This is a genomic window from Flavitalea sp. (genome assembly GCF_035489435.1).
In the GTDB taxonomy this organism is placed as follows: Bacteria; Bacteroidota; Bacteroidia; order Chitinophagales; family Chitinophagaceae; genus DATHKG01.
On record NZ_DATHKG010000140.1, the window covers coordinates 1 to 52218 of the forward strand.

A 52218-nucleotide genomic window follows, 5' to 3' on the forward strand; every position below is an offset into this window, starting at 1 on the left:
TTCTCCTCACCCGCACGTCTAACCGAAGTGGCAATGCGTTGCCAGGTTATTCTGGATGGCGCAGTGATGTTCATTGAGCGTTTACCAAACACTGCCTGGGTTGCCAGCACCTGGATACTATCATACAATGATGACTGTTGAGATACCGATACTGTAATGAGGAAATAATTCTTTCCGTTTTTCAGGGATACTCTTCCGTTTATCTCAGCAGAACCGTCACTCTTCCCCGGGGATCGTCCCACCTCGATTGCCTTTGCCATTTTTGTATCTGCTGCTGCCGCAGAATCCTGGCCAAGTGATAAAAGAGAAACACTGGTTATCATTCCCTTTCCGGAACTGATGATCTTAAGCCGCAGCGTCGTAAGATCAATGGTTTCGTTACTCATGTGCGTTACCGTTAGACCAGCCACCGGGTTACGCTCCTTTCCCGGCAACACCGGTAACCGGTATTGATCGAATGAGATCTTTATATCCTGTGCAAATACTTTTTGTGCAAACACTTTTGTTACCGGGAAAAACAAAGTAACAAGCCCCAGCGAAATATGACAAATCCGTAGTAATTTTTTCATAGTAAACAATTAGTTATTTGAAAGAGCTTAAACTCCCGCCTGATTATCATCCATCATCAGCAACTCTGAATAAGCCGAAGCGCCGGTATGTACTGAAAACTCCCTGGGTCAGGTGTTTCTGTAATCCGTACTCATTTGATGGCCATGTTGGTCCTTATCGAATCAGCCTTTCAAGCTTATAGCTTGTCAGCGAACATCAAGACCGTTCGCTTCGCGCATGAGTTGGAAAATATGATCCGGGCGCACTACAATATAATCTTCATTGAGTGAAGACGCAACGGCTTTAAAACTCGATGGATTTATACCTTGCCAGGGCTGAGCCTGGATTATGATAAACCTCGGTTCCGCCCGGTTCCATCCTGATGAAGCCTTAGTAATATGATTTTTCATGGCTTCTTCATTCGTACAATAATTACAGGACAGCGCCATCCCGGGAAGTTTTTTATCGAAAACCGTAAGGCCACCGCCGGTATTTTGCGCGGTGAGGCCAAGCACAGATGGTGCGAGGCGCGCAAAAGTTTCACCCACCTTTTGGTCTATGCCGCCGGTGATCGTATTCCAGATGGTAACTACCCGGAGACCGGCACGCCGGTTATAATCTTCGGTCTTCGAAACAAAATCATTAAGCGATTGCTGGTTTGGAAATGTATTCGGGTAGGCATAACCGTAACCAGAAGGACCGGAAATGAGATTGTCGTTATCCGTTGCAGAGTTCGAGTAATAATTCAGTGCACCGGGCATTGCATCGAGCATCGCGGGAGATATAGTCCAACCCATCGGAACCGAGCCCCGATCGGGATTGTTCCATAGTTTACGCATATGATGCTCTACATACTGCAAATTATCGCCGTCGCTCAATATAAAAGCAACATAGAGTTTGTTTTGAAGCGGAGGTTTCGGCGGTATGGGTTTCGGATTGAACTTCCTGGGCATACCGCTGTGTACAGTCAGGTTGGTAGCAAAATCGCTGGCAATGGTTGCGATACCGAAAGTGGATGCGCGCCCGACTCCAGGTGCCTCCTCCGGCCACCAACCCATAAAATTCGCACCAGCCGGCATGGAAGATAAAAATTTATCAAGCAATTCACTTTCACCTGCAACCTTCGGATCCAGCCAGATAACGGCTGTACCTAACGCTGTTGCATATTCGCGGAGAGCACCCTTATGTGCATTGGGATTTAACCCGATAAGTAACCGATGATCCAGCTTCGGCCAATATTTATCATAGATCGCCTGGTATACAGCCAACTTGCTGGCAAATTGTCCCCTTAAGTCAACAAGCACAGGAAGATTGTAGGGAGCAGAGGTCAACCGCGTGATCAGAGCCGGCGAAGCGATGATTGCTTTTTTATCTTTCGCAAGTAACGTTGCAAGGTTTACCGTATGTATCTGTTCGGGGTCGTAAACGATCAGGCCCGATAACTCGCTTCGGTATTTAGTAATCAGATCCCATTTGTTTGGGTACTCCTTCCACTTCAAACCGAGAGACTGCAGCCAGGTATATGGTCCTTCGCCTGATGCATTGCCTTCATAAGAAAAGATTCGCGGATTTCTTTTATTAACGATGCCTTTCAATGAGGCGAACAGGTACATCTCAGCAGAAGAATTGTTTTGCTGAATATTCACGCGGTCAACTTTTGCGTAAGCTGTTCCATGCCAGAATACACGCAGTTCGATAGACTGCTTATCTGCTGAAAGGGTGAAGGGCAGGGTAAAATTGGTATACTCTCCGACGGTGGGAAATTGCACCCGGGTGATTTTCCGGAAGACGATGGTCTCACCGGTTGTAGCGTTCCTCACGTCGATGTCAACTATCGGGTCATCGTTCACTGTGTTGTTATCAGTCTTTATTCGAAACTCTGCTATGTTCGGACCGGCGGTTATATTCGTATCATAAGGTCCGTAAATCATGTATCGGCGGGCAGTATCAATATCCGGCTCGCAAAGCCAGCCATCTGTTTCAAGCCTTCCTGTTTCATGACGTAGCATCGGCCTTTCCGCCTGCCATTGTGTGGGTGTTTCCCTAAGAATTATGAAGTCCTGTGTCTGGGCCGAAGCCGGAAATGAGGGAAGCAACTGATTCGACGGCCATTTTATCTGGGCCTGCGAAATAAACGACACTGATGATAACAATAGCAAAACGACGAGTCTTGTAAAAGCAATAACTTCTCTAATCAAAGCAACCTGGCCTGGCATGTAAAATGAGGTTTTCGTGATCAATCAATCAGGAGTTTAGTAGTCAGTCCAGGGCCAAAGGTCTCAAAGATATTAGTTTTACGATTATCCGTGCAGCTGGCTTTATGCTGGTTCTTACTTTGCCCTGATTCAAACCTTGTCTTGGTTCATGCTCTGTCATGGATTCATGCTTTGTGCTCATTCATTCTTTGTGCTGATTCATTCTTTGTGCTGATTCATTCTTTGTGCTCATTCATTTTTTGTGCCGATTCATTCTTTGTGCCGATTCATTCTTTGTGCTGATTCAGGCCTTGTCTTGGTTCATGCTTTGTCAAAAATCAGCCTTTCAACACCCGGGACTTATGTTCCTTTTACGAAAATATATTTTTGACCGCGATTTCAGTCAAAATGGGGTCATATTGACTGAAATCGCGGTCATTTTTAAAAATGCGATTTAAACCCCTCCCCGTCTTCGTCATCTGAGTATATAAATCTATATTCACAAACACCGTTTGTAAAAGAATGATAGGTATCAGACAATCTAATCATTCATTTATTGCGATCATTTATTTATCCCGATCATTCGTTGATTCTGATCATTTGTTGATTCTGATGATTCGTTAACTCTGATCATTCGTTGATTCTGATAATTCGTTAACTCTGATCATTCGTTAATTCTGATGATTCGTTAATTCTGATGATTCGTTAATTTCAATCGTCCAACAGGTTAACCATGAAAATCAATTTCAAATTATTAATACTGGATTTATGCGTCAGCGTTATTACACAGGCGCAGTCCAATACCCGCAAATTCAGCAGCTGTTTCAAACCAGAAAAAAAATACCTGGCATAACCCGTTAAGAACGGCGCGCAAAAAAGAAATGCACAGACCTGGGTAGGTGGTGTGCTGACAAGATATTTTGACATCGAACTTTCCGGAGAAAATGCTGACTGGTATGCCTACCTGCAGATCGATCAATGGAAAGGAAATAGTTGACCAAAATGCTTTCATTAGTTGTGTAAGATGCTAATAATAGTTGAGCAAAATGTTTTCAACAGTTTGAGTTAAGATGCTTTGATACTTTGTTAGTCAACATAAGTTTTAATATTCATCAGTTTTCAAAAAAAAGGTTGAACGGCATTAGAGTCGTTGCAGAAGTGGAGCAATGTCACTGCTGAGAATATGGCAGAAAGCGAGCACTATCACTTCCGGGTAGTTGTGCGTGAGGCAAATTCATATGTCTGTCCCGGCCGCGTATCGAATTCGAAAAGTATGGTGGGTTTCAGCAACGGTTTATCCACCTTGATATTCGGTGCAACTATGGGTGCTGGCGTTGGTGTTATCTCAAAAAATGGATTTGGATTGTTGCCCGTTGCGGATTTTATATTGGCATTTGTTGTTGATTTAATAGTATTATTTTTTGCTGATACAATAGTGCTGTTTTTTGTTGCATCCAAATTATTTGGTACACGGATCCGGCAACTGCCGCCAAGATGGGACTTAATAATTAGCTTTGTTATTTTACCTTCTTTCCATTCCATATTTACGATTTCAAATCCTCCTCTTGTCCTGATACCTGTTATTTTTCCATCCGGCCACGCATCGGGTAAAGCCGGAAGCAGATGTATGGAACCATCATGCGATTGTATAAGCATTTCGGCAATACCCGCAGTACAGCCGAAATTACCATCAATCTGGAATGGCGGATGTGCATCAAACAGGTTGGCATAAGTACCGCCCCCGCTGTTTTCCTGGCCCTTATTCATTCCAACCGGCGTTAACTGATTTTTGATAAGTTGATAAGCATGGTTACCATCCTGGAACCGCGCCCAGAGATTCACCTTCCATCCCATTGACCAGCCAGTTGAAACATCGCCGCGATACACCAGCGATTTCTGTGCAGCACTGAACAACTCCGGTGTGCGGTAAGGTGAGATGCCATTGCCCGGGAACACGCAGAACAAATGAGAAACATGCCGGTGTTTATCGTTCGGATTGTCCCAGTCCTCCAGCCATTCCTGCAATTGTCCATGCTGCCCGATCTGAAGTGGCGGCAAACGATTGCGGGCGGCTTTCAGCTTTCCGGAAAATTCTGCATCCTTACCCAATACTTCCGCGGCACGAATAACATTTGAAAACAATTCAAACATCAATTGATTATCCATCGTGGTTCCGGCTGCTATTGAAACGCCTTTGTTCACCGAAGGATTGTTTTCAGGTGATGAAGATGGTGAAGCGACCAGCCATTTGTGCGTCGGTTCTTCTACCAGGAAATCCAGGCAAAATTGTGCGGCACCTTTAATCGCCGGATAAACTGATTGCAGGTAAGTTTTATCACCGCTGAACAAATACTTCTCCCACAAATGACGGCTGAGCCATACACCGCCCATTGGCCACATGCCGGAATAAATGCCATCCACAGGACCGGTGATTCGCCAAAGATCAGTATTGTGATGCGCCACCCAGCCCCCGGCACCATACATATCCTTTGCTGTTTGCTGACCCGTCACTGAAAGCTCCTTCACCATCTGCACAAGGGGCTCATGCATTTCTGTGAGATTTGTAATTTCAGCGGGCCAGTAATTCATTTCTGTATTAATGTTGATGGTGTATTTGCTGCCCCAGGGCGGATCCATCTTATTGTTCCAGATACCCTGTAAATTAGCGGGCTGACCGCCGGGTTGAGATGAAGCAATCAGCAGGTAGCGTCCGAACTGGAAATACAGTTCTACCAGTTGCGGGTCATTACCGTTCGCAAAATCCCTGATCCGTATATCAGTGGGATTTTTTATCGAGTCGGTTATTCCAAGGTCCAGGCTTACACGCTTAAAATATTTTTGATAAGTACGGACATGATCGGTCATTAAACCGATATATGATTTTTTAACCACTGCTGCCAGGTAGTTTTCTGCCCTTTTATTTTCATTCCCAGTTATATTTTTATAGTCGATGAAATTAGTGGCAATAGAAATATAGATGGTTAAGGCATCTGCACCTGCTATAGTCACAGCTGTATCTGAAGATGAAACTCTGCCGCCATCAGCATTCAACCTCGCCAGTGTTGTGAACTTCACCTTACCAGCAACGCCATCTTTCTCGCTGGTGATGCCGGAAAGGGATAAAGTATTTTGCCCGATCACCTTACGCGATGATTTTTGCGGACTTGCGAAATAGGCAGTTGTATTTATAGCACCGGGCTTGTCGGCGGTGAGCCTTATCACGATTGCCTGGTCAGGTATGGAAACAAATGCTGTGCGGGTGAAGCTTGTGCCATTCACCACATAGCATGTTTTTGAGATAGCAGAGTCCAGGTCAAGTTCGCGATGATAATGCTCATATTTTTCGTGACCCGCGAATTGAAGATTAAGATTTGCGACCAGTTGATATTTCATTCCGTTGTTCGGGTTGGCGCGGATAGTTCGTTGTGCAAGCTTTGAGGCATCAGCATATTTGCCTGCGAAAATCAAAGCTCTTATTTCAGGCAGGGCCGCCAAAGCTTCTTTGCTATCATTTCTTGAAGGTCCACCGCTCCAGACACTGGATTCATTCAACTGTATTATTTCGCTAGCCGGATTACCATATACCATGGCAGCTAAACGGCCATTACCTAATGGAAGTGCCGCCTCCCATACATCGCCGGCGGGTTTATCATACCAGAGTTTCAGATTCTTTTGTTGGGCCGAAGCGATAGTACAAAATAATAAACTGATCAACAGTGAAAGTATCCGCATGTTAAGTATCCGCATGTTAAATAAATAAGAGTAAATGGTATTTGGAAGCATACGATAGCACAAGTAAGTTAAAACGACAATCGAAGCACCCGATTGACAAATAAAGTAAATGTTAATCGGAAGGTACGATTGAACAATTAATATATCGCATAATAGTAAAGTGTATGATTATATAATTAATCTATCCAATCGTATGATTCTACAATTAATCTAATCTATACTAGTAAGTGTACGCTTGAAGAATGATCAAACCAGTATTTGTATTACTTCTCATGAAAAGTAAACGTTATCAGGCATCGTATACCGCGACAAGTTAAGACGATGAATCAAGCAGCAATCTTATGGATGATTATTTGGCAACGCTCCAAATTCCTTGTTTGGTTTATCACCCATTATAATCTTCATTTTTCCGCCATTGATGATATCAGCATGACTGATATAGGATTTGAGATAATTCTTGCCATTCAGTTCTATGCGCTGAATATAAATATTTGCAGCATTATTATTCACTGATTCAATCACAAACTGCTTTCCGTTCCCAAGCTTTAATATCGCTTTCGGAAACAGTGGACTTCCGATAACATAGTTTCCCGAAGCTGGAAACACCGGGTAAAACCCAAGCGAAGAAAAAACATACCAGGCCGACATCTGGCCGCAGTCTTCATTACCGATCATACCATCCGGTTTGTCATGATAAAATTCTTTCATGATATAACGGATTTTCTCAGCGGTCTTCCATTGCTGGCCAGTATACGCATACAGGTATGCGATATGATGGCTGGGTTCATTACCATGAGCATACTGACCAATACCCCCGGTAAGATCAACCAGGTCACCTGTTAATGGAATAGAAAAAAATGTATCCAGCTTTGCACTGAACTTTTTCTCGCCACCGAGTAATCCGATCAATCCATGCACATCCTGTGGCACCAGCCAAAGATACTGCCAGGAGTTTCCCTCGGCGAAATCGGTACCATAAGGACGAACCGATTTCAAGGGATCAAAATTCGGGTTCCAACTGCCATCGCTCATCTTACCTCTCAGGAAACCCACTGATGAATCAAAATATAATTTATAGTTCTTACCGCGTTTCGTGAAATATTCATAATCCGCGGTTTTTTTCAAAGACTTTGCCAGCAGCGCAATACTACCATCACCAACTGAAAGTTCAAGTGCCTGCGCCACAGGCCGGCCCACATTAGCATCCGAAGGTAATGGCCTGAACTCCCGCAAATAATTCTGCCCACGCAGATCAGACATAGCTGTTGTTTTCATAGCCGCAAAGGCACGTTCCGCATCAAAACCTTTGATCCCTTTTATATAAGCTTCGGCAATCACCTGCTGACTGCTGATGCCAACCATGGTACCTGTTTCATAACCCGCCAGGTGCCAGACGGGTAAATGACCCTGTTGATCGTGAATTGCAAGCATCGAGTTTACCATATCTCCCACCCTTCCGGGTTGGGTCAACACATAGAGTGGATTGGCAGCACGATAAGTATCCCATAAAGAGAATACGCTATAGTTCGCAAATGGCGCCGCTTTATAAACTTTTTGATCAGCACCGCGGTAGTCACCATTATGATCATTGAACAATGAAGGGTTGATCATGGTATGATACAAAGCAGTATAAAAAACGCGCTTTGCAGTTAAATCCGAAGTTTCTATTGTTAATTTTGATAACTCTTTGTTCCATTTCGTCTCAGCCTCCTTCAATACAGATTCAAAATCCCAGCCGGGGATTTCAGCATCAATATTTGCCAATGCATTTTCTGAACTAACCGGCGATATGCCCACTTTTATTTGTAATAATGCCGGCCCCTCTTTAAAGCTGATTAAACCTTTTATCGCCGAGTCCTTACCATTTGTTCCGGCCAGTTTCGAGTTTTTGTTATAAACTGAAAAATCCTTTACCGGCATTGACGTTTTGATGGCAAAATATATCAACTGTCTTTTGGCCCAGCCCGATGAGGCCCGGTATCCTTTGAATGTATATTCATCTACCTGTTCAATAAATGTTTCGGTTGACCTGTCATTGATTCCTTCTTTCAGATCAATAATCACATGTGCCTCACCGTTAGCAGGAAATCGATAACGGTGAAAACCTACTCTTTCGGAAGCAGTCAGTTCCACTCCAACTCCATTATTTAGTTTCACCCCATAATAGCCTGGTTTTACTTTCTCGTTGGCATGAGAAAACAGCGAAGCATAGCCGCTTCCGGGAACCTTCTCCTGGCCCTTATCCGTTTTTACATCACCGGTAAATGGCATCAGGAGTATATCTGAAAGATCACCGATACCTGTGCCGCTCAGATGGGTGTGGGCAAATCCCCTGATTACACTATCCTGGTAATTATACCCGGAGCACCAGTCCCAGCCTTTGTAAAAGTTATCAGGACCCAGTTGCACGGCACCAAAAGGAACACTTGCACCTACGAATACATGTCCATGACCGCCGGAACCGATAAGTGGATCAACAAAGCTGACCGGTTGCTGCGCCGAGCCAGCTGTTGCCCCGGCGAAAAAAAAGATCGCCGGGCAAAGCAGGAGGCTACTAAAGAAGTTTTTCATGAACGTTCCTGGTGTTTGAAAAATAGTTTGGATACGCATTCCTGGAATTTGAAAAAATAGTTGGGATTGCATTCCTGGAGTTTAAAAAAAAAGTTTGGACTACAGGAAAGCAATCATCCTTTGCGGGTGTTCTTTACCACCGGCGCCGGAATTTCTTTTTTGAAAGGAATTTCCTTCCTTAACATTTTTGCAGCCTTACCGGTAAGCTGCAGGTAATAATCACCGGGGATACCCGGTTCAAAGGTTACAAACCTGCTCTTGCCTTCCGGTGGATTATTTGAAATTTTAAAGATAGCAGTTGCTTCATCGATCTCATCAAACATGGCCACATAAATCATTTCACATCCTGCTTCCATTGCACCGGTTAATTGCTTCCAGAAGAATGATCCTTTGTTACGCGGAATCTGGTCAAATTTACCGGTCTCATACATGTTGTGCCAGCTGAAGCCGGGAAATACCACCGGTACATAATCAACCATATTTGTTTTGCACCATGCCAGGTCCGATTTAAGTTGATCTGCAAAACCGGGGTAAGACGATTCGTTATAACGCCCCACCATCCAGGGCTGAACAATATCGCATTTCCGGATCACATCATGGAGACGAGGATCGGTATCGGCATCGCGGGTTAAAGTTCGCCAGTAAGTAGGCAGCCCAAGTAAAATGGAACAGCCGCCATAGACACTGTCATTTTTTAGAAAGTCGATCACCTTCTCAATCGTTTTGAGACTGTAGTTCCGGCCCTCAAAGCCAACTCCCCAGATAGCGACCAATGGTTTCCCGTTATGAAAAAGATAGGTCTGATCATTGCCCCCTGCCGTTAGTTTCAGACTATCAACAAGATTTTTCCAATCGTTTATTACTGTGGTATCATCGCTGTCTTTCATGCCCGATAGATCATACATAAGCGCGATCGCCCTTCGTTGTTGACGCGAAGCCCGTATCGCATTTTTCAGCACCACATTATTGTGATTGAGGCTTGTAGTATTTTTAATATTACTCACAAAACGTTGCACAAAAACACCATCAATGCCATAATCTTTCATCCATTTAAAATGAAGCTGAACCGTTTCAGCATCATAAGAGCTGAAAAGTTTTGCTGCTTTGCCTTCAGGCAGTTGAAAGGGTGAATTGTAAGTCTTTGCATACTCACTGACATCTGGCCACATATCAAATTTACAGGACCCGTCCTTCAAACCTTCCTTGCCGGAATAATGGTTCCATTTCCTGTTGGCACCATCTTCGGGGGCATTGAACCAGCCCTGGTAACCTGCCAGGACAAGGCCTTTATAACTTTTAAAAATCGAACTGGTACTATGCCGACTTTGGCCTGAACAGAATGATGCGACAACCAGGAAAGAAAAGACGAATATAGTTTTCATGAAATACATTGCTGTTTTTTGTTTGTCGGTTACTGGATTATTATTAAAAGCACTTCATACAAGTGCTACCGCATTATCATCTAAGAATAGCATTTTATACAAGAAGCTACTGTATTATCATACAAGAATAGTATTCATACAAGTGCTACCCTATTATCATACAAGAAAAGTATTTTATACAGGGTCCTACTGTATTATCATCCAGGAAAAGTATTCATACTAGTTCAACCGTATTATCATCCAGGAAAAGAATTATTAAACAGGTTGCTACAGAAAGTTATCATCATTCAAGTTGCTACCTGGAATTTATCGTTGGTTCTTATTGCTTTTTGAACTGCTGCCTGGTTATTTTCAGGTAAAGTTCACCATAACTGTTGGCAGGTTCAAGTTGCATATCCTCATCCCATTTGTTCCAGGAATCAATCAATATGAGCCTGGTTGTTGGGCTGGCATTCATTTTCGCAACATTGCACAACTTCTTATAAATTTCGCCGCTATCATTTCTCAGGTAATTTGGGTTTGAACTTGCAGGTTGTGTAATCTTCCAGTTGTAAGCCGGTGTTATATTAGGAACATAATCCACCTTGATATTATCCGCAAACCATTGCCTTGAATATTTCCAGTTCTGATCCATCGCCTGTGGAAGCAGGTTCCAGCGATCCCAGTCATTGAGCTGTGAGCTGAAAGACTGATGATAAACTGCATCGACCCCATTCTGGTAACGGAAAGGGTACCTCGCGGGAGGAGTCCAGCGATCCTGCATACCTACTATATAAAGCTGGAAGCCCAAAGCCGATAACCGGTTCCTTAATGTTGTATAGATCGCTGAATTGTTAGAGGAGAAAAGCGTTTGTGCATTAACGATATATAATAGGACTTTGTCATTCACTTTTATATAATTCGCATTTCCCAACAATGGAGCCATCTTTAATATATCCTGGAAAAACTGCTCCAATTTTACAGCATCATTCTCCAGCGGTGCCGCGGCAGATATACCATAAGTAGCACTGGCGAAATTATATGCAAGTGCAAATTTCATATTAGCCGTATTGACGTCTAAAAAAGATTTGACAACTGTTGAATCAGAACGGAAATTATTCAGATCCCTGCTGACAGATCTGAACTGAAAAAGAAAATAGTCTATACCACCGCGGCCAGCCTGTTCGATATGCGTTCTCATTACCGCCGGCGGAACCAGCCCGTTGGGCATTCCATATTTTCCGGCAACCGGGACTTCGGTAATATTAGCGTTGAAGGTTCCGAAATTATAATAAAATGCGCCGACTGTAAAATCATTGACTACAGGCACTTCCTGAATCTCATAATTCAGAATATTTTCTTCAGCTGTCGGATTGTCTGCCTTTTTTACACAGGCAGTAAAGGTTACCAATAAAGCTGCTATAAATATGAAATGTTTTTTCATTACTGTTATTTGAAAGTTGAAGTGATGGTTACTGTAAATCCACTGGCTGCAGCTGCGGCCTGTACAGATTGGATGGTTGTGCCATACCATTTTCTCGACGCAGAATTATCATATACTGCCGGGATGGCATTGTAGTCAGGCACAACATATGGCTTCTCAAATTTCAATCGCAGGTAGGGATTAGTAGTTTCGTCAGCAAAGCCGGCAGCTCCTAAAAGCTGAAGAGCACCCTGGTATCCCGAAGGGTTTTGCGTATTCACAGTATTCGGATATACTGCACGGTCAGGTACATCCTGGAACAAAATGGTAGGAAGACCTGGTGTTGTATGTGGAGACAGGCTTAACACCCGGGTTTGACGCTGCAGGCACCAGGCATCAAAAGGTTGATCCGGGAAATAGCTTAACCAGGTCTGAAAATAAATTTTATTAATATCGCCAGCCGGAAGATCGGCTTTATTGGTATGAAGATAATTCCAGAAACCTGTTCCATTCGTACCGAATTTTATACCATCACCTGCCTTATATGTATTTCGCATGGCGAGTGGTACACCCCAGAAAGCAAAGCCTGCATCTATACCGGAATTGTAATAGTTTTCAGCGGTCTGGGATCCGCCCAATGAAAGTATTGCCGCCTGTGCTTTTAGAAATTGTGCTTCAGCAAATCCGAGTATAATAATAGGACGCGACGGATTGTTTATGATGTTCAATGCAAGCATTGAATAAGCACTGTTACCGTTCAGGCCACCCTGGTTTGTTTGTCCCTGTGGACTGATCTGCCCGGCAAGCGTAGCCGTCCATCCCGGAAGAACCTGGTTGGATTTATTTAAACCATAATGCGGGATGGGATAGTTTACCACCCTCAGCGAATCATCTGCTGTGCTGGTTAAAGTATCCGTGACCCGGTACCTGTTTGCCAGGCGCACTGAATCAAAAAAGTAATCGATCCTGGGATCCTTATAAGATCTTAAGTAAACAAACATCTGGTCGGCCATCCTTGGAAAGTTCCCGGTGAATGCTCCCTTGATATAATACTTGAAATAAGGATTTTCATTGTTATTCACCGCTTCATATGGCACCTTCGCGGTTTCCGCTTCCGAATTGATCAAGGCAGTTTCCGCTCCCATCAGTTCCCTGATTGCGGCGTCGGCCTCAGTTGGCAAATTGAGCCTGCAACGAAGTGCAATCCGCAAACGAAGTGTGTTGGCAAATTTTCTCCAATTCACAAGTTGATTAGCACCATTGCCGTAAACAGCATCATAGGTTAACTTATCCCCCGCAGTATTTATCGCTGTGCCCGCTTCTTTCAGCATGGCGAGAATTTTTACATAAACCGCATTTTCAGATTCGAAGTTGATCACGTTGAGAGATTCAGGATTGTTTGCCTCGCCCACCGGGATAGGGCCAAAATAACCAACCAGGATTGAATAGACATAGGCCTTCCATATCCTGGCGATCTGTACCCTGTTCGCAAAGGCCGTATCACCACCATATTGTTTTTCAAGCTGAACCAGGTTCTGGAGAATATTTACATAACTGGTTTGCCACACTCCCTGGTCATTCGCGGAATACCTGGCGCCGGGTTCAATAAAATTTGCGATCTCCCACATGTTGACATTGATGCCGGAATTCAGGCCGGCGCCGCCAATCATATCCCCGGTTCTTTTTACTGCTGTCTGCATTAATGCTTCCGGCGAAACCGTAACAAATTGTGTGGGATCAGTATTTAGTTCCTCAAATTTTTTTGTGCAGGAAATAACACTGAAGAATAAAATGATATAAATAAATGTGCTGATTTTCATTGCTGGAGATTAATTACATTAAAAGGATAGCTTCAGGGTGAATCCCAGGATGGCATAAGGAAATGAGCCGCCTGATTCGATGCCAAGTGTACCGTTTGTGGATCCTGCGGCAGCTTCCGGATCAATTCCAATCGGCGTTTTCTGATAGATCTGCCAAACATTTCTCCCGGTGACTGCAACAAAGGCTCCTTTGACAAATCCCTGGTTCAACCATTTTTTTGGTAAGGTATAGCCGAACACGATCTCACTGATGCGGATTGAACTCGCATCAAACGTGAGATAAGGAACATCATTGGTTGTTTTGTCATTTCCCAGCACCAGTTGCGGATATACCCATCCGACGCTCCTGTCACCCACCATATAACGGCCGGTTTTCGGATCGATCAGGAGTACTCCACCGGGACCGGTTTGTGCGAGGTAGGCATTGGCATACTGAAGACCCTTCACCCTGTTTGAATCCAGGTAGCGTGTACGGCCCGGGCCCACCTGTCCACCAATATTCCTTCTTTCCTCATCGCTTTCGCCAAGTATGAAATTGCTGAAAAAGTAATCATCCCTGCCCTCAAGGCTTTTAGCAGTGGTGCCCTGGAACATTGCCCGGCCATAAGACTCTGAGAATACAACTCCGCCCCATCTTACGGTTGCTGTTACCGAAAGACTGAAGCCCTCGTAACTGAATGAGTTTGAAAAACCACCCGTGAATTGCGGGCGGGGATTGCCCGTGATCACATTTGGCTCGGGGATGTTTCGGCCACTGGTTGCTACCAGTATGGTATCACCGACATGATAAGGCTGAATCCCGATATGCGTTCCGTAAGGTTGGCCCACCAGCGCATTAACGGTCATCCCTAAACGACCACCAAGCTGGATCCTGTTTACGTTCGGCAGCAGGGAAACCACTTCGCTTTTGTTGGTCGCGAAATTTATTATGGATCTCCAGCTGAATTTTTTTGTTTGATATGGTGTGGCTGATAACGTCAGTTCAAAACCACGGTTTTGAATTTCACCGGCATTTACGACACGGTTATTAAAACCGGTTTCATATGCGGTCTGAACATTTACGATCTGGTTGATAGTGCTGTTATCATAATAAGTGGTGCTTAAATTCAACCTGTTTTTGAACAGTGAAAGATCAAGCCCGATTTCCTTTGAAACCTGTTGTTCTGGTTTCAGATCTGCATTTTTAAGTTGATTGGTATATGCGAGATATGGATTACCCATGTATAGACCCTGCGGCGAATAGGTATTTAAGAGTTGATAAGGCTGTGTGCTGTTACCAACCCTGGCATAGTTAACCCGCAGTTTGCCGGAACTCAGGATATTATTTTCCCTGATAAATTCAGTAAAAATAAAGTTTCCGCCTATGCTTGGGTAGAAGAATGAGTTGCTTCCAAGGGGCAATGTCGAAGACCATTCGTTCCTGGCGGTTACATCCAGGTAAACAAAATCCCGGAACCCGACAGATAGTTTACCAAAGGCGGATTGTTGTTTGGATCGGGTGAGAAATTCAGTAGCAACCGGTATCGTATTGGCATTACCGATGCTGGGCATATCGTGGACCAGCAACGAGTTGATCGAAGCCGCGCGGCCCAGCACGTTCACGTCGTTTACAGATGCTCCGGCCAGTGCATCAACAACGAAATCCGAACCGATGCGTTTGGTATAAGTGGCCAGCAGCTCATAAAACCAGTTATTCTGCCGGTTTATACTATTTGAATAGGAGCCGAGTGGATTTGTTCTTCCCCCCAGTTCACGGTACATATAATTTTCGGTTGTAGCGAGATCGCCCACCACCTGTCCCCTGATTTTGAGATCGGGTGCCAGGTTAACCGTTGCGATCACAGCACCGTTCAGCGCGTTGCGGGTATCGCGGTTGGAATTGGAATAGATGGACCAATATGGGTTTTCCGTATTGTTTACCTGTCCCGTGGCAACAGCGTTTCCGTTTGCATCTTCATAAGGAAGAAAACCATCCAGTCTCACACTCCGGGCCATGTATACATAGGTCGACAGGGGATTGGATGCATCGAGGTTTTTTAACATCCTGTTTTTTGTGTCCCAGTAAGTATAACCGATCCTGGTGTCGATTCTGATCTTAGTACCAATGATTCTTGAGGCAGTCAGGGTAAGATTATGTTTCTTAATAAGATTCAGGTTTTCAATGACATCATTGCTTTTCGTGAACCCATATGAAAGCCGGAAAGCCGAAGCGGCGTCCGATCGGCTGATGGAAATATTTGAGCTATTGGTAAAACTCGGCTGGTACAAATCGCTGACATTGCTAGCCTGAGGTGCATATCCACCTTCGATCGGAATACCAGCATAGCTGTTATAAGGTTGTCCCAGCATCGGCGCACCCCAGCTTTGATTGCTGGTACCCATGTTTACTCCGCCATTTGCCTGGTTCACATTATTTACATTTTCACCCGACAAACGCATGTTGGATCCTTCGCCATAAACATTCTGGTATTCCGGAAATGCCGTTATTTTATAGAACTGGAAATTCTGATTTACATCGATGCCGAGCGTTCCGTCGCCGCCGGTTTTCCCTTTCTTTAAAGTGATCAGGATGGCACCGTTTGCCGCTTTTGCTCCATAGAGTGCCGCACCGTTGGGACCCTTTAGGACCGTGATCGTTTCAATATCATCGGGGTTGATATTCGCCACCGCATTGCCATAGTCAATGTTGCCTGCATCCCCTGGATTGTTTTCAATGGGTACGCCATCAACAACGATCAATGGCTGGTTTGAGCCCGATAGTGAGTTATCACCCCTGAGCGTTAACCTGACGCTGCCGCCGGGCTGGCCGGTTCCGGTAACCTGGAGTCCCGCGATTTTCCCGGCGAGGCCATTCATAAAATTCACATCCCTGGCTTCAGTAAGTGTTTTGGGATCTACGTTCTGGGAGGCATAGGTCAGTGTTTTCTGCGCCCGGTTTATGCCCAGGGCGGAAACCACCACAATTTCTTCCGACTTGGTCTGGTCGGCCGCAAGTTGAACTTTTACCAGCAATTGGTTATTTACCCTCAATTCCTGGTTTGTATACCCTATATGAGAGAATACCAACACATCATTTACCGGATCCTCCACCCGGATTTCGAAAATACCCTTGTCATTGGTTGTTGCATGAAGGGTTGGCTTATTTTTTACGATGATGGAGACGCTTTGGAGTCCGTCGCCTTTTTCATCAGTAACACTTCCTTTTATAAGCACTTGTTGCGAGTAAGTAATGGCGGAAGCGAAAGCAGTGATTAAACACAGTAGCAGTTTTTTCATAAAGCATAAGCAATTGTCGGTTAGCAATAGTTATACAAATAAACCCGCAGCGGTTTAACAACAGTTTAATTATCGGTTAACGCCGACATTAATTTTCGGTTTTCCTTGAAATTTATCTGGTTATGGCGGGAGAAAATTCCTTATAAGCGAGGCGTACTGCCTGATTTTTGCAGGATTTTAATTATTCCTAAATTTGAGAGATATTGCACCAATACAACTCCGAAGTCTTTTGGGGACACAAATACCTGCATTCGCAAATTTTTTTGAGGATGCTGTTTAACCGACTGCATCCGTCTCTCACGATGATGGCTATGAGATATAGAAAATCGCTTACCCTCCTACTGCTGATATTGCTTTCATTCACATGGGAGATTCCCACCTTAACAGCACAGGAATATGGACTTGCCTTTGCCAGTCATGAGGTTATTCCCGAGCATAGAACAACCCTGGATCTCTCGGGTCCGGCTGGCATTTGTTTCGATGAAAAAATGGAAATATCCTTTGAACTTGGGTTTGTGCCCGGTCAATCCGTGTATTTTGGTTATATCTTCAGACTGATAAATTCGGAAAATCAGAATATAGACCTGATCTATGATCAGCACAAAAATAATTTCAGGTTCATAAACCTCGGGACATTCACCAATATCGATTTCAATCTACCTCAAAACACACTGTTCGAAAAATGGACCAAAATAACGATCGGCATTGATGCCCGGCAAATGGTTACCTGCAAAGTGAATGACCAGGTGGTGCAGACAAAACAACTCAACTTCAAAAACAAATGCGTTAAGGTAGTTTTCGGAGCAAGCAATGAACGTAATTTCATTTCAAGGGACCTCCCGCCCATGAGGTTAAGGAATATTTCAATAACAACTGAAGGCCGGGCGAAGTATTTCTGGTCACTGAACGAATCTTCCGGCACGTCTTCAAAAGACCGGATCTCTGCAAAAGCAGCAGCAATTGTAAATCCAACCTGGATTCAACCAACGCATAGTAACTGGCGCATGCTGAGAGCCTTCACAATAAAAGGATCTCCAAGTGTGGCATTTAACGATATAACTGAAGAGCTGTATATAGTAACTGCAGATTCGCTGCTTACGCTTCCGGTGAATGATTCAAATCTTGTTGCCAGCGGTTTGGCGTCCCATCATTTTAACTTCCTGAGGGGTAATCAATCCATTTTTAATTCCCGTTTGAATCGCTTATTTAATTTTTATCCTGATCTTAAATTGTTAGCCGCTTATGATCCCGGTAAAAAAGAATGGAGCAAAAATTTTGACTCTGTACATCTGTCCGAGTTCTGGCAGGCCAATAAATTTTTCTCCGGCAATAATGATTTGTTCATCCTTTGCGGGTACGGGCAATTGAAATATAAGAACAGTATTCAAAAGACAAATCCGGCCAGCACTTCGTGGACAAACATCTCACCCCGCGGCGATTTTTTGGCTCCCCGGTATTTATCGGGCCTGGGCGTTACCTCGAGCGGCGATACCGCATATATACTGGGAGGTTTCGGAAGCAGTGAGGGCGATCAGTTGCTGAACCCGAAACATTATTACGACCTGTTGAGATATGAGGTAAAGACAAATACCATAAAAAAGTTATTCTCGCTCCGCGAGCCGCAGGAACAGTTTGTGTTTGCCAATTCAATGGTTATTGATGATGAGGCCGCGAATTATTATGCATTGATTTTTCCGAACAGCAGCTTTAATACCAATCTGCAATTAATAAAAGGTTCTCTTAGCGAACCATCATATAAATTATTGGGAAAACCTTTTCCTTATTCGTTCAAGGACGTGAGATCATTTGTTGATCTTTTCTATTGTAAAAAAAGCAAGAAACTCCTGGTGGTTACACTGTACACCAATGAAAATTCCATCACTGAATTGAAAGTGTTCACAATTAACTTCCCGCCTAATGAGATAAACCCGGTTAATGAAATAAACCCTATTGATGGATCAAACAGTGACACGGAAGAAAAACGATTTCCATGGATGTTGGGGCTGATAGCGGGTTTGATGGCCGTTATTGTGGCTGTGCTCGTTGTGTTTTTTGGGAGAAGACGAGGGGAAAAGGATATGCGCATTGCCGGTAGCGGCGCTTCATCAAGAAAGTTCGCGGGAGCGGATCTTGTGCAGGAGAAAGCGTTGGGTGGGGAAAATTCGAATGATGTTGGTAAAAAGTTAAGTGATAGGGTGAATAGGTCAAACAATAGCGGGAAAAAGCTGAGTGAAGGCGGGGAAGAATTAAGTGCTGACAGGAATAATTTAGATGATCGTGGAATTGACCAATCCTTAACCGGTAAGCAGTTAAATCATGGCGGGGATAAGTTAAATGATGGCAGTGTTGATCGAACCTTAACCGATAAGCATTTAAATGATGATGGAGATAAATTAAATGATCGCGGAGTTGATCAGTCGTTAACCGGTAAGCAAGAGAATGATGGTGGAGTTGATCAAGCCTTAAACCGGAAGCAAGTGAATGATGGCGGGGTTGATCAAGCGTTGAACCGGAAGCAAGTGAATGATGGCGGGGTTGACAGAGCGTTAACCGGTAATGAGTTGAATATGCCGGAGAATTGGCCACCAGTTCCCGGTTCCACAGGCTTGCCTGTTCAGGAGAAAGACACGTCTCCTGCAAGCAAGAGCGGGTTACCAGGTGAAGGTGGAGATTTGAGAGATATAAGTGGAGATTTGAGTAATGCAGATTTTAGGTTGATTGATAAAGATGATCCTTCTGATAAAGGCGATTCTTCTGATAAAGACGATTCTTCTGATAAAGACGATTCTTCGACTGATAAAGGAAAAAAGGATTTGCCTGTTGAGGTGAAAGACCCGGCAGTTGCACTAAGGGATATTCTTGTAGCTAAGCTGCCCGCATCACAGGGATCTGAACTTACCAATAGAGATATCTCCGAACCTGCCGATGAAAAATATGCTGGTGAAGATGATGAGTATGCGTTACCAACAGCCAGGATCACAATGTTTGGAAATTTCGAAGCAATTACTGCCACCGGGCAATATCTTACAAAGCATTTTTCTCCATTGCTGAAAGAGATGTTTTTGCTGATCCTGATTGATTCTTTGCGATATGATAAAGGTGTTTCAGCCGAGAAGCTGAATGAGACCTTATGGAACGATAAAGAATTAAAGGATGCAAAAAATAACCGGTCGGTAAATCTTGTTAAGCTCAAAAACCTTCTGGATAAGATCGGGGGCTGCACGATCAGCCGCGAAACCGGTACCTGGAAATTTGAATACGACCCTGCCCTGGTTTATCTGGACATTGTTGAATACTTCCGGATAATAAACAGCAAGCCGGCATCAAATCCTTTTTCTAATGCACATCGCATATTGGAGATCGTTAGATCCGGCAATTTTCTACAGGATGTTCATTATGAATGGCTGGATGGAGTGAAGGCAGAGATCTCGAATAATATCGTCGAATATTTGCTTAAATATTGTGACTACCTGAACACACAGGCACGCATAGAGGATATTATTTCTGTTTGTGATGCCATCTTCCGGTTTGATGAACTGAATGAGCTTGCGTTAGTATTGAAATGTAAGAGTCTTGTTGCCGTTGGAAGACATGCGCTTGCCAAAAGTTTCTTCAACAAGTTTTCATCGAAATACAAGGAAATATATGGGCGGGAGCCTGACCGGTCTTATATATCGATGTTATCATAAATAACATTTCGATGTTCTCAATATTTCGATGTAGTCATAATAACATTTCTATGCTGTCAATATATCGATGTTATCATAATTGGCATAGTATGATGCAGCTGATTTAACGCTTAACGAGTGCTTCTTATGAATGCCCGAATATTGTTTTGAGAATTGCCGCCTTCGAACATTTCGCTCATAGCACATTAGAATTTGAGTATTTTGTGAATATTATTTTGTGAATATTCTTATTATGCTTGTATGATAAAGCTTTGGAGAACCTTTTTATTGAGCCTGTTTTTGACTTTATTGAGCCTGTCTTTGACGGTAAGGGGAATTGGTCAGTCTAATGAATTACAGTTTTCAAGCGATGAAGTTATTCCTGAAAAAAGAACAGCAGCACAGGAAATCAACGGTCAGCTGGATTCGAAAGGTGTTTCAAAAAAAGTGTTGGAAAAATACCTGGAAAGGGCTATCACCATGGTGTACCTGCTTATGCCGGAAAAGCCTGAAGGTAACCGCGAATATCAATATCACGCAGATGATATCAGGATGATCAAAAATATAGGTGCAAAGTTTATTGGACGTGCGATCTATCGGTGGGGAGGTGAAAGCCTGTTGAATAAACCAGCATTCTGGGACACTGCGCGATCAATCATAAATGATCTTCATAATTACGACCCCGAAATCATGTTTCAAGGCTGCCTGTTCGAGATAATTACCGGGGAAGTAAACCAGGTTCCGGTTCCTGCCTGGGTTTTCGAAGGATATAATTTGCCGGTTGAGTCCAGGAATTTTTCTTATGATTCGATGTTGAATCGCCAGGGAAAATTTGTTGATCATTGGCGTAAAGGCAGCAGTGTACCTGATATCAGCGAAAGAGAAACGCAGTTATGGTTTTATTTTCTTGCCGGATCTTATATTAAACTTGGGTGCGAGGCTTTGCACCTTGGGCAGATCGAACTGATCGGGATGAATGATCCCGGTAGAATCAACTGGGCAAAAACAATTGAAAAGATTCGTGGCTTTGCTGCAGTACATGCACGCCGGCAATGGGTGCTACTGGATGCACATACCCCGCGCGGCGGTATGGTTAAAGATGGTAGAAGCCTGATTGATTTTAATTCTTTTCCTCTTCGGATCAGGCCGATCCCTGAAAAGCCTTATGAAGGTAAACTGCAGGTGGGTTATCTCGATGCGATCTTTAACAAAAGCCTGGGTTGCATCTCACCGAGCGGATGGAAAACAGATCATCTGCCATACCTTGTTGAGTTCGACAATTTCGGGAGAAGTAAATCGCCAAACGTGGCTGATACCAATTCTCATTTCATCTGGGGCTGGGATGAAATTTCATGGCTTTCTCTTCAGCCGGAGACATACCGTAATAACTGGCTTGTATATGCGCATAATTGGCTCCGCAGCACAGATCCGAATGGCCATCTCCAAATGCCTGGCAATCGTATGATCAGTTGTCCCAACGAAACACAGGGCAGCTATCGGGCCAACACGAAAAGCGCCGCCTGCCCGATCGGCTACTCCCAGGAGGAAACCATCAAAAGCTTATGGCAACGGAAACGCTAGGGCAGGAAACTAAGATTCTACTTATCTACCTATCTATCTATCTATCTTTCTATCTATTAATCCCGGCATAGCTTTAACGACATGTTTATCAAACCTAAGCGTCTTTGCGAAGCAATATGAGCTGCTCATATTATTATTCAACATTTCAAAAGGGAAGAACTAATAAAAAATGGTAACCGCCGATATTCGTTTTTGCGGAATTTTTTTTTTGACCGCTATTTCAGTCAAAAACGGGTCATTTTGACTGAAATAGCGGTCATTTTGAAAAATCGCTAAAATAGAATCCTTCCGGCGAACCTTGCCTGAATTTTTGGAACCCGGGGTCTTACGCAATCTCATCATTCATTCGTTAATTTCATAAGTCCATTATCATAATCATGTAAATGAAGTTTCAATATTTTTGAATCTCATAAATGTTTCAACCTACTATTATAATGACAGATATCAACAAACAGATACCTGGTGTTTTGGAAAAGATCAATGGCAGCGGCACTTTTGTATGCGCAGGCTGCGAATTATCCTTTGATTTATCCTTTGATTTATCTTTGATTTATTCTTTGATTTATCCTTTGAATTATCCTTTGAATTATCCTTGAATTATCCCAAATAAATCATTTTATAATTAAGAATCCAATCCCAACCCATGTTAAACCAGTCGTCACCTCAATTAAACCTTGAAATTAACAGTCAAACCAGGAAAACCGTTGAAGATAGTTTTGAAAGAATTGCAGGTGCTCTGCTTTCAGATTACCAGCTACTGGTGAATGATAGTGTTTACCGGTTAATTGATATTGAATTTTATTATTTTGCGCAAGACCAGTTTAATGATTCGTATGCCCATAAACATGAAGCCCAGCTTCGTTCCGGCAAATGGTATTTCCACGGTTCAGGGATAGACTTAACAATCGGAAATGGCATAAATTATGGCGGTATTCTTATCCGGGCAATGGCAGAAGTTTCCCCGCATGCACCTGCAGCAAAATATTTCATCCTGAAAGAAATACATGGTCCCTTGAAAGTAAAAACTGAAATCTCTTCAAAACTGCATGGTGCTTTTGAAGCCTTTCCCAATCATTTCCATTTTAATAATATCTCTGATGATAAAATAAAGGCAGGAATGAAGGACGCGGAATTTATCATCAAAACCAAAAGGATCGGATTGAACGCTGAAAACGATAGTCAACCAGAATCTTTCTACAATTCAAAATATCGCTTCGTTATCTTCCCCTCATTAAAACTGAAAGATAAAACCACGATTGCCCGCGACATGCAAGAACAATTCCCTGGCATGTCAATATTTGAGATCAATAAAGCATTAGGTTCAAAATTTTTAAAATGATCATAGATAGCGAGACCAACCTGCTGTACCTCGCAGATTCACTTCCAGTCAAGTATCCCGAATTCACGATAGGATTTCGGAAATCGCTGGTTCATCACAACATCGCTTTCAATTATCTCAACGGGACCAAAGACATTTGGGCGGTTGACTATATGCCCATTCAACTGGCAGCCAATAAATTTGTGGGCTTTAAATATTTGCCGGATTACCTTTTACGATCTGCAAAGGAAAGGGAAACTATATCCGACACTGATCAGATTTGCACAACGTTGGGTATAGATGTTGTAAAATCTGAGATCATCCTTGATGGCGGCAATATTATCCGCTGGAAAAACAAAGTCATCATGACTGATAAGGTGATACGGGAAAATCCTTCTCACAAAAAAACTGACCTGCTAAACTTGCTCACTGAACTATTTGAAGTCGATCAAATTATCCTGATACCACAGGATCCTTACGATGAGATAGGTCACTCGGATGGAATGATAAGGTTTCTTGACGGAGATACGGTATTGCTGAATGATTATTCGAAGGAAACGAAAAAATTCCAAAATGCTGTTCATAAGGCCTTGTCAGAGGCCGGACTAGCTTTCGAAATCATCCCCTACAATCCCTATGCGAATAAATATGATTTGCAGGCTACCGGAGTTTACATAAACTATCTTCAAATGGAAGATGTATTATTTGTGCCGGTTTATGGAATGAGTGAAGACGATGAGGTGGTTCGAAGGCTAGAAAATCTTTTTCCGGGATTAAGCATTGTTCCTATTGAGAGTACAGAGATTGCAGACCAGGGCGGCGTGCTCAATTGTATCTGCTGGAATATTCTCAAGCCATAGTATATTCTTTAGCATTCAATCTGAAGCCAATCAGCATTGGTTCGAAGGCAAAGATTTATAATTGGAATTGGCTGCCGGCCCAGTTCGTTCAACCCTAACCGAAATGATTTTTTTTTCTATTTTGTAATATTTGTCAGACTTTGTTGTCTTTAAGTCATTTTAAGAAATTGCAATTTTAAAACATTAGCATTCATTTAGAATTCAATCAGAATTCAATCAGAATTGAACATCAGATGTATCAAAAACGCAAGCTCTGCGATCAGGCAAAAACCTAACTTTCCACCTATCAATATATCCTTTTTTGCGGAAATTTTTTTTTGACCGCTATTTCAGTCAAAAAGGGGTGATTTTGACTGAAATAGCGGTCATTTTCAAAAATCGCTAAAATGGAATCCTTCCGGCGAACCTTGCCTAAATTTTTGGAACCCGGGTATTACAAAATCTCATCAGAATTGAACATCAGATGTATCAAAAACGTACGCTCTGCGATCAGACGGGAATCTAACATTCTCCTTATCAATCGATTAATCTCCGGCATAGCTTTAGCGATCTCTAAGCCGAACGTGCTAAACAGAGTTAAGCATAAAACAAGCTCTGACTGCAAATAACACAAACCCAACGCTATGCTAAAAAACTATCTGAAAACAACATTTCGATTTCTGCAGCGGAATAAAACTTTCAGCATCATCAATATTGTTGGACTTTCAATTGGAACCCTTTGCTGCCTGTATATCCTTTTATATGTGAGGGAGCAGTACCAGTTCGACAAACATCATAACAATACAGCTGATATTTTCAGAGTTGGTTCGGAATTGAAAAAAACAAGCGAAGGCGTACAATCGTTTCGATCATCTGTGGTGGCGCCGATAGCACCATTGCTAAAAAAAGATTTTGGGGAAATACTGCAATACACGCGTGTGGTACCTATGCTTGGTATTGAGAAACACCTGTTTCGTTACAAGGATAAGGCTGTATTTGAAAAAGACGCGATCTATGTCGATTCTATATTTTTTGATATGTTCAGTTACCATTTTGTTTATGGTAAAAAAGAAACGGCGCTGTTAGAACCTTATTCCATTGTATTGCTTCAATCTGTATCGGAGAAAATATTTGGTAAAGAAGATCCTGTTGGCAAAACCATCACCATGGAAAATGTGAATGGCAAACGGGAATTCGCCGTGAAAGGGGTTGTGGATGAAAGCCTGGGTAAATCGCATCTTAAAGCAGATGTATTTATCACCATGAACAGCGGTGATATCGGCGAATACGTTCTTTATACTGATAGCTGGATAAGAAACGGATATATTGATACCTATATAAAACTGAGACCCGGTACTTTGGTGGCTTCGCTGGAGAAAAAATTCCCGGCCTTTGTAAACCGTTATGCAGCACAACAGTTAAAAACAACTGGCACCGAACAGCGACTTTTTTTACAACCTCTTACCGCCATTCATACCGACAACCAGCTCGAGGGATATAAATATTCAAACCCGGTAAGCAGTACTTTCCTCACTATCCTGTCGGTAATCGCTATCCTTATCCAGGCCATAGCCTGTATAAATTTTATGAATCTCTCAACGGCCAGGGCATCAAAAAGAGCAAAAGAAGTCGGCGTAAGAAAAGTTATCGGAGCGGAAAAGACACAACTGGTCCACCAGTTTTTGAGCGAATCTTTCCTGATCACTGTGCTGAGTGTTTTTGTTGCAATACCCCTGCTTGTTATACTACTGCCTTTCCTGAACAATATAACAGAGGCCAATATCTCCCTATCCCATCTGGCGGATCCGATGGTATTGTTATTATTAACAGCCATTATAATCGTTACCGGCCTGGTGGCAGGAAGTTACCCGGCCTTTTATCTATCGGCATTTAGTGCCATCAAGGTGATCAAAGGAAATTTCTCGAACCATGTTTCTGCAACGGGCATACGAAAAACACTGGTAGTATTTCAATTTGTGTTATCTATAACACTGATCATCGGCATCATCATTATTTATAGCCAGCTGAATTATTTGAAGAATAAAGATCTTGGTTTTAAAAAAGAACAGCGCTTGATTTTCAACTTTAATACCGATGCGGGCAAGGGTCATATCCCGGCGTTTATGGATGACATGCGGAAGATTTCCGGGGTTGCAACAGTAAGTAATGCGAGCAAATATCTAGGCAGTCCTTTGTTTTTTTCCAATGGATTTTTTCTGAAAGGAGAGAAGGATGCAGATTCAAGGATGACTGATTTTGTAATCAGTGATGAATATTTTGTGAGGGCCAATGGCATAAAGTTGATAAGTGGCCGCGATTTTTTACCGACAGATTCAGCAAAGGTGTTGATCAATGAGTCGATGATGAAAAAGCTCAATCTCAATCCTCAAACCGCACCAGGCACTTTGTTATATGACAATCAAGACCGTGTGGAAGAAATCGTGGGAGTTATGAATGATTTCAATTATTCTTCTCTACATAAAGAGGTTAGCAATTTTCTTGTGTGGATGCGGCAGCCAAAGGATAATATCTGGTCAACCGTTATTGCCAGCACCAATACCGTTAACTATAAGGATTTATTATCAACCATCGAAGCTGCCTGGAAAAAGAACATCCCCGAAGAACCTTTTTCTTATTCATTTCTTGATCAGAAAGTTCAGCAACAATATGAATCTGAGATCTCGCTCTCGCGTATCATAAATTTATTTACAGTGATAGCCATTTTGATTTCCTGCCTGGGCTTGTTTGGTCTTGCTGCCTTCAGTGCACAACAAAGAAGCAAGGAAATTGGCGTGCGCAAGGTACTTGGAGCAAGTGTTACAAGCATTGCGCGTTTGTTGTCGATGGAATTTCTGAAACTAGTCGCAATTGCTTTTGTTATTTCAGCGCCGCTGGCCTGGATTGCAAGTAACAAATGGCTGGAAGGATTTGCTTATAAAGTAGATATTAGTTGGTTGATGTTTGCTATTGCAGCGTTAGTGGCAATGGCGATTGCGGTCGTGACAGTTAGTTTCCAGGCGGTGAGAGCGGGTATGATCAACCCGGTGGATTCGTTGAAGACGGAATAGTAGTGTTTTCCCATCTTGAATATTGGAAGAAGGCATATTGGTGCGCATTTTCTTAAAGGGAACAGCACATTATTTTCAGTATATGACCTTTGTCCCACCGAAGAGGTGACCGAACCCTGAGACAAACTTCACTTTGTGGCAATATTGATTGAAAGATTTTCTGCGAAAATTAAACACAAAAGCGAATTCAGCATACTTCAAGGATTTGAAAATATTCTTTTGCCATAGCTGCTAAAGCAGCCCCAAACTGTTCCTTGAAACTGCCGTGCAATTGTCCCTGCTTCGGGTTCAGGACAAGGCCGAGTCACGATTTTTTCCTTACTTGCACCGTTATGTCCTTATTCAATAATATAAACGAGTTAATAAACACACTTGGCTGGTCAAAAGAGCTGCTGGTTGAGATGTTTGAGAAACGAAGGTCGTTTCAATACAAATACGATCATGCCGTGGAAATCCTGGATGAAGATAAAATAGGTGCGTTGATAAGCCGGGGTATCGTCCGGCAAAATGGCCTTTATCTTGAACTGGATGATCAGTTCCAGGACTTCTTCGAACAAGTGCTCGAAGTGAACGAAGAAATAAACACCTCATTTATCAATGAAAATATTCTCCAGATCAAAGAAAATATAAATTTCTATCTGCAGGAAACCAATACCAACAGGCAGTTTAAGTATCTCAAACAAATCAAGTCGGCTTTGCGCAAAACAGGCCGCATTACCCTCCGGAATATCATTGATTTGAACAGAAATATCGAAAACGCCTTCAAAACCGAACCCAACTATAAGATCAAGATCTCGAAACTTGAATCATTCGACGAAAAAAGACGGGTGATCTTTAGCCTGATCGAACAGACAGAAAGATTGATATCAGGAGAAGAAAAAACTTTCTTTCTGTCAGCAACCGACGAAGAGTTAAAACAGCTCAATCAACAGCTTAAACAACAGCTTACCGAAGCAAGACATAACCTGATCGAGACCCAAAAGCAGATCATCCAATACCTGAACCAGGTGAAATACCATTCAAACCTCTTAATAAAAATCAAACAACTAAAATACCTCAAAGATCAATTCGAATTGAGTTCCAAAACAAACCTGCACGATGTCCTGGTACAAAAAAACGATGTGATATTTGAACCGAATCCCTCCTACTCAATCAAGTTATCACTCGATTTTATTCAGACAGACGAAGCATTTCAGAGCATTAAAAAAGTTGCCGTCCGCATGAAGTTGCCGAAATCCTCACTACTTCCGGCGGCAGATATGATCTCCCCGGAATACCTCGCAACTGTAACCGAAGAGGAAATATTTATCAATCTCCAGGAAATAAAAAACAGCTTTATCGCCTCGGGAAATCACCTCTTCAATTTCCTGACAACGTACCGCTTTCCAAGACCGGTAAGCTATGAAGAAAAGGTAACCGTGTTTTGCCAGATGATTGGGATTTTTGAAGATGAATTTGATGTTTCCGGCAATTACCAGCAGGATGATCATGTAGAATATGCATTGGTGTATCCAAAGCAGCACCAAATATTATAAACTAAAACCAGTATATCAATAACCACATGTCAATACCCATATATCAATACCTTACATATCAATAAGCGAATATCAACATGAAAAGTACCCGATACACAAAAGATATATTTGAAAAATTAAGTAAGGGAGAGTTTATCTGCTCCAATAGCAAGCCTGAAAACGTTAATCTGTATAACGTTGCAGATGCTCATTTCGAAGAGCTTGAGAGCTATTTTTCGGCAATCGGTTTTATCCTCGAACGTGGAGATGAATATTTTTACTTTTCGCGTCCCGAACAGAAAGCAGATCTTGAAAGAAAAATTGAACAAACATATCGCTGGATCGACATCCTTGACTTCTTTAAAACTTTTGATACCGGCTTTAGTGCAGGACATCGTTTTACGGTCAGCGATATCATCGGGCAAATGAAAGTTGATGCAAGCCTGAACGAGAAACTACTGGGCATGCGCAAGCTTGCAGGAGAAGGAACAATACGCCAAAAAATTGAAAAGCTTATAGGTGAACTTGAAAAATATGATGTGGTAGAAATAGAAAACAGCGTCACCGAACAATACAAGGTCCTCTCTTCATTTAAATACCTGGAACAACTGGTAGCAAATATTCATATATCGGAAGAAGTTAACTATGAGATTTCTTAATAAAGTATTTTTTATCAACAGCGCTACCATTCCATTTGCCGAAGTGATGCTCGATGGCAATGTTCACCTGATCGGTACACAAGGAGTTGGAAAAAGCACATTACTGCGTGCGGTGTTATTCTTCTATAATGCTGACACCATAAAACTCGGCATCAGCAAAGAGAAAAAAAGCTTTGCGGATTATTACTTTCCGTTCCGAAATAGCTATGTAGTCTATGAAGTGATGCGTGAGAACGGAGCATACTGCATTCTCGCGTTCAAGAGCCAGGGAAAGGTTTGCTTTCGTTTTATTGACACTGCATTTGACCGCAAATATTTTGTTTCCGGGGATGGTGTTGCATTTGAAAAATGGGAAGATATCAGGCAAATGCTGGATGCCGGCAAGATCTTTTACTTTAATAAAATCGATCGTTATGAAGAATACCGAAATATTTTGTACGGAAACCCGGAAACAACAAAAAAGGATCTTATCAGGTTTTCACTATTGCAAAGCAAGCAGTATCAAAATATTCCGCGTACCATCCAGAATGTATTCCTGAACTCAAAGCTTGATGCTGAGTTTATAAAGCAAACAATCATCATGTCTCTCAACGAAGACGATATCGTGATTGATCTTGCCAGTTATACTCATCACCTGAAAAATTTTGAGCGACAGCTGTCGGATATTTATCGCTATAAACAACCGGCTGTTCGAAAAACAGCAGAAGAAGCAGTGAACCGGTTGCTTGCTGTCCGTCATCACGAAAAAGAAAAAAATCAGCTATCGTTACAACTGGCCTGGTCAGCAGCTGAAACAAAAAGAAAACTGCCCAGACTTCAGACCGCATATAATTCCTCTCTTTCCGAAAGAGAAATATTGAATCAAAGCGCCAGCGCCGCTGCGACAAGGTTCCAGAATAAATCAGTAAAGATCCGCGATGAGATCAGTGCAATAGAACACGATCTTAAAAAGGCAAAAGAAAAGGCAGATCATTATAATAAGGTGAACATTGAACATCTACTTGAACTGGCAGCCAGCAAACCGACCCTTGAAGCGCGGCTAAATGAACTAAGTGTAGAAAGGCAATTGCTCACTTCAAAGCATGGAGAAATTACCCAAAAATATGAGGCGATTGACCAGGCTTTACAGAATAGTCTTATGCAGACAGAACATGAAATTGCAAAGGAACGGCTTGCAATAATTGAGCAAGTGTTCAATGAAGAAAATACCGCCAGGAAATTTTTTGAGGACCTTGCTGTTCAGTTGAGATCAAACACGGCAGTAGCCATTGCACAAGCCAGGGAAAAAATCCGGGATCAACAACAATCGCTGACGGAGATCAAATTAGAGCGTGAATCAGCACGCCACCGGAACTATTACGAATCAGAAAAGCGGCTGGTATCGCAGCAGATCCAGGATCTGCAATTATCGATACGATTCGGTGAACAGGAGTTAATTCACCTCGCTAACCAGCAGGAAACCCTGAAAAAACAATGGGAAATTGAGGACACAGGTATCAAACTTGAGACCGGGAATATCCTTGATAAACTGCAGGCAAAGGTGGATACACTGAAAATGCAGCTGAAAGAAACTGAAAGTAAATTGAACGACGATCATTCATTTTATTCGTGGCTGAATACTAACGTGTCAGGATGGCAAAATAATATTGGCAAAGTCTGCACAGAGAAAGTCTTATTCGATCGTTCGCTTGAGCCATCGCTTAATACTTTATCCGAAGGAGATGCGACATCACTAGAAAAAGATTTCTTTGGGGTAAAAATCAATCTGGGTGAAATAGATTTCCAGGTGAAAACACTGGCAGAACTGGAAGAAGAAAAAGAATCATTGAAAATTAAATTCGCTGAGCAGCAGCAAAATTTTCAATTAGCACAACAGGAAAACAAGGATCAACTTGATAAACTAAGAAAGAAGTTTCAGCCCCAAATAAAAAGTTTAAAAGATGCAGCTATTGAGTGCCGTTATAAACTCGATCGCGAGAGCGATCAGCTGCAACAGGCACAGTTATTTAGCAAAGAGCTTGAATTAAAAGCTGTCCGGGAGAAAGACCAGGTGCTTTCTAAACTTGAGGAGAAGATTGCTTCTGCCACGGATGTACTTACTGCATCAGATTTCGAACTATCTTCTATTGAAACTGAACTTACAAAACAAATACGGACAAAAGAGAAAGAGCATCACAAACGTGTTGGTTTAATAAGGGAGGCCAAAGCCGTCCAGGAAAACAAAATGGAAGAACGGCGCGTCGAAGTCAGAAAAAATTACCAGGATCAACACGATGAACTGTTGTTGCGTCAAAAGCAGGAACTACGGGGTAAGGGCGTTGATACAGGACGGTTGAGCGAGATCGATAACCTGGCGGAACCGTTACAAAGGGATCTCGCGCTGATTGAAAAAAACCGCGATATCGTTACCGAATACAGGAAAGACAAAAGGGAATTTATTGACAAGGCTGATGATTTCAAAATGTTGAAAGCGTCGTTTGAGAAGCAGCATGAAACAGAATTGAAAAAGTTTAACTATCAGAAAACGATTTACGAAACAACGTTGGCTGATCTCGATAAAAGAACAGAAGATCTGAAAGATGAATTGCGGGAATCGGCAGATAATATAACGGCATTTAACAATTTCACTGTATCAGATGCATATGCAGGTATTGACCCGGTATATAAAGAAGAGAAAGATATCTACCGGAATGAAAGAGTTTGCCGCGCTTTGATCGATCTGATAAACGAATCGATCTATATAGCCATTAATAAGTTGGATGAACTGAAAGAAAACATCAACAAGTTCTCCGGTAATTTTTCGCCTGATAATATTTTTAATTTCAAAACAACCTTCACAAGTAAACAGGACTATACAGAATTTGCCGATCATCTGAATGAATTTGTACATAACAGTAAGATCGAAGAGTTTGAAAAACGTGTAAATGAACGATTTGCGAGTATAATAAATACGGTAGGCAATCAGACCGGTTCGCTGATGTCGAAGGCAGGTGAAATCCAACGGGTGATCACAGCGATCAACAACGATTTCCAGAACAAGAACTTTGTCGGCGCCATCCGAAAAATAGAACTGAAGCTGGATGAAAGCTCAAACCGCGTTGTTCAGTTGTTACTTGAAATTAAAAAATTCAATGATGATCATAGTTTTGACCTGGGTGGAATGAATTTATTTTCAACATCTGACCAGTTTAATAAGAATCAGAAAGCGGCGGACCTGCTAAGGCATTTCGGCAAAGCGATCACTGAGTATAAACTGGATGCAATTTCCCTGTCAGATTCGTTTGAGCTTAAATTCAGGATTGAAGAAAATGATAACGATACCGGCTGGGTTGAAAAGCTTTCTAATGTTGGTTCTGAAGGCACGGATGTGTTGGTTAAAGCCATGATCAATATCATGTTGTTAAATGTTTTCAAGGATGCTGCCTCAAGAAAATTCAAAGACTTCCGGCTGCATTGTATGATGGACGAAATCGGCAAACTTCATCCTAATAATGTGCGGGGAATTCTCCAATTCGCGAACGACAGGAACATCAATCTGATCAATGGCTCGCCTACTGAGAACAACCCACTTGATTACCGCCATATTTACAAACTTGAAAAAGATATTAACCGGCACACCAGGATCAAAAGGATAATATCAAAAACGGATAGATAATAAATTTCAACAAATGAACCTCCCCTAACGGATTGATAGTAAATTTCAACAAATGAACCTCCCTTTAAATCTTGCAATTAAGATTGAAGACATGATGATGGAAGGAGCGGCATTTCCTGCATCCTCTTTGAAGTCGGCTGTTATTCAAAGGATGGTGGAGGATGGTGTTATCCTTAAAATCCATATCGGCCGCACCCAGGCCACATACCGGGTTACTGATCCCGCAGCTATGAAAGCCTATCTTCTAAATAATTTCGGCATCCGCGACCTAAGTGCCTATATCCGGCAGTTTAACTCGGAAACACTTACCCGGGGCGAAGCAATAGAAATTTCCGGCAATTCAAAGTTTCGTTCTCTACGGACTTTCCATGGCTTTTTAGTGAACTGTTACGAGCCGATCCAATGCATATTAAAAAATGAATCGTTTATTATTCAACCTGTACCCGGCAGTTTTATATTTATTTATGATTTTCGCAGTTTCCTGCCCGACTCTTCTGTTACCATTGTTGGCGTAGAAAATCCGGAAAATTTCAGGTATTTAGCAGAACAGCAATACTTATTTAACAACATTAAGCCTTTATTCGTGAGCCGCTATCCTTATAGCAGTGATCTCATCAAATGGCTTCAGCTTATCCCAAACAAGTATTTACATTTTGGAGATTTTGATTTCGCTGGATTAAATATTTATCAGAATGAATACCAACGGCATCTTGGAGAAAAGGCATCTTTGTTTGTGCCTGGGGAAATAGAAATGCTTTTGCAAAATTATGGTAATCGTGAATTGTATATTAAACAGTCGCGCCTTGCAAACAACTTAGCACAGGGCGGCAATTTTGATCACCTGTTCATGATGTTTCACAAATACAAAAAAGTACTGGAGCAGGAAATTTTTATCAGGAGAAAAATCAATTAATGAGAGCTTCCCAAAAGCATGTATGCGGGATTTAATAAAAAGTGTAATTCCCGACTTATCCGGTTTTGCGAAAATATTTTAATGACCGTTATTTCAGTCAAGATGGTGGTTTTGCCTGGAATAGCGGTCATTTTAAAAAATTGCAATTTTGAAACGTTGCCGCAGTGTTGAAAGCTGGTGAGATCTATTTCCGCAATGCCATTGTGATTAGGAATTGAATCAGTGTTCCCATCTGTATGAACAATGTTGAACAACACAAAGCGGGCTATCTCTATCAATGGACTTAAATATTCTTTAGGTCAATATTACTCCATTAGTAATAATCGTCGCGGAAGTAACGCCTCCTCCCTCCGTAACTATAGCCAGGGCCGAATCTCCTGGTGTCATACTCATGTACTCGGCTGTGTTCGTACTGATTACGAAACACCCATAAATTTTCAGGACAATTATTTAGCTTATTTCTGTCCATGTGATGGACTACCTCTCCGGCTCTAAGTGCTCTGCCTAATTTCTTCTCTGCGGCCCATCTGGAGACGGACTTCCCGCTGTCTGAAAAGCGTTCATAACCGTATTGGTCAATAAAGGTTCCTGCATGGCATTGGTTGTAATAGCCGTTACCGAACATTACGAATTTGCGGCTTTTCAATACTGTCCAATGGGTTAAGTAATGGGGCAAATAAAATCCTTATTATAATGTTGATTAGAGCAAACATTTTATGTATATTTGTTTACTATAACAAACATTATGACTACCCGAAGCATCGTATTGTTACCAAAACAGCAAGCTATTCTCGAACAGCTGGGTGAAAATATCAAGCTGTCACGCCTTCGCCGAAAACTGTCAACCGTGCAGGTATCAGAGCGGGCAGGCATCAACCGGACAACTCTCTGGAATATCGAGAAAGGCTCTCCGCAGGTAGCAATGGGAGCCTATTGCCAGGTATTGTTTGTGCTTGGCCTGGCAGATGATTTACTCAAAATAGCAACGGATGACGAACTTGGCCGGAGACTGCAGGATGTTGAATTGGTAGTAAAGAAACGAGCCCCAAAGAAGAAATAATTATGGACATTTTTGTATATGCAGACTGGGAGAAACTGAAAGGACCCTTACCATTGGGAACATTGTCGGTAATCCATACTAAGGGCCATCAAGTGGTCTCGTTTGAATATGATAAAGACTGGATCAAATCGGGGCTTGCACAAAATTTGGATCCTGATCTGCAATTATATACAGGTCCGCAATACCTTGGGAAAGACAAAGCCAACTTTGGTGTCTTCATGGATTCATCTCCAGACCGCTGGGGAAAAACATTAATGGACCGTAGAGAAGCAATCCTTGCAAGACAAGAGAATCGAAAACAGAAAAAGCTTTTTGAAGAAGATTACTTGTTAGGTGTTTATGATTTGCACCGAATGGGTGGAATCCGATTCAAAGTTGCGGGAAATGACAATTTCCAGCACGAAGATAAAAGCTTTGCCGCCCCTCCTTTTACTTCGCTCCGTGAACTGGAACAAGCAAGCATAATATTGGAACAGGATGCATTGAAAGACATCGAAGCACTAAAATGGATCAACATACTTATAGCACCGGGAGCCTCCCTTGGTGGCGCAAGACCAAAAGCAAGTGTGCTGGATGAAAATGGTCATCTTTGGATCGCGAAATTTCCCAGTGTGAAAGATGGTCATAATGTGGCAGCATGGGAAATTTTGGCCAATGATCTGGCGATACAGTCAGGAATTATAATAGCCGAGGGAAGCGTTCGTCAATACAATAGTGAACACCACACCTATCTATCCAAACGGTTTGACCGTACAAGCAAAGGTAGTCGGATACATTTTGCCTCTGCCATGACACTTCTTGGCCATACGGATGAGGCCGCAGGAGTATCCTATCTTGACCTTGGAGAGTTCATAATGCAACAGGGTGCATCCCCCAAACGCGACCTTGAACAGCTCTGGCGTCGCATAGTTTTTTTCATTGCCATCAAAAACACCGACGACCATCTTCGCAACCATGGATTCCTCCTTACAGACGCCGGGTGGGAACTTTCGCCTGCATATGATATTAACCCCATTTATTACGGCACTGGCCTTTCACTTAATATTTCGGAAACGGATAATGATCTCAACTTTGACTTAGCCCTTGAAGTCGCTAAATATTTCCGGCTTAAGGATCTACAGGCAAAGGAGATTATCGCCGCTACCAGGAAGATTGTCAGGCAGTGGCAGAAGGTGGCAGATAAATACCAGATTCCTTCGAAAGAAAAGGATCTAATGGCAGGGGCTTTTGAAAATAATTGACACTTTCCTATCCTTTTATTTTGTTTTAATATTTCGCGGTGCACTTTCCAGAATAAAGCAAAACCAGGCCTCTAATCAACCTTTGCAGCAGTTCGTCTTTCCCTACCATTTTGTTTCGTAAGGTCATCGCCCAGCATTTCGCGATATCTATCTCCTATCGCCATTAACTGCCGGACAATTTCAGGATGCTGATCTTTGATATCAAGGGTTTCTCCCGGATCAGTGCGCAGGTCATAAAGGGCAAGACTAACCGAATCGGTAACTACTTTCCCCGGGAACCCATCAGCACCTCTTTGTGTCTTCTTATAAGTTTGTGAAGTGGCCGGAAAAACCAATTTATATGTTCCTTTGCGAATTCCTTTAAGACTGTTGGTATTATAATAGTAAGCCAGTTCATCGCGTGGATTAGCAGCTTCGTCTCCCGCGAACAATTGATAGATATTCACTCCATCTATCTTCTTTGCAGGTAGCGTCGAATTGGTAATAGCTGCGATAGTTGGTAGCAGATCAATACTGGATGCAAGCTTATTACAGATAGTACCAGCCTCGATTTTTCCGGGCCAGCGTATCATGAACGGAACTCTTACTCCTCCTTCCCATACCGTGCCTTTCCCCTCGCGCAAACCACCGGAACTTCCGGCATGATTACCATAGTTAAGCCAGGGGCCATTGTCGCTTAAAAACATAACAATGGTATTCTTTGCGATCTTCTGTTCATCAACTGCTTTCAGAATCTCCCCTACCGACCAGTCGATCTCTGTCATCAGATCTGCAAAAAGTCCCGCGCCGGTTTTGCCTTGAAAATTTTTAGAGACTGCTATCGGCACATGCGGCATGTTGTGTGCCAGGTAAAGAAAGAATGGTTTGTTCTTATTCTTACGGATAAAGGCAACCGCTTTTTCGGTGTACATCTTTGTCAGTTCGCCCTGGTCACTTAGTGTTTTGATTTCCCTGACCATTTTATTTCCTTCTATCAAAGGTAGCGCCGGAAATTTTTTTCTTGGGTTGGATGTATCTGTTATTGGATTACCATCAAAATCAACAGGCCACATGTCGTTTGAATAAGGAAGGCCGAGGTATTCATCAAAGCCCTGTTGTAATGGAAAAAAAGGCTGTTTCTGACCGAGATGCCATTTACCTACCATCCCGGTGGCATATCCTTTTTTCTTCAGCAGTTCAGCCATCGTTTCCTCTTCCGGGTTTAATGCTATCGGGCTCCATGGCATGAAAGCACCAGATATGCCGAGCCGATTTGGATAACAACCGGTAAGCAGCGCAGCCCGGGACGCGGTGCATACTGCCTGCGGAACATAAAAATGAGTGAAGCGCATACCCTCGCTGGCGAGGCGATTGATATTTTTTGTCTGATAGGGAAATCCTCCATAAGCACCTACATCGCCATAACCCATATCATCCATGAAGATAAGAATGATATTGGGGGAAGGGTCAGCCACCGGTATCATATTATCTTCTGCCGGCACTATGGGATAAAGACCAAATAGTACAAAAAGTACAGGAAGATGTATTAGATTTTTATGCATATACCATTTATTATGATTAGAGGAAGTTAAGCTGAAAGTTTGAAACCTCGTTTTGGTTCAATGCTTAGCCTGACCAGAGCAGTGCTTACCAGCAGGAGACTCGGGGACAAGTATCAATAATCTATTTACGCTGATAGCCATTTCGACCTGCTGACTTCAACTCCAAAAATAAATGTGCAAAGCATATATGTGCTGCGAATTCGCTTTTCAATACTGTCGCATGGATTAAGTAATGGGGAAAATAAATAGCTATTATAATGTTGATGTCACTGCCGACATTCTTTTTTGCGAAAAAATTTTAATGACCGCTATTTCAGTCAAAATAATCCCTTGACTGAAATAGCGGTCATTTTGAAAATTAATTGTAATCAATCCTTCAGGCTATGCCTGACTGATGTTCAGTTCGCGATGTTGTCCCGTATTCAACGGCCCAACCTTTCTTCTTTATCTCATCCATTAAGAAATCAATTTTGTTTGCATGTGTAGCTTTTGCGGAAATCCTCGCTTCCCAGGCGTTTGATCTTGCAGCTGAATGTGGAACATTAATGACTCTTTTATTTATTTCAGGAAATGCTGTATGCATCTCTTGTAAAGCAGTTTTTGCGGGTAACCCGAAGGCTATGATTCCCAGGGGATTCACCAATTTAATTTCTTCACCAAGAGTTCGCACAAACAATTGCCGGATTTCAAACGGGATGAACTCTTTATGACCAGGTGGCGAGGACTTTTGCCGGTCACCTTGAGCAATATTTTTTTTAATCCAAATTTTATTAATGTCCGTCAAATACACCCCGAATCCCTGATCCATAAGCCCGGAAACTAATTTCCATATTAGCGAACACTTCCGTTGTCTGCAAATTCGTGTATGCAACCCAAATGGGGATCCAATGACGATTTGCAATTCGGCATTTTGTTGACTGTAGTCACGATTTCGCAGGGGATCCTCGGCCAGCAACATGATATAGTTGCCATTGAAACCTTGTTTCGGCTGTAACCATGATGGCAAATCAATTCCAACTGTGTTGTCAGGGCTGCTATAGGCGGCTGCAAACTTTTCATTTGAATTTCCACACTTAAATAATAAGCTCCTTTGCCAGACAGGCTCTAAGTGGGGAGTAATTTCCTGATTGAAAGCATTAGTAAAATCCTGGTAAACGTGAAAGATCGGAAGATGCTCGACCGTATCATAAGCAATTTTCAATGCCGGTTCAATATCCTTAAACAAGTGCGAAGGGCAGAATTCATATTGCTCCGAAAGTGAAAGCTTCATATTATAGGATTTGGATTGGCTCAAGATAATCCGCGATTACTAAATCTACAAGTAACAATTTATTTTATTAGCATTCAGATATGTTGATTGCCAATGCGTGGTCCATCGAAGTTTTTTCTATTTCCCGACTTCAATGTACATAGTTGGGATTTTCAGTATGTACTAATAAAAATGATTATATTCAATATGCATTTCACAGTTCCATACAAACTCTCATAGTTCCCCATTCATCCTATTTAAATTCTGCAATTTATCCCCTGGTTAACTTAAGTCACGGTTGAGGAATTCCTATATCGATCTCTGTTAGTGGTTCAATCTACACTTAAACCAACCAGATATGAAATCAACAGTCATGATCCTTGCGTTATTCGCAATCGGTCTTTCCTCATTTTGTCAGACCAAACTGGAGGAAGATCTCAAAAAAATTGTCCTGGACGAGACGGAATACTATAGAAAGGGTGACTCCATAAAATGGGCCTCTTTTTTTAGCCACGACGACAAAGTTTTTAGATATTATACCGGGAACGGCTTCCACGCTTCCCAGGTGGGCTGGAAAAACTTTGGACCTTATATTATTGAATGGATGCGGGAAGGACCAATTTCAAAAAATGCGCTCAGAATTCAGCATGAAAACTTTGTGATCAGAACATCAGGAGATTTATCCTGGATGACTTACGAACAAAAATCGTTCTATCGTGACAAGGATAGTTTGCCAGTTACGAATACCCTTGAAACACGAACCCTGCTGCGCGAAAAAGGTGTTTGGAAGATCATCTCAATAGGCACCATTGATTCGCTATCATATAACAGCACCAAGCCGTCCAATGTCGAAAACCTGTTCAATAGTACAGGATATGCTTACATGAATGCAAAAAAATATAAAGAAGCCATAGAAGTATTTAAGCTCAACGTAACGCTTTTCCCCGATTCCTGGAACGTGTATGATAGCCTTGGAGAGGCATATGCCGCAGATGGCAATAAAGACCTGGCTATAAAAAATTATGAACGCTCGATTGAATTAAATCCTAAGAATGATTCGGGTGTGGAAATTCTGAAAAAGCTGAAGGGGGAATAAATGACTTCCTGCAATCTGCAACCTATCTTAAGGCTGGTCTAAATTCTAAAAACAAATAATCAAAAACATACTTAAACTGCGAATTGAAACCTGAGTGTTTTATCCGCTCAAATTAATTTCTTAAGACTAACGTGTAGAGGATTTAATAGGTAGAGGATTTAATAAGTAGAGGATTAAATAAGAAGTGTGCCTGCCGACTTATCCTGTTTTGCGAAAATATTTTAATGACCGCGATTTCAGTCAAAATGGGATGGTTTTGACTGAAATAGCGGTCATTTTAAAAAATCGCAGTTTTGAAACATTGTCGCGGTGACCTTGAAAACCTGAGCTTACCAATTGCAGTCATCCTCATCACAAAGCAGGTGACTTAACACGGGATTTTTCAATACTTCGGTATAATCCATCCATTTGCCATCGACACGTATTCTCCGGCTTACCAGGCGAATGCCATGGCTGTAATCAACATACCAATTGACGTGGCCGGTATATAGCGCTTGAATGGGTTTGCCATCAGGTTTATGCCAGCCGTAGATTGCTACACGATCGCGTTTCGGGTATTCGTTAAGTTTAGAAGTGTTTACTACATCTTTTTTAATTCCCGCAATCAAGCCGTTTTGACCTTTGCGTTGTCCTTCAATGATCAGGTGATGATGCCACATAGTGGGTGTGCTATCGCGAAACGCGTACATCGGAACCGGCTCCAGTTTAACCGTGGCCGCTTTATAAATATCATTCACCATTTTTCGCGAAGGGAGGAAACATTGTAAACTATCGGCAATTTGTTTAGCGGCCATTGGTGTGAGCGGTACACGTGCCCAATCATCATTTGTACCTATACTGAAATAATCGGGAGTAACATAATAAGTCGCTGTGTACGTTTTGCCGGTGGCGGAATCTTTGTATGAAGTATGGATAGGTTTCAGCAATAGCAAAAACGCGGGCACATTACCAACCCGAAATTGTTGTAATGCAAACGAATCACGCTCCTTCCACGACATCGCGGCGGCCTGTTTATAAAATGTCGAACCGGCAAGTGATGACTGTCGGTTGATTTGCAATTTCCTCGCCGGGCTATTACAGGCAGACATAAAAATCGACACAGTGATTAAAGACAACACCGATTTCAAAGACAACATCGACTTGAAAAACAACCTCGATTTGAAAACAGGACTGATATGTAATGATCGGCTTACCACTAAAACCCATTTAACTTCAGCCATTCCAAAGCAAGATCAAACCAGCGGGTGCTGGTCTTTTTATTATTAAGCCCAAACCCATGCCCACCTTCCTGGAAAATAAACATCGAAGATTTCGTGACTTTATGTTCGAGCAAAGCCTGGTAAAACAACAAGCTGTTTTCTACCGGCACAACGTTATCATCAGTAGCATGCACCAAAAATGTCGGCGGCGTACGTTCCGTCACCTGTAATTCATTGCTATATCTTTTAGCCAGTGGCCCAACACTGTCATTTCCCACCAATGCCTTCCGCGATCCGCGGTGGGCATACTTCCCAAAACTGACTACCGGGTACATCAGCATTGCAAAATCAGGACGAAGATTTATTTTCTCTTCGTTCGCGATGGTTGTCATATCAAAGTGAGTCTCCACTGTTGAAGCAAGATGTCCACCCGCGCTAAAGCCGATGACGCCTACTTTCCCGGGATCAATACCATATTTGGTCGCATTCATCCGCACGAGCATAAGCGCTTGCTGCGCATCCTGAAGAGGACCGACAGATTTGTCGACCATAATAGAATCCGATGGAAGCCTGTATTTCACAACAAAAGCAGCAATACCGGCATCCTTAAACGCTTTTGCAATATTAGCTCCTTCATTCAGCACCGATAAGCCTGAATAACCACCGCCGGGAAATATGACAATTGCAGTTCCCGTGCGCTTTCCAGGATCCGGAAGAAAAGGTATCATCTCAGGATCAGTAACTTTTCTCGACCAGGCCTTATCGTTTGTTTCTTTATAACTGGCAGGCCCTATTTTGCTGTTTGGCACTTTACCATTGTATAAAGAAACCGGTTTGCCTCCACCGACACTATCCCAAAAAGTTAAAGCATTACCCGTAGATGATGGATTGTTAGCAGGCTGTTTTTGTTGAGCCGATAAGTTTTCGGTTATACTTACCAGTGATACGAGTAAAATAGTAATTGACTGTATAATGTTTGCGCTGGTTTTCTGCAGATTTGTCTTCATAATTTTTGCTTAAGATTTTATGGCTCCCAACATATGGGCTCCCAACAACGGAACAGTTTTTTAAAGCCCTTACCTGTAAGCGTGGAAATTACGTATCCTTTTGGTTTTATTGACGCTAAATATTAGTGACTTATGAAGAAAATTGCAGATATAAAGGCGGGCTTTCAGACATTCATCTGAATGAGTACAGAGGCAAAATCCTCCAGCTTGCCGAGCCTGATATCGATGTACTGGCCATTCGGTTTAACCAGGCATTCTCCCTGGGAACGCATGACCTCGTACCTTGTAACTGACTTGCCGTCAAGCCGAACCTTTACACGAATATCATGAACAGGTATCAATTCGCGAATGGGACGAACAGGCCCTGAAGTTGTATTGACCAGCGAAAGTATATATTGTCCTTTGGTAATCAACGATTGCGTTAAGCCGATATTCACACTGGATGGGGCATTAGTTTCTATGGGTATGGCGTTACCAGCCAGGAGCCTGATACTTCGCAACAGGAGATTCCTCATATCCGGATGCCCAACTTCATAACTTAAAAGGTCGGGCTGATTTGAAAAATACAACACTTTGCCTTTGCCATAATTGTTTTCTACGATAGTCGGAAACTCGGTTGAAAATTCGGCTACCCATGATTTATCAGGGGGTTGATTTTGAATTGTCGGAACCCAGGTGCAAATCACCTGCGAATTATTTGTTGGTTTACATAAAGCGGTGAACCCTGCATTAAATAATAGTTCTGTTTTTGAACTGTCCGGCTGCACCAGCGCGTGCTTTTTATTTAAGATGTATTGATAATTATCCCTGCGTGTATTTTCTTTTTTGCCCGCGTAGTGCACTCCGAATAATTCGTTCAGGCCATAGTCATTAAGTTCTTTTCCTTCAGCATCATAAAGACTTGTACAGTAGGTGGCAATCAGGTTGCCTCCCTTCCTGACAAAATCTTTCAATAATATAATTTCCTTGTCAGACATACACCTGACATTTGGCAGTATAACCAGTTTATATTTTTCCAGGCTTTGACTGGTAACCTGGTCATCAATGATGAAATCATGGGGAATATGGTTCTCCATTAAAACAGCTTCCACTCCTCTTATTTCGGAGCCAAAACGATCGTTTTCTACCAGCTTTTCGCGATATGATAAACGCGTGGGGCGTGAATAATAGATTCCAATATTTGCTACCGGAGCATGTCGCTCGAAAACCCTTTCATGTTTTTTTACGAACAAAAAGACCTCTGTATGATCATAAATATTCCGGCGGTCAGGAGCGGCATCAGGAATGTTGGTAAAATAATTATCCCAATACCTGCCACCTGCTGAAAGCACCTGCCACAGCCAGATTTTATAATCAATTTTAGGATCACTAACCATTCTGTGCAGCGTTCCGTTACCACCGCACAAAACAATGGCTTCCCGGTCAGGCACCATAGACTTAAGAAACTTTGTAATGGTGTTGGCATAGGTTAGGTCCTGGTAAACATGCTGAGGATCGCCGCTATCCAAAAAGGCCACGCTCACCAAAAAGTCAAAATGATCACGTGCATTATTGAGGTCGATACCTGAATTAATTCTGCCTTCCACGCCAAACATGCTGAAGATTTCAGCACAGTACACCTTGTCCTCTCCATAGTCTTTAATAAGTTTTTTAATTCCGGCCATGTGGTTATCAGCCACCTTCACTTTCCAGTTCATATAAGTATCCAGTTCATCAGCCGGAGCCAGGGGTTCCACAGGAAGATCTTTTCCAGTATCCTTTTTATATGCGGAGGTACATACGTTACAATAACAAATGCCAGGAGCACCGGGCGCATTATGCCAGATGCCATCAACGGCATAATTTTTCATGATATAACTTACCTGCTCCTTCAAATATTCATTGCGATGTTTACCGAGATAACAGCCTGCATATAATTTAAGCTGTCTTTTCCCATGATCATAGGTGGTAACAACCGGTAGTTTTTTTGCATTCAGCATAAACCAATCGGGAAACTTCCTGTAGATCTCCTCCTCGGCCCCACGAAAATCTATTCGTGCAATAATCCTGATACCTGCTGCTTTACACGCAATGGTAATTTCTTTCAGAATGTCCCTTTTGCCCATAAATTTATTCACCATGGCTGCGGGCAAAGGATTCTGAAAGAAATCAACAATAGCCCCCGCATTTATCACTAATACATTGCATCCTGTATCCTGCATGTATTTCACGACAGCGGCTGCATTATAATCTCTTGCATCAATTTCACGAATATTTGTTTGCAGTATATTCAGCGGCTTGTGGTACCAGAAATTTTTATCAGTAACCGTGGCGGCTCCTTTTACATCCATAGCTTTAGCTTTTTTGTTTGATTTGTTCCGGATTTTTCAAAAATGCCACTACCTGGCGGCCTATTTCGAGATTTTGTTTACCAGTTGAAACAAGAGAGCAAATGTAGCCTGCGCTACACTGGTAGAATAATCAGCAACATTTTTTACGGCTATCCCTCTATCATCCGCAGCTTGAATATCAATATTGTTGGTACCCGTGGCCGCAACACATATAAGCTTCAGCTTAGTGGTCCCGTCAATGATTCCCTTATCAATCACAACCTTGTTGGTGATTACTATGTCCGCATCTTTTACACGGTTAAATGTTTCTTTGCCCGTAGTGGTATCATAATAAGTGACTTCCCCAAAGCGATTTAATAACTTAAGATCAGAAACTTCTCCAATCGTTTTCGTATCGGGAAAGGCTAATTTCATTTGAGAAATTTGATATGCAATTTTGGACGGATCAGATCTCTTGCCAGAATGGCCTGCTTAAAATCTATAGGCTCTATCTATTGGCTCTATCTATAGGCGCTATCTATTGGTTCTATCTATTGGCTCTATCTATTGGCTCTAACTATAGGCTCTAACTATAGGCTCTTTTTTATCTTAATAACCACTTTTTTAACTTCGGGATAGCCTTCGATGGCAACCCCGGGACAATGAGCAACCGGTGATACAATGATCAGGAAGTTACTCGAATCCGCTACCTGGAAATTTCCGGTCCCGGTATAAAATCCAATATCTTTTGTGCTGTCATAAGGTGTTTTGACAGCAAGTGAATCAACTATTGTAATACCGATTTTCTCTTTGCCTGCAATCATCCAGTGAATATCTGCGTGACGATGGTGACTTTCCCATGCTGCAGTATCCTGGCTTTTTGTTGCACCCTTTGTGACCAGCGCAAAAACGTTATCGCCGTCAATAGGATATTTCCCGGTTTCAAGTGCAGCCAGGTCGGTATTCTTCAGATATTGGAATGCCTTGTTCCAGGCTTCAGGATTTGAATCATATTCTTTTTTAAACTCCTGGTAATCGATTGTTTCATTTGGTATCCGTTGCAAACCATTCAGCCAGGTTTTACCTTCGAACCAAAGTTTGGCCTCGTTGCCATTACTTACAACGGTTTCGGTTTTATCATTTTCGCCGGAGCCACAGGAAGAGCATACGGTTAAGAGAAATACAGTTGCAGTAAAGACCTGTAAAAAGTAATATTGTTTAATAGCTATTTTCATTTTGAAGTGGTTTTATTTGGAAGTGGTTTTATTTTGAAGTGGTTTTATTTTGAAGTGGTTTTATTTCGAATTTATGCTTTTACCAACTGGTGTTTCCTGATATAATCAGGATCAATGTCAATACCTAATCCAGGGCCTGTAGGAACTTTCACTTTCCCGTTTACACTTTGAATTGGCGAGGTTTTGCACTCGTAAACCACGTTTGTTTTGAAGCCCTTGAATTCATGGTATTGAATCGCATTGGGCAAAACCGAAACAAAATGCATCATATAAAGGAACCCAAGATCGCCACCTGTCATGTGCGGAGTACATTTAATACCCATCGCATGAGCCATCCTTGCTACCTGCATTGAGCGAATAAATCCACCGAAATAGAAGGTATCGGGCTGAACAATCTCGATAGCTTTGTTGGCAATTAACCATCGGAAACCGTGCATACTGTTTTCCTGTTCGCCGAGGGCTATTGGAATTTTAAGCGCATCGGTTACCTGCTTTGTCTCCTCACGCCAGTCGAAGTAAACAGGTTCTTCAAAAAATTCAAATTTATATTCCTGCAGCAGTTTGCCTACCCGAATAGCTTCTTCCACCGAATAAAAGCCATTGGAATCCGCATATAAGGTCATCTTATCTCCAAACACCTTTCTAACCAGGGGTATAATTTTTTCTGTTCTCCCGGCCGGCGGCACATGCCGCATATCATCGAACATAAACATTAACCCACCTATTTTAATCTTAAGAGCTTTTGCATTGTATTCTTCCACATCCCTGGTGATCAGTTCCATCGATTCCTCAACTGATTTCTCACGGTACTCGGTTGCCTGGTATACTTCCACAAATGGATGCTGAATATCTCCTATCATCTGCCCCATTGTTTTGTTGGCAATTTTTCCCATCATATCGAGAATAGCGAATTCAATCATCGCAGAGGGCACACCGAGCGCCATACCATTTAAGCGGAAATTCAGTTTATAGATATATACCTTCTCCATTATTTCGTCGAGGTCACGGGCATCCTTATTAATAAAAAATGACTGAAGAAGATTAACAAAAATCGGATACAGGGAGCGCATATTTCCACTATGACCAACTGCAATACCTTCTGCGCCATTGGTAGAACGCACACGACACAAAAAATTATTTTCGTACCTCAGCAACTCAACACTTTTAATGATCACCGGTTCAGAAAAATGCTGCCTCCTGAATACTGGTTGTTTGAGAATCTGGTCCAGCCTGGCGTAATTTTCTTTCACAGAACCACCGCCCTGCAAAGGTTTGTCAGTAATATCGTTCCCTTTTAAATTAAAAGGAAGCAGTGGTAATGCTGCGGCGGCCATGCCACCTATTATAGATTCTGAAATAAATTTTCTGCGGTTTCCTGACATAAAGAGATTATTAAATATGAAAAAATATTATTCGGTGAATTAAACGATGCCAAACAGATAATATAAAACTATGATTAAAAACACCCCTGCGGTTTTAAAACCTGTCAATACAAATATGTCTTTATATGATTGTTTATGGGTCAGGCCTGTAACGGCCAACAAGGTAATAACTGCGCCATTATGTGGAAGCGTATCCATCCCCCCGCTTGCCATGGAGGCAACTCTGTGCAATACTTCGTTTGGAATCCCCAATTTCAGAGCTTGTTCGATATAAGTTTCGTGCATAGCGGCGAGCGCTATGCTAAGGCCGCCCGATGCGGAACCTGTTATACCGGATAAGGTCGTAACTGTAATTGCTTCATTTACCAGCGGATCTTTAAAGGTGGAGGATATTCCTGAGCTTACCGCTTTAAATCCCGGAAGCATTGCAATTACACCTCCGAATCCATATTCCGAAGCGGTGTTAAGCGTGGCCAGGAGTGCACCTCCGATTGAGATATTTATTTCACTGTTGAAGCTCCGTTTTATTTGTTTGAAAGCAAATATTAAAACCGTAATGATACCGATCAGCAAGGCAGCTTCAACGGCCCAGATTGCGGTGAGCTTCGGTATATCAATCGGCGGAACATCACTGATACCTATCAACGAAAAATCGAACGATTTGCCATAAAACTGCGGAATAACTGCGGTGAACAGTTTATTAAAAATACCCACGAGCAATAATGGAAGAACAGCTATAACGGGTGAAGGCAGTTTTTCACCGCTGATCTGCGTATGTTCATTCACGTGACCTTCACCATAACCTTCACCTTTTTTTTCAGCCTTTCTTTTTTGCCATTGAAGATAAATCATGCCCATTGCGAAAATAAAGCTGCCACCGATCAAACCCAGCCATGGTGCTGCCCAGGCATCTGTATGAAAAAATGAGGTGGGTATGATATTCTGTATCTGCGGTGTGCCGGGAAAGGCATCCATTGTAAAGGTAAAAGCCCCTAAAGCAATGGTTGCGGGTATGAGCCGTTTAGGGATATTTGCTGCTTTAAATAGTTCGGATGCAAATGGGTACAGCGCAAAAGCCACTACAAAAAGCGAAACCCCTCCGTAGGTAAGTATGGCACCAACCACCACGATCGCCAGTATCGACTTATCGCGCCCAAACATCCTTACTATAAAAGCAGTGATGGATTTAGCAAAGCCCGACATGGCAATCAACTTACCAAAAATCGCCCCTAAAAGGAAGACAGGAAAATACAACTTAATGAAGCCTACCATTTTCTCCATGAATATGGATGAAAAATAAGGAAGCACGTGTGATGGACTTGTCAGCAAAACAGCCAGCAAAGCCGCTATGGGAGCAAACAGGATAACACTGAATCCACGGTATGCAACAAATATCAGAAATAGTAAAGCGAAAAGAATGATCAGTATATCCATAGTAACAATACAATGATGTTAAATACTATATTCTTATCTGGTACATTGGTGGCTGCAAGCAACATCAGATAATTTTCATAAATAAATTTTTGATCATTTCTTGTGAAACACCAGGTTTTAATGATCAAGCCTTCATCTGTATATGTACGGCCGCAAAATCTTCCAGCTTACTAATGTTCAGTTCAATGTTTTGCCCGTTAGTAGTAACCTTACAGGAGCCCTGGCAGCGCAATACTTTGTGACTCTCTACCGAACGGCCATCTAATTTTAGCTTCACATTTATGCCATTGACTGGTATCAGTTCACGTATAGGACGAACAGGACCCGATGTAGTATTTACAAGCGACAATATATATTGCCCGGGCTTAATCAGTGATTTTGTTAAACCAATATTTACACTCGATGGAGCATTACTTTCAATCGGTATCGAATTGCCTGCAAAAAGTCTTATTGTTCTTAAGAGCAGGTTACGGGAATCGGGATGACCCACCTGGTAACTTAACAGGTCCGGCTGGTTCGCAAAATACATCACCCTGCCTTTGCCATAAGCGTTCTCAACAACGGTTGGATATTCTGTCGAAAACTTATCAACCCACGATTTATCAGGTGGCTGGTTTTGAATGGTAGGAACCCAGGTGCAGATCACATCCGCTGACTTTGCCGGTTTGCAAAGTGCCGTAAAACCAGCATTAAACAACAGCTCTGTCTGTGCGCTATCGGGAGCCACCAAAGGGTGCTTTTTATTTAAGATGAACTGGTAGTTATCGCGACGGGTGTTCTCTTTTTTGCCTGCATAGCTAACACCAAACAATTCACTTAACCCATAGTCCTTTCGCTCTTTACCATCTGCATCATAAAGACTGGTTGCATAAGTCGCTATCAGCGTACCACCATTACTTACATATTCTTTCAACAACGCTATTTCTTCATCACCCATGCACCTTATATTGGGTAATATAATTATCTTATAACGTTGGAGCCTTTCTTTGCTGATCTGGTCATCCAACATAAAATCATGCGGAATATGATTTTCCATCATGATGGCTTCAACACCTCTTATTTCCATGCCGAAACGATCTTCCTCTATTGATTTTTTTCTATATGATATGCGGGTAGGCTTTGAATAATAGATTGCTATGTTTGCCACCGGTATATGCTGTTCCAGTATTTTTTCGTTTGCCTTTACAAACATGTATACATCTGTTTCATTAAAGGCATTCCGGTTGTCGGATGTTTGGGTAGGCACATTTGTAAAATAACAATTCCAGAACCTGCCGCCAGCTGACAATATCTGCCACAACCAGATCTTCAGATCTATTGGCGGATCAATTACCAGCCGGTGAGTAGTTCCATTGCCACCATACATTACAACTGCCTCTTTTTCCGGAACCATTGATTTTAGAAACTTAATAATGGTACTGCCATAGTTGAGGTTTTCGTAAGGAAAGAATTGCCCCTGCCCGTTTTCTGTAAGAAAAGCAACACTCACTAATATATCAAAATGCCTGCGCGCACTGTCAAGATCTATCCCGCCATCAATCTTCTGACCTACACCATAAATACTAAAAACCTCTGCCGTATAAGCCTTATCCGCGCCAAATGATTTCACTGTTTTCTTAATCCCATCCATGTATTTGTCCGCTGCCTGGGCCTTCCAGGTCATGTAACTGTCGAGTTCTTCTTCGGTGGCAGAGGCAATTAGGGGAAGTTCTTTACCAGAAGCTGTTTTATAGCCGGCTTTGCATGAAGGACAATAGCAGATTCCGCCGAAACTTGGGGCATTGTGCCAGATTCCATCTACTGCATATTCTTTAAGAACTTTGCTTACAAATTGATTTCCGTATTCATTGCGATATTTACCTGTATAGCATGCCTCATAAAGTGCAGGGTTGGTATAATTCGTCTTTACCGGTTTCTGATCCGGATCTTTTTTAAACCAGTCGGGAAATTTGTTATAAATATGTTCTTCTGCACCGCGGAAATCTATACGGGCGATTACTTTTATCCCGGCATTTTTACAAGCCGTGGTAATTTCTTTCAGTATATCCCTGCTACCCATCAATTTATTTACGTTTGCAGCAGGAAGATCATTCTGGAAAAAATCAACGATACCACCAGCATTAACACAAAGAGTATTATAACCGCCTTTATTTAGGTAATCGACTACTGCTTTGGCATCATAGTTTTTGGCATCTATTTCACGCAATACTGTATGCATGATACGTAATGGCTTCTGGAACCATGGCAGTTCTTCGGCGGCAGTAATGTCGGATATTCTTCCTGCCTTTGTTAGAAGTGGCGTAAGCATGAAACCACCAGCCATAACAGTACCAAATTGAATGAAATTTCTCCGGTGCAGTTTTCCACCGCCTGAATAATTGTCTAATGAATCTTTAGGCATAGCTATCGTTTAATTTGTAATAAGAGGTGATATGAAAACACCTTAACCAAAAAGCCATATTTATTTTATCTCCTTCTCCTTGCCATAGCGCCTGACCCTCAGGGCTGCCTGTTCCTTATGTCCCATAAAACCTTCTATCTCGCATAAACGCATCCCGTATTCGCCAATGATAACACTGGCTTCGGGAGTGCATTTCTGATAAGTACAGTTTTTCAAAAACTTACCTACCCATAGTCCGCCAGTGTATTTGGCAGCCTTATTAGTCGGCAACGTATGATTTGTACCTATGACCTTATCGCCGTAAGCAACATTTGTTTCGGGACCCAGGAATAATGCGCCATAATTTGTCATGTTGTTAAGGAAAAAATCGGGATCCCTTGTAAGTACTTCCACATGCTCATAAGCAAGATCATCCGCTTCCTTTAGCGCCTCCTGTTCATCGGCAACCAGTATGATGGATCCGTTTTCTTCCCATGCTACGCGGGCTATATCAGCGGTTGGCAGAACCTGTAACTGCCTTTCTATTTCCACCAGCGTTTCGCGGGCCAGTTTCTCTGAAGTAGTTATCAAAGCACCGGGAGAGGTGGGACCATGCTCTGCCTGCCCAAGTATATCGCAGGCGACCATTTCTGCATCGGCAGTATCATCTGCAATAACGAGTATTTCTGTAGGACCTGCAAAGAGGTCAATTCCAACTTTTCCGTATAATTGTCTTTTTGCTTCTGCCACATAGGCGTTGCCGGGACCAACAATAATATCAACCTTCTCAATTGTTTCGGTACCTACTGCCATTGCCACCATAGCCTGCATGCCACCAAGCAGGTAGATCTCATCGGCGCCTGCAAGATGCATTGCCGCCACCGTGGCATTAGGAATTTTACCTTTGATAGGCGGGGTAAAACCAATTACTCTTTTAACACCT

The 52218-nt window shown here is 42.3% G+C and carries 32 protein-coding genes; 12 read left to right on the top strand and 20 right to left on the bottom strand.

Annotated elements, in window-relative coordinates:
- The 8 genes from VK664_RS21980 to VK664_RS22015 form a co-directional block, all read right to left on the bottom strand.
- Positions 1 to 569: BNR-repeat neuraminidase N-terminal domain-containing protein (locus VK664_RS21980; protein ID WP_461400857.1), on the bottom strand; the 569-nt coding region annotated here is incomplete at its 3' end.
- Between the two features lie 186 nt (positions 570 to 755).
- A complete protein-coding gene (locus VK664_RS21985) occupies positions 756 to 2765 on the bottom strand; it encodes a hypothetical protein (RefSeq protein WP_461400858.1) in 2010 nt (669 codons plus the stop codon).
- A gap of 1182 nt (positions 2766 to 3947) precedes the next feature.
- Positions 3948 to 6491, bottom strand: a complete 2544-nt coding sequence (locus VK664_RS21990; RefSeq protein ID WP_461400859.1) for a glycoside hydrolase family 95 protein — start codon at positions 6489 to 6491, stop codon at positions 3948 to 3950.
- Positions 6492 to 6815: 324 nt separating this feature from the next.
- Positions 6816 to 9047 (bottom strand): GH92 family glycosyl hydrolase, encoded by a 2232-nt coding sequence (locus VK664_RS21995; RefSeq protein ID WP_461400860.1) that lies wholly within the window; start codon positions 9045 to 9047, stop codon positions 6816 to 6818.
- Positions 9048 to 9160: 113 nt separating this feature from the next.
- A complete protein-coding gene (locus VK664_RS22000; RefSeq protein ID WP_461400861.1) occupies positions 9161 to 10429 on the bottom strand; it encodes a glycoside hydrolase family 71/99-like protein in 1269 nt (422 codons plus the stop codon).
- A gap of 319 nt (positions 10430 to 10748) precedes the next feature.
- Entirely contained in the window at positions 10749 to 11852 is a 1104-nt protein-coding gene (locus VK664_RS22005; RefSeq protein WP_461400862.1) for a glycoside hydrolase family 99-like domain-containing protein, read from the bottom strand.
- Positions 11853 to 11857: 5 nt separating this feature from the next.
- Positions 11858 to 13651 carry a SusD/RagB family nutrient-binding outer membrane lipoprotein gene (locus VK664_RS22010; RefSeq protein WP_461400863.1) on the bottom strand — a complete coding sequence of 598 codons (1794 nt, stop codon included), beginning with the start codon at positions 13649 to 13651 and terminating at the stop codon, positions 11858 to 11860.
- An 18-nt stretch (positions 13652 to 13669) separates the two neighbouring features.
- Positions 13670 to 16927, bottom strand: a complete 3258-nt coding sequence (locus tag VK664_RS22015) for a SusC/RagA family TonB-linked outer membrane protein (RefSeq protein ID WP_461400864.1) — start codon at positions 16925 to 16927, stop codon at positions 13670 to 13672.
- A gap of 269 nt (positions 16928 to 17196) precedes the next feature.
- Between VK664_RS22015 and VK664_RS22020 the strand changes: the two genes are divergently transcribed.
- From VK664_RS22020 to VK664_RS22060, 9 genes are all read left to right on the top strand, one after another.
- Positions 17197 to 20616, top strand: coding sequence for a hypothetical protein (locus tag VK664_RS22020; protein ID WP_461400865.1), 3420 nt, complete (start codon positions 17197 to 17199; stop codon positions 20614 to 20616).
- Positions 20617 to 20856: 240 nt separating this feature from the next.
- Positions 20857 to 22176, top strand: coding sequence for a hypothetical protein (locus tag VK664_RS22025; RefSeq protein ID WP_461400866.1), 1320 nt, complete (start codon positions 20857 to 20859; stop codon positions 22174 to 22176).
- A 643-nt stretch (positions 22177 to 22819) separates the two neighbouring features.
- Entirely contained in the window at positions 22820 to 23515 is a 696-nt protein-coding gene (locus VK664_RS22030) for a hypothetical protein (RefSeq protein ID WP_461400867.1), read from the top strand.
- Positions 23512 to 24354, top strand: a complete 843-nt coding sequence (locus tag VK664_RS22035) for an agmatine deiminase family protein (protein WP_461400868.1) — start codon at positions 23512 to 23514, stop codon at positions 24352 to 24354. Before VK664_RS22030 ends, VK664_RS22035 begins: the two co-directional genes overlap by 4 nt.
- Positions 24355 to 24977: 623 nt before the next feature.
- Entirely contained in the window at positions 24978 to 27401 is a 2424-nt protein-coding gene (locus tag VK664_RS22040) for an ABC transporter permease (protein ID WP_461400869.1), read from the top strand.
- Between the two features lie 332 nt (positions 27402 to 27733).
- Complete coding sequence (locus VK664_RS22045; RefSeq protein WP_461400870.1) at positions 27734 to 28936, top strand: hypothetical protein; 1203 nt, start codon at positions 27734 to 27736, stop codon at positions 28934 to 28936.
- A gap of 77 nt (positions 28937 to 29013) precedes the next feature.
- Complete coding sequence (locus tag VK664_RS22050; protein ID WP_461400871.1) at positions 29014 to 29574, top strand: condensin complex protein MksE; 561 nt, start codon at positions 29014 to 29016, stop codon at positions 29572 to 29574.
- Complete coding sequence (locus VK664_RS22055) at positions 29561 to 33229, top strand: ATP-binding protein (protein ID WP_461400872.1); 3669 nt, start codon at positions 29561 to 29563, stop codon at positions 33227 to 33229. The genes VK664_RS22050 and VK664_RS22055 overlap by 14 nt, the downstream gene beginning before the upstream one ends.
- 52 nt (positions 33230 to 33281) lie before the next feature.
- Complete coding sequence (locus VK664_RS22060) at positions 33282 to 34142, top strand: DUF7281 domain-containing protein (RefSeq protein WP_461400873.1); 861 nt, start codon at positions 33282 to 33284, stop codon at positions 34140 to 34142.
- Between the two features lie 313 nt (positions 34143 to 34455).
- Here VK664_RS22060 and VK664_RS22065 read toward each other — a convergent pair whose 3' ends face one another.
- Positions 34456 to 34767 carry an HNH endonuclease gene (locus VK664_RS22065; protein WP_461400888.1) on the bottom strand — a complete coding sequence of 104 codons (312 nt, stop codon included), beginning with the start codon at positions 34765 to 34767 and terminating at the stop codon, positions 34456 to 34458.
- Positions 34768 to 34887: 120 nt separating this feature from the next.
- Here VK664_RS22065 and VK664_RS22070 point away from each other — a divergent pair, with 120 nt between their 5' ends.
- Both VK664_RS22070 and VK664_RS22075 read left to right on the top strand, forming a co-directional pair.
- Positions 34888 to 35202 carry a helix-turn-helix domain-containing protein gene (locus VK664_RS22070; protein ID WP_461400874.1) on the top strand — a complete coding sequence of 105 codons (315 nt, stop codon included), beginning with the start codon at positions 34888 to 34890 and terminating at the stop codon, positions 35200 to 35202.
- Between the two features lie 2 nt (positions 35203 to 35204).
- On the top strand, positions 35205 to 36443 hold the full coding sequence (locus VK664_RS22075; protein ID WP_461400875.1) for a type II toxin-antitoxin system HipA family toxin: 1239 nt from the start codon (positions 35205 to 35207) through the stop codon (positions 36441 to 36443).
- A 71-nt stretch (positions 36444 to 36514) separates the two neighbouring features.
- On the opposite strand, the gene VK664_RS22080 is transcribed toward VK664_RS22075, so the two are convergent.
- Together VK664_RS22080 and VK664_RS22085 are read right to left on the bottom strand one after the other, a co-directional pair.
- Positions 36515 to 37984 (bottom strand): sulfatase family protein, encoded by a 1470-nt coding sequence (locus tag VK664_RS22080; protein WP_461400876.1) that lies wholly within the window; start codon positions 37982 to 37984, stop codon positions 36515 to 36517.
- A 376-nt stretch (positions 37985 to 38360) separates the two neighbouring features.
- Positions 38361 to 39185 carry a hypothetical protein gene (locus VK664_RS22085; protein WP_461400877.1) on the bottom strand — a complete coding sequence of 275 codons (825 nt, stop codon included), beginning with the start codon at positions 39183 to 39185 and terminating at the stop codon, positions 38361 to 38363.
- Positions 39186 to 39591: 406 nt separating this feature from the next.
- On the opposite strand from VK664_RS22085, the gene VK664_RS22090 reads away from it, so the two are divergent.
- Positions 39592 to 40329, top strand: a complete 738-nt coding sequence (locus VK664_RS22090; RefSeq protein ID WP_461400878.1) for a tetratricopeptide repeat protein — start codon at positions 39592 to 39594, stop codon at positions 40327 to 40329.
- A gap of 329 nt (positions 40330 to 40658) precedes the next feature.
- On the opposite strand, the gene VK664_RS22095 is transcribed toward VK664_RS22090, so the two are convergent.
- From VK664_RS22095 to hisD, 9 genes are all read right to left on the bottom strand, one after another.
- The gene (locus VK664_RS22095) at positions 40659 to 41549 is read right to left on the bottom strand and encodes a hypothetical protein (RefSeq protein ID WP_461400879.1); all 891 of its coding nucleotides are present in this window, start codon (positions 41547 to 41549) and stop codon (positions 40659 to 40661) included.
- Positions 41525 to 42535: an alpha/beta hydrolase gene (locus VK664_RS22100; protein WP_461400880.1), complete on the bottom strand. Its 1011-nt coding sequence runs from the start codon at positions 42533 to 42535 to the stop codon at positions 41525 to 41527. Before VK664_RS22100 ends, VK664_RS22095 begins: the two co-directional genes overlap by 25 nt.
- Positions 42536 to 42699: 164 nt before the next feature.
- The gene (locus VK664_RS22105) at positions 42700 to 44865 is read right to left on the bottom strand and encodes an alpha-amylase family protein (protein WP_461400881.1); all 2166 of its coding nucleotides are present in this window, start codon (positions 44863 to 44865) and stop codon (positions 42700 to 42702) included.
- Positions 44866 to 44925: 60 nt separating this feature from the next.
- On the bottom strand, positions 44926 to 45279 hold the full coding sequence (locus VK664_RS22110; RefSeq protein ID WP_461400882.1) for a hypothetical protein: 354 nt from the start codon (positions 45277 to 45279) through the stop codon (positions 44926 to 44928).
- Positions 45280 to 45434: 155 nt separating this feature from the next.
- Positions 45435 to 46079: a NanQ anomerase/TabA/YiaL family protein gene (locus tag VK664_RS22115; protein WP_461400883.1), complete on the bottom strand. Its 645-nt coding sequence runs from the start codon at positions 46077 to 46079 to the stop codon at positions 45435 to 45437.
- A gap of 71 nt (positions 46080 to 46150) precedes the next feature.
- Positions 46151 to 47461 carry a mandelate racemase/muconate lactonizing enzyme family protein gene (locus VK664_RS22120; RefSeq protein ID WP_461400884.1) on the bottom strand — a complete coding sequence of 437 codons (1311 nt, stop codon included), beginning with the start codon at positions 47459 to 47461 and terminating at the stop codon, positions 46151 to 46153.
- A gap of 39 nt (positions 47462 to 47500) precedes the next feature.
- The gene (locus VK664_RS22125; RefSeq protein WP_461400885.1) at positions 47501 to 48895 is read right to left on the bottom strand and encodes a GntP family permease; all 1395 of its coding nucleotides are present in this window, start codon (positions 48893 to 48895) and stop codon (positions 47501 to 47503) included.
- A 124-nt stretch (positions 48896 to 49019) separates the two neighbouring features.
- Positions 49020 to 51296, bottom strand: coding sequence for an alpha-amylase family protein (locus VK664_RS22130; RefSeq protein WP_461400886.1), 2277 nt, complete (start codon positions 51294 to 51296; stop codon positions 49020 to 49022).
- Positions 51297 to 51356: 60 nt separating this feature from the next.
- Positions 51357 to 52218 (bottom strand): histidinol dehydrogenase (hisD, locus tag VK664_RS22135; RefSeq protein WP_461400887.1); only part of this gene is annotated, 862 nt, incomplete at its 5' end.

What these genes read in the sequence shown, in the direction of transcription:
- VK664_RS22105 (WP_461400881.1), bottom strand. Translation starts at nt 44,865, where the DNA reads ATGGATGTAAAAGGAGCCGCCACGGTTACTGATAAAAATTTCTGGTAC.
- VK664_RS22130 (WP_461400886.1), bottom strand. Translation starts at nt 51,296, where the DNA reads ATGCCTAAAGATTCATTAGACAATTATTCAGGCGGTGGAAAACTGCAC.
- VK664_RS22125 (WP_461400885.1), bottom strand. Translation starts at nt 48,895, where the DNA reads ATGGATATACTGATCATTCTTTTCGCTTTACTATTTCTGATATTTGTT.
- VK664_RS22115 (WP_461400883.1), bottom strand. Translation starts at nt 46,079, where the DNA reads ATGAAAATAGCTATTAAACAATATTACTTTTTACAGGTCTTTACTGCA.
- VK664_RS22055 (WP_461400872.1), top strand. Translation starts at nt 29,561, where the DNA reads ATGAGATTTCTTAATAAAGTATTTTTTATCAACAGCGCTACCATTCCA.
- VK664_RS22110 (WP_461400882.1), bottom strand. Translation starts at nt 45,279, where the DNA reads ATGAAATTAGCCTTTCCCGATACGAAAACGATTGGAGAAGTTTCTGAT.
- VK664_RS21990 (WP_461400859.1), bottom strand. Translation starts at nt 6,491, where the DNA reads ATGCGGATACTTAACATGCGGATACTTTCACTGTTGATCAGTTTATTA.
- VK664_RS22000 (WP_461400861.1), bottom strand. Translation starts at nt 10,429, where the DNA reads ATGAAAACTATATTCGTCTTTTCTTTCCTGGTTGTCGCATCATTCTGT.
- VK664_RS22070 (WP_461400874.1), top strand. Translation starts at nt 34,888, where the DNA reads ATGACTACCCGAAGCATCGTATTGTTACCAAAACAGCAAGCTATTCTC.
- VK664_RS22040 (WP_461400869.1), top strand. Translation starts at nt 24,978, where the DNA reads ATGCTAAAAAACTATCTGAAAACAACATTTCGATTTCTGCAGCGGAAT.
- VK664_RS21995 (WP_461400860.1), bottom strand. Translation starts at nt 9,047, where the DNA reads ATGAAAAACTTCTTTAGTAGCCTCCTGCTTTGCCCGGCGATCTTTTTT.
- VK664_RS22015 (WP_461400864.1), bottom strand. Translation starts at nt 16,927, where the DNA reads ATGAAAAAACTGCTACTGTGTTTAATCACTGCTTTCGCTTCCGCCATT.
- VK664_RS22050 (WP_461400871.1), top strand. Translation starts at nt 29,014, where the DNA reads ATGAAAAGTACCCGATACACAAAAGATATATTTGAAAAATTAAGTAAG.
- VK664_RS22030 (WP_461400867.1), top strand. Translation starts at nt 22,820, where the DNA reads ATGTTAAACCAGTCGTCACCTCAATTAAACCTTGAAATTAACAGTCAA.
- VK664_RS22060 (WP_461400873.1), top strand. Translation starts at nt 33,282, where the DNA reads ATGAACCTCCCTTTAAATCTTGCAATTAAGATTGAAGACATGATGATG.
- VK664_RS22080 (WP_461400876.1), bottom strand. Translation starts at nt 37,984, where the DNA reads ATGCATAAAAATCTAATACATCTTCCTGTACTTTTTGTACTATTTGGT.
- VK664_RS22120 (WP_461400884.1), bottom strand. Translation starts at nt 47,461, where the DNA reads ATGTCAGGAAACCGCAGAAAATTTATTTCAGAATCTATAATAGGTGGC.
- VK664_RS21985 (WP_461400858.1), bottom strand. Translation starts at nt 2,765, where the DNA reads ATGCCAGGCCAGGTTGCTTTGATTAGAGAAGTTATTGCTTTTACAAGA.
- VK664_RS22065 (WP_461400888.1), bottom strand. Translation starts at nt 34,767, where the DNA reads ATGTTCGGTAACGGCTATTACAACCAATGCCATGCAGGAACCTTTATT.
- VK664_RS22020 (WP_461400865.1), top strand. Translation starts at nt 17,197, where the DNA reads ATGCTGTTTAACCGACTGCATCCGTCTCTCACGATGATGGCTATGAGA.
- VK664_RS22005 (WP_461400862.1), bottom strand. Translation starts at nt 11,852, where the DNA reads ATGAAAAAACATTTCATATTTATAGCAGCTTTATTGGTAACCTTTACT.
- VK664_RS22095 (WP_461400879.1), bottom strand. Translation starts at nt 41,549, where the DNA reads ATGGCTGAAGTTAAATGGGTTTTAGTGGTAAGCCGATCATTACATATC.
- VK664_RS22035 (WP_461400868.1), top strand. Translation starts at nt 23,512, where the DNA reads ATGATCATAGATAGCGAGACCAACCTGCTGTACCTCGCAGATTCACTT.
- VK664_RS22075 (WP_461400875.1), top strand. Translation starts at nt 35,205, where the DNA reads ATGGACATTTTTGTATATGCAGACTGGGAGAAACTGAAAGGACCCTTA.
- VK664_RS22025 (WP_461400866.1), top strand. Translation starts at nt 20,857, where the DNA reads ATGATAAAGCTTTGGAGAACCTTTTTATTGAGCCTGTTTTTGACTTTA.
- VK664_RS22090 (WP_461400878.1), top strand. Translation starts at nt 39,592, where the DNA reads ATGAAATCAACAGTCATGATCCTTGCGTTATTCGCAATCGGTCTTTCC.
- VK664_RS22100 (WP_461400880.1), bottom strand. Translation starts at nt 42,535, where the DNA reads ATGAAGACAAATCTGCAGAAAACCAGCGCAAACATTATACAGTCAATT.
- VK664_RS22010 (WP_461400863.1), bottom strand. Translation starts at nt 13,651, where the DNA reads ATGAAAATCAGCACATTTATTTATATCATTTTATTCTTCAGTGTTATT.
- VK664_RS22045 (WP_461400870.1), top strand. Translation starts at nt 27,734, where the DNA reads ATGTCCTTATTCAATAATATAAACGAGTTAATAAACACACTTGGCTGG.